Source organism: Tenacibaculum pacificus, assembly GCF_027941775.1.
GTDB lineage: Bacteria > Bacteroidota > Bacteroidia > Flavobacteriales > Flavobacteriaceae > Polaribacter > Polaribacter pacificus_A.
Genome location: NZ_CP115917.1, coordinates 1,834,043 through 1,891,713 on the forward strand (window position 1 = coordinate 1,834,043; position 57,671 = coordinate 1,891,713).

At 28.1% G+C, this 57,671-nt stretch carries 59 protein-coding genes, 1 tRNA gene and 2 pseudogenes (2 of these 62 running past the window's edge); 35 read left to right on the forward strand and 27 right to left on the reverse strand.

Features of this window, described 5'->3' with window-relative positions; all coding sequences use genetic code 11:
- The 10 genes and pseudogenes from PG913_RS08250 to PG913_RS08300 all read right to left on the reverse strand — a co-directional run.
- Window positions 1-592: the beginning of a tape measure protein gene (locus PG913_RS08250; protein WP_271230321.1), read on the reverse strand. 1,151 nt of this gene lie to the left of the window's left edge; 592 of the gene's 1,743 nt are visible here — the first part of the coding sequence; it begins with the start codon at window positions 590-592; the stop codon falls past the left edge of the window.
- A gap of 201 nt (window positions 593-793) precedes the next feature.
- On the reverse strand, window positions 794-1,348 hold the full coding sequence (locus tag PG913_RS08255) for a hypothetical protein (RefSeq protein WP_271230322.1): 555 nt from the start codon (window positions 1,346-1,348) through the stop codon (window positions 794-796).
- A 92-nt stretch (window positions 1,349-1,440) separates the two neighbouring features.
- Window positions 1,441-1,845, reverse strand: coding sequence for a hypothetical protein (locus PG913_RS08260; RefSeq protein WP_271230323.1), 405 nt, complete (start codon window positions 1,843-1,845; stop codon window positions 1,441-1,443).
- A pseudogene (locus PG913_RS08270) lies at window positions 1,845-3,013 on the reverse strand (DUF2586 family protein). Before PG913_RS08270 ends, PG913_RS08260 begins: the two are co-directional and overlap by 1 nt.
- A gap of 13 nt (window positions 3,014-3,026) precedes the next feature.
- On the reverse strand, window positions 3,027-3,437 hold the full coding sequence (locus PG913_RS08275) for a 3TM-type holin (RefSeq protein WP_271230325.1): 411 nt from the start codon (window positions 3,435-3,437) through the stop codon (window positions 3,027-3,029).
- Window positions 3,434-3,856 carry a TIGR02594 family protein gene (locus PG913_RS08280; RefSeq protein WP_271230326.1) on the reverse strand — a complete coding sequence of 141 codons (423 nt, stop codon included), beginning with the start codon at window positions 3,854-3,856 and terminating at the stop codon, window positions 3,434-3,436. Before PG913_RS08280 ends, PG913_RS08275 begins: the two co-directional genes overlap by 4 nt.
- 69 nt (window positions 3,857-3,925) lie before the next feature.
- Window positions 3,926-4,225 carry a hypothetical protein gene (locus tag PG913_RS08285; RefSeq protein ID WP_271230327.1) on the reverse strand — a complete coding sequence of 100 codons (300 nt, stop codon included), beginning with the start codon at window positions 4,223-4,225 and terminating at the stop codon, window positions 3,926-3,928.
- Window positions 4,226-4,235: 10 nt separating this feature from the next.
- Window positions 4,236-5,087, reverse strand: coding sequence for a hypothetical protein (locus PG913_RS08290; protein ID WP_271230328.1), 852 nt, complete (start codon window positions 5,085-5,087; stop codon window positions 4,236-4,238).
- A gap of 26 nt (window positions 5,088-5,113) precedes the next feature.
- Window positions 5,114-5,593 (reverse strand): hypothetical protein, encoded by a 480-nt coding sequence (locus PG913_RS08295; RefSeq protein WP_271230329.1) that lies wholly within the window; start codon window positions 5,591-5,593, stop codon window positions 5,114-5,116.
- A gap of 1 nt (window position 5,594) precedes the next feature.
- Entirely contained in the window at window positions 5,595-6,065 is a 471-nt protein-coding gene (locus tag PG913_RS08300; RefSeq protein WP_271230330.1) for an HK97 family phage prohead protease, read from the reverse strand.
- A 191-nt stretch (window positions 6,066-6,256) separates the two neighbouring features.
- On the opposite strand from PG913_RS08300, the gene PG913_RS08305 reads away from it, so the two are divergent.
- The 9 genes and pseudogenes from PG913_RS08305 (at window position 6,257) to PG913_RS08345 (ending at window position 12,508) form a co-directional block, all read left to right on the forward strand.
- Complete coding sequence (locus PG913_RS08305) at window positions 6,257-6,544, forward strand: oxidase (protein ID WP_271230331.1); 288 nt, start codon at window positions 6,257-6,259, stop codon at window positions 6,542-6,544.
- A 2-nt stretch (window positions 6,545-6,546) separates the two neighbouring features.
- Entirely contained in the window at window positions 6,547-7,014 is a 468-nt protein-coding gene (locus tag PG913_RS08310; protein ID WP_271230332.1) for a hypothetical protein, read from the forward strand.
- Window positions 7,007-8,563: a hypothetical protein gene (locus PG913_RS08315; RefSeq protein ID WP_271230333.1), complete on the forward strand. Its 1,557-nt coding sequence runs from the start codon at window positions 7,007-7,009 to the stop codon at window positions 8,561-8,563. Before PG913_RS08310 ends, PG913_RS08315 begins: the two co-directional genes overlap by 8 nt.
- Window positions 8,560-9,042, forward strand: a complete 483-nt coding sequence (locus tag PG913_RS08320) for a hypothetical protein (RefSeq protein WP_271230334.1) — start codon at window positions 8,560-8,562, stop codon at window positions 9,040-9,042. Before PG913_RS08315 ends, PG913_RS08320 begins: the two co-directional genes overlap by 4 nt.
- Window position 9,043: 1 nt before the next feature.
- A complete protein-coding gene (locus PG913_RS08325; protein ID WP_271230335.1) occupies window positions 9,044-9,478 on the forward strand; it encodes a phage protein Gp36 family protein in 435 nt (144 codons plus the stop codon).
- On the forward strand, window positions 9,478-9,972 hold the full coding sequence (locus tag PG913_RS08330; RefSeq protein ID WP_271230336.1) for a phage morphogenesis protein: 495 nt from the start codon (window positions 9,478-9,480) through the stop codon (window positions 9,970-9,972). Before PG913_RS08325 ends, PG913_RS08330 begins: the two co-directional genes overlap by 1 nt.
- Before the next feature lie 251 nt (window positions 9,973-10,223).
- Window positions 10,224-10,927, forward strand: a pseudogene (locus PG913_RS08335) (phage portal protein family protein).
- Window positions 10,893-11,216 (forward strand): hypothetical protein, encoded by a 324-nt coding sequence (locus PG913_RS08340; protein ID WP_271230338.1) that lies wholly within the window; start codon window positions 10,893-10,895, stop codon window positions 11,214-11,216. Before PG913_RS08335 ends, PG913_RS08340 begins: the two are co-directional and overlap by 35 nt.
- A 110-nt stretch (window positions 11,217-11,326) precedes the next feature.
- Window positions 11,327-12,508 carry a phage head morphogenesis protein gene (locus tag PG913_RS08345; RefSeq protein ID WP_271230339.1) on the forward strand — a complete coding sequence of 394 codons (1,182 nt, stop codon included), beginning with the start codon at window positions 11,327-11,329 and terminating at the stop codon, window positions 12,506-12,508.
- 95 nt (window positions 12,509-12,603) lie between these two features.
- Here the strand turns inward: PG913_RS08345 and PG913_RS08350 are convergent, their stop codons facing one another.
- The 17 genes from PG913_RS08350 to PG913_RS08430 form a co-directional block, all read right to left on the reverse strand.
- A complete protein-coding gene (locus PG913_RS08350; RefSeq protein WP_271230340.1) occupies window positions 12,604-12,789 on the reverse strand; it encodes a hypothetical protein in 186 nt (61 codons plus the stop codon).
- 35 nt (window positions 12,790-12,824) lie between these two features.
- A complete protein-coding gene (locus tag PG913_RS08355; RefSeq protein ID WP_271230341.1) occupies window positions 12,825-13,187 on the reverse strand; it encodes a hypothetical protein in 363 nt (120 codons plus the stop codon).
- A gap of 101 nt (window positions 13,188-13,288) precedes the next feature.
- Window positions 13,289-14,338: a nucleoid-associated protein gene (locus tag PG913_RS08360; protein ID WP_271230342.1), complete on the reverse strand. Its 1,050-nt coding sequence runs from the start codon at window positions 14,336-14,338 to the stop codon at window positions 13,289-13,291.
- A gap of 71 nt (window positions 14,339-14,409) precedes the next feature.
- Window positions 14,410-14,976 carry a hypothetical protein gene (locus PG913_RS08365; RefSeq protein ID WP_271230343.1) on the reverse strand — a complete coding sequence of 189 codons (567 nt, stop codon included), beginning with the start codon at window positions 14,974-14,976 and terminating at the stop codon, window positions 14,410-14,412.
- Window positions 14,903-15,403: a hypothetical protein gene (locus PG913_RS08370; protein ID WP_271230344.1), complete on the reverse strand. Its 501-nt coding sequence runs from the start codon at window positions 15,401-15,403 to the stop codon at window positions 14,903-14,905. The genes PG913_RS08365 and PG913_RS08370 overlap by 74 nt, the downstream gene beginning before the upstream one ends.
- A 35-nt stretch (window positions 15,404-15,438) precedes the next feature.
- Entirely contained in the window at window positions 15,439-15,615 is a 177-nt protein-coding gene (locus tag PG913_RS08375; protein WP_271230345.1) for a hypothetical protein, read from the reverse strand.
- Between the two features lie 2 nt (window positions 15,616-15,617).
- Window positions 15,618-15,803 (reverse strand): hypothetical protein, encoded by a 186-nt coding sequence (locus PG913_RS08380; protein ID WP_271230346.1) that lies wholly within the window; start codon window positions 15,801-15,803, stop codon window positions 15,618-15,620.
- A 247-nt stretch (window positions 15,804-16,050) separates the two neighbouring features.
- Window positions 16,051-16,233 (reverse strand): hypothetical protein, encoded by a 183-nt coding sequence (locus PG913_RS08385; RefSeq protein WP_271230347.1) that lies wholly within the window; start codon window positions 16,231-16,233, stop codon window positions 16,051-16,053.
- Between the two features lie 14 nt (window positions 16,234-16,247).
- A tRNA-Lys gene (locus PG913_RS08390) sits at window positions 16,248-16,319 on the reverse strand.
- Window positions 16,320-16,417: 98 nt separating this feature from the next.
- Window positions 16,418-17,053: a hypothetical protein gene (locus tag PG913_RS08395; protein ID WP_271230348.1), complete on the reverse strand. Its 636-nt coding sequence runs from the start codon at window positions 17,051-17,053 to the stop codon at window positions 16,418-16,420.
- A complete protein-coding gene (locus PG913_RS08400; protein ID WP_271230349.1) occupies window positions 17,044-17,229 on the reverse strand; it encodes a hypothetical protein in 186 nt (61 codons plus the stop codon). Before PG913_RS08400 ends, PG913_RS08395 begins: the two co-directional genes overlap by 10 nt.
- Before the next feature lie 2 nt (window positions 17,230-17,231).
- On the reverse strand, window positions 17,232-17,591 hold the full coding sequence (locus PG913_RS08405; RefSeq protein WP_271230350.1) for a hypothetical protein: 360 nt from the start codon (window positions 17,589-17,591) through the stop codon (window positions 17,232-17,234).
- Between the two features lie 9 nt (window positions 17,592-17,600).
- A complete protein-coding gene (locus PG913_RS08410) occupies window positions 17,601-18,227 on the reverse strand; it encodes an ATP-binding protein (RefSeq protein WP_271230351.1) in 627 nt (208 codons plus the stop codon).
- Entirely contained in the window at window positions 18,228-18,683 is a 456-nt protein-coding gene (locus PG913_RS08415; RefSeq protein WP_271230352.1) for a hypothetical protein, read from the reverse strand.
- The gene (locus PG913_RS08420) at window positions 18,673-19,524 is read right to left on the reverse strand and encodes an ATP-binding protein (protein ID WP_271230353.1); all 852 of its coding nucleotides are present in this window, start codon (window positions 19,522-19,524) and stop codon (window positions 18,673-18,675) included. The genes PG913_RS08415 and PG913_RS08420 overlap by 11 nt, the downstream gene beginning before the upstream one ends.
- Before the next feature lie 8 nt (window positions 19,525-19,532).
- Window positions 19,533-21,575 carry a hypothetical protein gene (locus PG913_RS08425; RefSeq protein ID WP_271230354.1) on the reverse strand — a complete coding sequence of 681 codons (2,043 nt, stop codon included), beginning with the start codon at window positions 21,573-21,575 and terminating at the stop codon, window positions 19,533-19,535.
- 2 nt (window positions 21,576-21,577) lie between these two features.
- Window positions 21,578-21,811, reverse strand: a complete 234-nt coding sequence (locus PG913_RS08430; protein ID WP_271230355.1) for a hypothetical protein — start codon at window positions 21,809-21,811, stop codon at window positions 21,578-21,580.
- Window positions 21,812-21,907: 96 nt separating this feature from the next.
- Between PG913_RS08430 and PG913_RS08435 the strand changes: the two genes are divergently transcribed.
- The 26 genes from PG913_RS08435 to PG913_RS08560 all read left to right on the forward strand — a co-directional run.
- Complete coding sequence (locus PG913_RS08435) at window positions 21,908-22,597, forward strand: S24 family peptidase (protein ID WP_271230356.1); 690 nt, start codon at window positions 21,908-21,910, stop codon at window positions 22,595-22,597.
- Window positions 22,598-23,710: 1,113 nt separating this feature from the next.
- On the forward strand, window positions 23,711-24,331 hold the full coding sequence (locus PG913_RS08440; protein ID WP_271230357.1) for a hypothetical protein: 621 nt from the start codon (window positions 23,711-23,713) through the stop codon (window positions 24,329-24,331).
- Window positions 24,332-24,477: 146 nt separating this feature from the next.
- Window positions 24,478-25,011, forward strand: coding sequence for a hypothetical protein (locus PG913_RS08445; protein WP_271230358.1), 534 nt, complete (start codon window positions 24,478-24,480; stop codon window positions 25,009-25,011).
- The gene (locus tag PG913_RS08450; protein WP_271230359.1) at window positions 25,008-25,319 is read left to right on the forward strand and encodes a hypothetical protein; all 312 of its coding nucleotides are present in this window, start codon (window positions 25,008-25,010) and stop codon (window positions 25,317-25,319) included. Before PG913_RS08445 ends, PG913_RS08450 begins: the two co-directional genes overlap by 4 nt.
- A 169-nt stretch (window positions 25,320-25,488) precedes the next feature.
- Window positions 25,489-26,082 carry a hypothetical protein gene (locus tag PG913_RS08455; protein WP_271230278.1) on the forward strand — a complete coding sequence of 198 codons (594 nt, stop codon included), beginning with the start codon at window positions 25,489-25,491 and terminating at the stop codon, window positions 26,080-26,082.
- 159 nt (window positions 26,083-26,241) lie between these two features.
- Window positions 26,242-27,234, forward strand: coding sequence for a TlpA disulfide reductase family protein (locus PG913_RS08460; RefSeq protein ID WP_271230360.1), 993 nt, complete (start codon window positions 26,242-26,244; stop codon window positions 27,232-27,234).
- A 155-nt stretch (window positions 27,235-27,389) separates the two neighbouring features.
- The gene (locus PG913_RS08465) at window positions 27,390-27,971 is read left to right on the forward strand and encodes a hypothetical protein (protein ID WP_271230361.1); all 582 of its coding nucleotides are present in this window, start codon (window positions 27,390-27,392) and stop codon (window positions 27,969-27,971) included.
- Between the two features lie 977 nt (window positions 27,972-28,948).
- The gene (locus PG913_RS08470; RefSeq protein ID WP_271230305.1) at window positions 28,949-29,341 is read left to right on the forward strand and encodes a transposase; all 393 of its coding nucleotides are present in this window, start codon (window positions 28,949-28,951) and stop codon (window positions 29,339-29,341) included.
- A 14-nt stretch (window positions 29,342-29,355) separates the two neighbouring features.
- Window positions 29,356-30,204 (forward strand): IS3 family transposase, encoded by an 849-nt coding sequence (locus tag PG913_RS08475; RefSeq protein WP_233885030.1) that lies wholly within the window; start codon window positions 29,356-29,358, stop codon window positions 30,202-30,204.
- Between the two features lie 431 nt (window positions 30,205-30,635).
- Window positions 30,636-31,028 (forward strand): transposase, encoded by a 393-nt coding sequence (locus tag PG913_RS08480; protein ID WP_271230362.1) that lies wholly within the window; start codon window positions 30,636-30,638, stop codon window positions 31,026-31,028.
- A 14-nt stretch (window positions 31,029-31,042) separates the two neighbouring features.
- On the forward strand, window positions 31,043-31,891 hold the full coding sequence (locus PG913_RS08485) for an IS3 family transposase (protein WP_233885030.1): 849 nt from the start codon (window positions 31,043-31,045) through the stop codon (window positions 31,889-31,891).
- A 1,274-nt stretch (window positions 31,892-33,165) separates the two neighbouring features.
- Complete coding sequence (locus PG913_RS08490) at window positions 33,166-34,080, forward strand: restriction endonuclease (protein ID WP_271230363.1); 915 nt, start codon at window positions 33,166-33,168, stop codon at window positions 34,078-34,080.
- A gap of 227 nt (window positions 34,081-34,307) precedes the next feature.
- Window positions 34,308-36,329, forward strand: coding sequence for a histidinol-phosphatase (locus PG913_RS08495; protein ID WP_271230364.1), 2,022 nt, complete (start codon window positions 34,308-34,310; stop codon window positions 36,327-36,329).
- Complete coding sequence (locus PG913_RS08500; RefSeq protein ID WP_271230365.1) at window positions 36,310-36,612, forward strand: hypothetical protein; 303 nt, start codon at window positions 36,310-36,312, stop codon at window positions 36,610-36,612. Before PG913_RS08495 ends, PG913_RS08500 begins: the two co-directional genes overlap by 20 nt.
- Before the next feature lie 1,365 nt (window positions 36,613-37,977).
- Complete coding sequence (locus PG913_RS08505) at window positions 37,978-38,583, forward strand: hypothetical protein (RefSeq protein WP_271230366.1); 606 nt, start codon at window positions 37,978-37,980, stop codon at window positions 38,581-38,583.
- A gap of 779 nt (window positions 38,584-39,362) precedes the next feature.
- On the forward strand, window positions 39,363-40,094 hold the full coding sequence (locus tag PG913_RS08510) for a hypothetical protein (protein ID WP_271230367.1): 732 nt from the start codon (window positions 39,363-39,365) through the stop codon (window positions 40,092-40,094).
- Window positions 40,095-41,749: 1,655 nt separating this feature from the next.
- Complete coding sequence (locus PG913_RS08515; RefSeq protein WP_271230368.1) at window positions 41,750-42,535, forward strand: hypothetical protein; 786 nt, start codon at window positions 41,750-41,752, stop codon at window positions 42,533-42,535.
- Between the two features lie 1,159 nt (window positions 42,536-43,694).
- On the forward strand, window positions 43,695-44,975 hold the full coding sequence (locus PG913_RS08520) for an AAA family ATPase (protein WP_271230369.1): 1,281 nt from the start codon (window positions 43,695-43,697) through the stop codon (window positions 44,973-44,975).
- Window positions 44,976-46,275: 1,300 nt separating this feature from the next.
- On the forward strand, window positions 46,276-46,803 hold the full coding sequence (locus PG913_RS08525) for a hypothetical protein (RefSeq protein WP_271230370.1): 528 nt from the start codon (window positions 46,276-46,278) through the stop codon (window positions 46,801-46,803).
- Window positions 46,804-46,947: 144 nt separating this feature from the next.
- The gene (locus PG913_RS08530; protein WP_271230371.1) at window positions 46,948-48,417 is read left to right on the forward strand and encodes a hypothetical protein; all 1,470 of its coding nucleotides are present in this window, start codon (window positions 46,948-46,950) and stop codon (window positions 48,415-48,417) included.
- Between the two features lie 1,692 nt (window positions 48,418-50,109).
- Window positions 50,110-50,514 (forward strand): hypothetical protein, encoded by a 405-nt coding sequence (locus PG913_RS08535; RefSeq protein WP_215044979.1) that lies wholly within the window; start codon window positions 50,110-50,112, stop codon window positions 50,512-50,514.
- A 43-nt stretch (window positions 50,515-50,557) separates the two neighbouring features.
- Window positions 50,558-50,926, forward strand: a complete 369-nt coding sequence (locus PG913_RS08540) for an SMI1/KNR4 family protein (protein WP_239794798.1) — start codon at window positions 50,558-50,560, stop codon at window positions 50,924-50,926.
- A gap of 2,990 nt (window positions 50,927-53,916) precedes the next feature.
- Complete coding sequence (locus tag PG913_RS08545) at window positions 53,917-54,765, forward strand: hypothetical protein (protein ID WP_271230372.1); 849 nt, start codon at window positions 53,917-53,919, stop codon at window positions 54,763-54,765.
- Window positions 54,766-55,441: 676 nt separating this feature from the next.
- Window positions 55,442-55,960, forward strand: a complete 519-nt coding sequence (locus tag PG913_RS08550; RefSeq protein ID WP_271230373.1) for a hypothetical protein — start codon at window positions 55,442-55,444, stop codon at window positions 55,958-55,960.
- A gap of 198 nt (window positions 55,961-56,158) precedes the next feature.
- Entirely contained in the window at window positions 56,159-57,571 is a 1,413-nt protein-coding gene (locus tag PG913_RS08555) for a hypothetical protein (RefSeq protein ID WP_271230374.1), read from the forward strand.
- 34 nt (window positions 57,572-57,605) lie between these two features.
- Window positions 57,606-57,671, forward strand: the start of a protein-coding gene (locus PG913_RS08560; RefSeq protein ID WP_271230375.1) for a DNA cytosine methyltransferase. The gene runs 807 nt beyond the window's last position; the window shows 66 of its 873 coding nt (coding positions 1-66); the start codon lies at window positions 57,606-57,608; its stop codon lies off the right edge, out of view.

Below are 57,671 nucleotides of genomic sequence, written 5' to 3' on the forward strand. Positions count from 1 at the left end.
TTTTTAAAACCCCCATGGATAAACCTGTATTCTCTGATATTATTTGAAGAGGATTAAATCCTTGGTTAATTAGTTGTAATAAATCTTGCCCCATTAAACGACCTGTAGCCATTATTTGAGAATATGCTAATGAAATACTTCCTAACTTTTGCTCATTACCCATGGCAACATCTCCTAGCATTTTCATATTACCCATTATTTTTTCTTGAGTAATACCAAAACCAAGCATAATTTCAGATGCCTTTATAATACCACCATTTGAAAAAGGTGTTACATTAGCATATTCATTAAGTTCCTTAAGCATTGCAGTACCTTTTGCCACACTACCTAATAATACTTCAAACTTTACTTTTGTTTGTTCTAACTCAACACCTTTAAAAAATAAACCAGAAGCAGCTGTTAAAACACCAAAACCTAAAGCTAATCGACTTAAAGCACTTTTTAAAGTACTCCCTAAAAAACTACTTACCGATGTTGCTCTTTTTTCAACTCCATGTAAACCTCTATTAGTAACCCCAGCACTTGCAGCAATATTTCGCAAGCTAGAACTAGCATAATCTCTTAATCTAACTAAGTACTCGTAGGCGTTCATTTTAAGTTTTTTGAGATGATTCTTTTTCTTGTATTCTTATAAAATGGAGATTGAGTAATTTTTCAGCCCAATCTCCATCTTTTAATTTTTGAGGATTACGAACTCCCATATAGTACTCTAAATAGGCATCGTATACTCTAATATTTATATTTTCTGATATTTCGTATGCAGTTTCGTCGGTCGTATCTATGACAGCCGACTCTAAAGCTTTTTTAGCAATGCATATTTTTTATTCTGCAAACTTTCAATAGCTTTGTAAAGTGGAAAACGGATAGAGGCATTATTTTTATCAGTAAAAACCTCATCTTTAAAAACACATATTTTATCAAATAATTTTTCTTGAGTAACAAATGTTTTATTACTTGGGTTTTCAGATTCTGCACGTTTCAAATCATCACGAGTAATAAATCTAACAATACATTTATAACCATCAATAGTTATTTCTGATTGCCCATTTTTTAAAGCTGATATTTCTGCATCTTCATAATCTAAAAAATCTTTTATTTGATTTTTAGCAGGAATAAAATAAGCATCTTCATCTAAAATATCTTTATCTCCTCCTAACCATAAAGCTCTTAACATTGCTTCACTAAAAGCAATATCTCCACCATTTAACATGGCTTTAAAACCTATTTTATAATCTGTCATTTTAGGCTGACGCAAGTACCCTTTTTTATCTCCTACTGGTAATTCGTAAACCGCTTGATGCTCTACTTTCCATTGTTCAATTTGCTTTTCTGTAACTTCGTTTGCCATTTTTAATATGTTTATTGGTGTTGTAAATACTACCTGTGTAAATAATAAGATTGTTGATAAAATTATTATTTATATAATTAATTATTGATAGCTTATTGCTGCCTATCAACACTTAAATACATAACAGGTAATTCTATAATTTGATTTTTATCACCTTGGTTAAATGCTGTTGATAATTCTGTTATTTCAACTCCTTTATAATTATTAACTACCATTTGACCACCATCAATTGGTACATATGCTTCGGTTACATTAAAACGCAACTTTAAAATATCATTATTTGGAGCGTCTGAAATCATTCTTTCTACTTCCGATTGCCAAAGTTTAATTTTACCTTCATAACTTTTATTACCTCCAACAATTTCATGTGGGTTATCTCCTCTACCGTATAAAAAAGCTTTTTCTTTTTTAGTACTAGCCTCAAAGCCTGTGCATCCTTCTAATATTCTACCTCCGTATGCTATGGAATAATCACTCCAACTATATTGTTTTGCCATTAGTTTTCTAAATTAGTTGTGAAACCTATATTTACTTCTATATTGTCTGCATATCCTAATGGTAATAATTGCATATTTACCTGTACATTATCTGTTTGTAAAACATTTTGATTTGCATTGATATATGATTTAAATCCTGAAATTTTTCCTGTAGATACCATTTTACTTTGAACTGTAGTATCTATTTTACCTTGCCAACTTTTTATTACTGCTGGATGAATTTTCCCATAACCATCTATAAGTATTTCATCACTTAGTTCATCTAATAAAACATCATAGGCTATTAAAACAGCTTCATCCATTATAAACCCTGGTGCTAAACTTGAAAAATCATCATCAGAACCAACTAGTGTTTTATCACCAGAAAAGAAATAGCCCGACCTGTTAGAGAAGTTTCTAAAAAAGTAAAACGTTTATCGTCTATTGTATCCCACATATCCTGTAACGCTTGTACTTTTTCACCACTAGTAAAATATGCCTGTAACGGTATTACCGCTCCATCTTTTACTCTACTCTGACGGCGCTGACTTGGTATTGCTACCTGCTTACCTAAATTTAAGCCAATAGATGCTTCAGGTGCACCATCGTCATTAGCTATCAAAATATTTACATTTTTAAATTTAGATTGTGAATAATCAAATAATTCTTGCACATTTCCGTTAAATGAATTACCTGATAAAATAGTTCTAAAAGGAAAATACTTACCCGTAAAATGCACCGCTAACTCTTGAACTTTTACAACTGCTGTTTCTACGTCTGCATCTAATCCATTTTTAATAGTTTCAGTACCTGTTGCTTTTTTTAACAATCCTAAAACACGAATATTCTTAGCATCTTCAATTAACTTTTTAGCATAATTATTAGTTAGGTCAGCCATTGCTGTCATGGTAGTAGCGTCCGAAACTACCATTAACCAGAGTGGAGCACCTTGCCCTGCTTTATTATAAAAACTCACTAAATGTTTATAAGCAAAACTATTAGCTCCATCAGCTGTAATACCTAAATCTTCAGCTCCTTTTAAACTAAATATTTGATATGACTGACCAATCGTTATTTTATTAGCAACAGTACTACCTGTAATAACTAAACCAGGTATTTTATTAATTGCATCTGATAATCTACCTAAGCCATCAGTTGCTATATTGAATGTAATTTTTGGTAATGCCATTTTTTACAATAGTTTAATTTTTCTTTTTGAAATCTATATTTTTAGTTATTGTAGTTGATATTTTTTCAGCAGAACGACCAATAACATACCCTCCAATACCTAATCTTAAAAGTTCCCAAAAATCAGGTTCTAACGCTGTATTTGGTAAATTAAATGCAGGAGCTATAAACTTGCTATAAAGCACTACAAACCCAAAACCTAACATTAATATAGGTCTCCAACTTCTTTGTAAAAAATTACCTTTAGCCTCTGTATTTATAATTTCTGTTTGTATTTTTTGAGAATTTAAAGCCTCATCAATAAACATTTTTTGCAAAGCATTTTTTGCATTTAACCTTTCTTCATCAGACGTAATAATTCCATCTAAAGCTTCTCCTGCTTTTTTAAATAAATCTCCTGTTAACCAACTAAATATTTTATTCATAATCTTCTATAACCTAATAATCTGTTTTTAGGGTAAGCTGAAATTTTAACTTGATTGCTTTGGTTTCCTCCCAAAACGTAAATAAAATTTTCAGTTTCTCTTATAAAAAAAGCAACGTACCCTTTCCAGCTTTGTTTTGATTCTCGCCAAAAAATAACAACATCACCTTTTTCTGGAATGGTAACTTCTTCACCTACTTTTAGCCAACTACGAGCATTTAATCTTCCTGTTCTTTCAAGGTTTGCCTCTTTAGCAACCCAGTTTGCAAAAGCTGAACACCATGCAGTTTCATCCTTTAACTTTGCACCATTAAAACCAATATCATTAAAGTATTTTAATACCTCTGGATTATCTTTTTTTCCAGTAAATTCTTTAATCCCTATTTGACCTAATGCTATTTCAATAATGGTTTCATTCATAACTACAACCCCTAAAGGGTACAGCTCACTTGCAATAAGTGAAGCTGTCTTATTTAAAAATGGTTCTTATTATTTTTTTGTTTGCTGATCTGATTCTGTTATAGCTGGATTAACTGGCGCTGTATTTTGCTCCTTTACTAATTTAACATCAGTTTTACCTGCCGTTATTTCTTCTGCATCGACCACTACAATATTTTCTACCTTACCAGCTCTATTAAAAGTTTCTACTTTTTTATTTGATAAAGTGTTACTATGTATTGTTGCTAATTGGTGTTGTAAAAAAATAAAGCCATCTGATGTAGTAAATACTTTATCTACTAATTTATTAGCATTAAAATATTCTTGAATATTTTCTTGATTTTTACTCATCTGTTTATCATTAAACAATTGTTCCTAAATACTTTGGTGAGTTGGCTCTAATTTTACCAACTAAAGCTCTTTGTGCAAATGAAAGGGTATCAGCTTGTAAACCTGAGTCTCTTAAATTCTCATACATTTCTGTATCTCCAAAACATCTAAATACCTCATCACTTGCCCATACAAAAGAACAACGCTTGTCTCCTGCCTCTTTTTCTGCTCCAAATGGCTTTTTAGCTCCTGCCGCAGTAAATAATGGATTTTGTGAGTAATGCCATATTTTAAAACCTAAAAAAACATCCCCTTTATCAGCCATCATCATATCCTTGTATAATACTTTATCTTCCTTTCTTATACGTGCCTTAAGCTCTGGGCTTAAACATAGATTTAAGTTCTCTGTTTTATCTAGACTACTAAAAAAAGCTTCTAAATCAACAATTGCATCAATTACAGAATCTCCATCACCTAATTTTAATAGTTTATTAAAATCATCACTTACACCTGTTGTCCAAGCATGTGCTGCTCGTTTACCTATATTTTTACCTAAAGAAGTTCTGTGTCTACCAATAATAGAATCTTTCTTTTTATACTGTAGCTCTACATCTTGCAAATCTCTATGGCGAGTTTGAGCTGATGAGTATGTCTTTAAAACAACCTCATTTGGAATATCTGTAATCTTTTGAAATGGTAATGGTTCTTCATTTCCTTCAAAATAATTCTCAAATACCTCTGGCTCAATTCCTGCTTCTGCTAAATGTATTTTATTTGCTTCAACATATTCAGACATATCTACTGACGCTGATACAAATGATGTATCTGGAATAGGGTTTTCTATAATCCCTGGCACCCACAATTCTTTATTTAATCCTGGCATTTTTTTAGTTTTTTTTGATATTATTTTTATTCTGTATATCTAACACCCGCTCCATATTCTTTTGCTAAACGTGCATATTCTGTTGGATTATTATCTCTAATATCTTTCAACTTCGGAACATCATGTTTTTGCAAATAATCAAACGTTAGCGTTATAGCTTTCCCTTTTCCGTCACCTTTTCCTAAAATGACTTCTTTCACAACATTATGTTTAGCATCTATTCCGTTTTCAACCTCTTTATCTTTAATTAATTTAGATAACTTTACTACTTGAGCATCATGATTTGTTTCAAAAGCTTCTTTTAGTGTATCGGTAAAGTCTTTATGAATTAATCCTAAACTAACACCTTTAGCAATTAAAGTATCTGCCTCCTTTGTTTGAACATTACGTAAAGCTGTTTCAGCTGTTTCCTTTGCTAATTTTAAATCTTTTACAGATGCTAAAACTTTGCTTTCCGCTGTATTTTCATCCATATCTAGCGCTAGCGCAATTGACTTTATACTCATCTTATTTTTTTGGTTTTTGTGTAATTTTATTAAGAGTCACCTCTTTTAAATTTTTAGATAATTTTAAAGCTTCATCATTACCTCCAACATCTACAATAGATATTTCTACTAGTTTACATTTAGTTACCGTTGCTAAAGTTTGCCCTGGTAATAATAGTTCCTCTTCCACAGAACTTTCTTTTACATCAGCATGTAATGATGCCATTTTTATAAAGCCACGTGCTACTTTCCCTTCTACCTCTTTACCTAAATCAGAATCAGTATCAAACTCTATTTCAGCAATTAATTCGTTGTTTTCTTTTATTAATTTTACACAACGACCTACAACTCTTGTTGGGTCGTGATTTGCACGAACATGACCAAATAATACTACAGGATTACGTAAATACTGGTCTATATCTATTCCATTAGTAAGTATGCGATATCCATACTCATTTACGTTTTCTGTATTTACTTTAAACCTATGTGTCATTTAATTGCTTTTTTCTACGCACTATAATTTCGTTTTACTACTACTTTGAGTCACAAAATTGCAGCAAGTTCTTAACTAAAAAAAATAACAAATCAAGCCTTGTACCTTTTTCAAACAAGTAGTGTATGAAAAACTGCCAACACTTGATTATTAAATTTTAAACACCACTTACTTATACGAATTTTGTATGTATGAAAGATTTATTATTAGATGAAAATGGCGACCTACTTATTCAAAATGGTGATTTTGTTATAGGCAACAGTAGTAAGCAACATCAACTAAGTATTTTAACCTCAGCCAAAGGAGAATTTAAAGAAGTCCCTGAAATTGGTGTAGGTATTGAAGCTATGATTGCTGATGATGCTTATACTGATTTATTAATTGAGGCAAAAAAAAACTTAGAATATGATGGAATGAAAATTAATAATATTGAATTTACTAGAGAAGGCAAGTTAAATATAGATGGAAATTACAAATAATTATGGCAAGATTAACAGCACAAGAAAGCGATAGAAAAAAGAGTGAAGGAAAACAATTATATGTTGCTGGATTTGCCTTAACCAATATTTCTAGTATTATTAATATTGGTTTAAAAACATTAGGAAACTGGCGTAAAGAAAATAAATGGGATGAAGAAAAAGAGCTTAATTCAATAAAACCTTCATCTATCCGTAGGTTAACTTTAAAACAAGCCTTAGCTATTGAAAAAGGTGACCCGCTACCTTACAAAACAAACGATATTATTAATACTGTTGCTGCTTTTGACAGAATTACTGATAGTAAAAAAATAGCTGTCTATTCAATGGAAAGTATAGATAATTTTAGCAACTTTATGTTAGAACTAGCGGCAACTGCTAAACCTAAAAAAAGAGAAGAAATTATTGAACTAACCAAAAATGTACGCCCATACTTTGATCAGTTTATAACTAAATTGATACAAGATGACTAAAACAGAACTTAAATTAGTCAAGCAAAAATATGATGACCTTTCTAAATATATTTCAAAAGTATCTGCAAATAATTTAATTAAAGAAACTACTCAAGAACAAGAAAGGCGAATTAAACACCTTTTAAAACCTGAAAATTATATTGAGTTTTTTGATTTTTATTTTGGTGTTAATTCTGGGCAAGATTTTGCTGATGCTCCTAGCTCTTGGTTTCATCAAGAAAGCTATGAACAAATATTTCATAACCCCAAAATAATACAACAACGCCGTTGGTTTAGAGGTGCGGCAAAATCTATTCACACCAATGTTGGTAATACCGCTCACTTAAAAGAAAATAATGAATTAAAATTCGGAGTTTTATTAGGTAGAAATGAAGATTTAGCAAAAAAACTATTATCTAATTTACAAGTTCAATTAGATAATAATGAAAAATATATTAAAGATTTTGGCACACAAAAAAGCTATGGTAATTGGGCTGATGGTGTTTTTGAAACTACTGATGGAACCTACTTTAAAGCTATCGGTTTAAACCAATCTATACGTGGTTTAAATCATAACGGACGTAGACCTGACTTCGCTTCTATGGATGATTTAGAAGACCGAAAAGCCGCTAAAAATATTGAGTTAACAAATGAAAATGTACGTAAACTAACTGGTGATTTAGGTAAGGCAGGACAACGTGGTCGATTTCGTAGAATAATGCCTAACAACTTAATTGTTAAAAATGGAATTATTGAAGGCTTTGCTGAAAAATATAAAAAATCTAACAACTTCTTTATATCAACCATTAATTTATGTGATAACGATTTTAATCCTACTTGGCATGAACGTTATGACAGAGATGAATGTATTGAAATAGTAAATGATGATGATTACCATACAAGCCAACGAGAAGATTTTAACAATCCTATTGAAGAAGGTAAAAGAATTAAAGAAGAGTGGATAAAATTCAAAAGCACTCATGGAAATAAAATACACAGCGGTTTAATTGAATGGTGGGATTTATCTTATACTGATGATGGCGATTATAAAGCTGGTGGAATACTATCTCTTGAAAATGGTAAAGCACATGTATTAGAAATTTTTAATCGTCAATGTAATAGAGCTGAAGCAATGGCTACTCATTATAAGTGGCAACAAAAATATAATGCAAAAGGAATGGCTATTATTTCTTTTTACGATGCAACAGCCTCTCAAAAATCTGTTTACGAACCTGAATGGCTTATTGCTAGTGAAGAAAATAATACCGTAGATATACCTTTTCCTGATCATGCTTCAGGTGATAAACATGAAAATATTGATGCTGTATTGGTAAGTGCTTTTTTTAGAGGTTTAATCACTTTTGATGATAAATTAAGGGATACAACAGATATGGATAAAGCATTAGATCATATACTGGCTTTTGAAAAAAAATGTAAAACACCTGATGATATTTTAGACGTACTTATGAACTGTATTCGTAAAGGACGCTCATTATTTGGGTATTCTCAAAAAGAAGAAAATAACATAAGCCCGCACATTGGCAGACGAAAAACACGAAGAAGAATATGACACCTAGCAAAGAAATATTTATTGAAGTTCAAAAAGCATTAAAATCAATTACAAAATTAGAACTCATTGATTTAGATCGCAAACAATTTCAAAAAGGCAAAGAAAATTATCCTGGTTGTTTTACAGCAGTACTTATTAAAATGCCTAGCATACAATATCAGAATATGACAGAACAAATAAAAGAAGGAACTACAACCTTAGAAATTATTTTGTACTGTAAAGATGGTTGGATGGAGCAACATCAAAACACAGGTGATCCTAATAACGGATTATCTGAAATTGAAATTATAGATGATATTGTTAAAGTATTAGAAGCACTTTCAGGAAAAAGTTTTACAAAACTAACTCAAATTTCTGAAGAAGAAAATGAAATAAGTGATGATGAATTAATGAGTTACAGAATTAGTTTTACTTCAAAAATATATAAAACTGTAAATAAAAAACACTCATTAAAAAAACTAAGTATTAAACAACTATAAAATGGCTTTTTTAACTAAAGAGGAACTTAAAACCAAAACAACTACTGAAGTAATTAACTTAATTACCAATAGTGATGATAATACTGTTAATGAAATTATAGATGAAAATATTGCCATAATAAAAAGCTACTTATTTAAACAATATGATGTAGATGCTATTTTTAATGCATTAGGTGCTGAGCAATCTAAGGTAATTAAAAAGCATTTAAAAAGTCTTGTACTACCTGATATTTATGATATACGAGGCAAAGAAATTACTGCTACTGCAGAAAAACGATACAATGAGGCAATGCGTTGGCTTGAGTTAATAAGTAAAGGAACTATTGAAGCTGATTTACCTTCAAAAAGAATTGATAGTAATGAAGATGGAATAATTGATAGTAATCAACCTTTTATGAGATTAGGCAGCAATAAATCTTATAAAAACCATTATTAATGGCTGACCTAAAAGACTTACAAAAACTCCTTTTAAAAACAGCCGTTGAAATGCCTGATATTGCTATTAAAGTTGTTAAAGTTGAAGGGTTAAAATTTATAAAACACAACTTTAAAAACGAGGGATTTAATACTGGATCTGGTATAAAAAAATGGGAAAAAAGAAAAACACTTGATAAAAGTGGAAGAAATATTACTCGATATAGAACAAATAGAATAGGTAAACCAGGCAGACCGAATAAATATGGTAGAAGTATTACAGGAAGAGCCATTCTTGTTGGTCATAAAACAGCTGGAGATAAATTAACTAATTCTTTTATAGCAGTTAAAAAAAGTAAACATACTGTAGCTTTTAGAACTTATAAAAAATATGGGCAACAACATAATGAAGGATTAAACGGTATGCCTAAACGTCAATTTATAGGACCTTCTAAATATTTGGATAAAGAAATATTAAAAAAACTAAAACGGGAACACGATAAACGTCTAAAATAATGAGTCAGAATGCAAAAATAAAATCGATACAAAATATTACCAAATTTTCAGGTAACGCTATTAAAAAAGTAAGCTTGAACAGTAAAGACACTAACAATGTTAAAAAAGTTACTGATTTAATGGTAGATATTGTTAAGAGACAACGCTTGTTATGGCGCAAAGAAATTACCGATTGGCAAACAGCTCGTTATGCTCGTTACTCTGTAGATTATCCTAAAAACTACTTAATGCAAGAACTTTATGAGGATATTATGCTTGATGGACACTTAACAGGTATTACTGAAAATCGTACTTTAAGAACAACTAATAAAGGCTACGTTTTTACAATTAATGGTATTAAAGATGATGCTTTATCTTTACTTATTAGTGGTAAACAATGGTTTGAAGACACCCTACAATATGCACATGAATCTACTTACTATGGAGGCTCATTACTTTGGGTTAGTGATTTTACTAAAGGAAATATTAATAAGGTAGAACTTATACCTAAAGGACAAATAATACCCGAAAAAAGAGCGCTTCTATACGATATTACTTCAGATAGAGGAATTGATTTTACCGATATTAAAGACGTGCTATGGTATAGTCAATTTTATAACCCTGTTGGATTATTAGAAAAAGCTGCAGTTTATACTATTTTAAAAAGACACTCTTGGGGTTCGTGGGATGAATTTGAAGAATTATTTGGCGTTCCAATTAGAATTGCTAAAATTGCTTCAAGTAGTACGACTGTAAAAAATGAAGTAGCTGGTTGGCTAGAAGAAATGGGGTCTGCTCCTTATGGTGTATTTCCATTAGGTACTGATGTTGAAATTATAGAAAATACTAAAAGTGATTCGTTTCAAGTTTTTTTAAAAAAATTGAGGCATTAGATAAAGAGTTATCTAAATTAATATTACACCAAACTATGACTACAGAAAATGGGAGCTCAAAAGCCCAAGGTTCTGTTCAGTGAAAATACTTTAGGTGAAGTTGTGCATTCTGATGAAAAAAAAATGATTTCATTTTTAAACGATGTTGTAGTACCTGCTATGCGAATGCTTGGCTATAATATTCCAGATAATGCACGTATTAATGTAGAAAAAACCACTAACCCAAGTCAGCAAATACTTATAGATAAAGAATTTATAAGTGGTGGTTATATTTTAAATAAGAAGTATATCCAGGAAACATATGGTACTGAAATAGCTGAAATGCCTACCCATAAAGAAACTAAAAAACCTACGAATCAGGGAAAGGAATAAGCCTACTTAAATTAGCGTACCGTTCTCATTGCTGTACTCCAGAAAAAGAAACTATTACGCTTTCTAAGAATATAAATTTAAGTAGGCTAGTAAACAAGTATTTAAGAACCTTGTTTGATGAACGAGTAGTACCTATTGAGTTACAACATAAACTCATTAATTATTACTATAATAATTTAGGTAAAGCTATTAATATTGGGTACAGTAATAACTTAGAACACTTTGATACTGTTTTATCAGAAAATCTACATACTAATATTTTAGAATTTTCTGCCTTTAAAGAAGCTTCCTTTAGAAATTCATTAACTGAATTAATTACGAATAATAAAAATTTACCAACTTGGTCAGAGTTTAAAAAAAAAGCGCTTGAAACCTCTAAATTATATAATGTTAATTGGTTAAATTCAGAATATCATCAAACAGTTGCAACCGCTAATATGGCTGGAAAATGGCAGTCTTTTCAAACAACAAAAGAATTATACCCTAATTTAAAATACATAACTGTTGGTGATAAAAAAGTTAGAGATAAACATAAAAAGTGGAATGGATTTATAGCTCCTATAAGCCACCCTATTTGGAAAAAACTTTTACCTCCAAATGACTGGGGATGCAGATGTGATATTATCCCTACAGATGAAAATCCTACAGATGGTTATACTAATTTCATTCCAAAAGTTAAAGAAGAATTTGCAAACAACCCTGCTATTTCTGGTAAAATATTTACTAAAAATTCATACGAAACAAGTTTAAGTAAAGACTTAAAAAAAGAAGCTAAAACAAATATTTCTGAATATATTAGAAATAGTAATAATATTATAAAAAGCAAACATAAAAAATTAAATATTGAACTAGGATCTGATAATAATGATTTAAAAAGAAACTATGAGGTTGCAGCTGCTTTAGTAAATGATTTAGATATTAATATTTTAATAAAAAAACATGACAATACAATAGGCGTTAAAAACCCTGAATACTTAATTAATAATAAGTATTTAGGCGACAGAAAATCTATTAAAGGTTATGATGGTATTATATGGCAAATAGACTCAAGCAAAAAGCAAATGATGCACACATCTGTAAACCCTAATAAATTACCTTACTATATTATATGGGATTTAGATTTAATTGAAAACTTAGAAATTGAAAAAGTAATACAAAACCTAAAGAAAAAAATAACTAGAGAGAGAGGTAGAAATATAAAAGGAATGCTTTTTTACTATAAAAATAAAGTTTTTGAACTAAGTAGAGAAGAAATTGTTGCTAGAGATTTCACCAAAATAAAAAACTTTTAAAAATTCAAAAGCCTGCTATAAATAGTAGGCTTTTGTTCTTGAGCGAACTTGGTGTTTAAACCGCATTTGCATTTTAAATATTATTTAAACGGTATTTAATAAGCATAAATACCTTCTCCTTTTATAATTGCTTCTACAGTACGTTTTGATAAAAAAACTTCTTCAGCAACATCCTTTAAAATGGCATCTACACGCCATTTAGGATTATTCTTAGATTTCTTATCAAAAAGACTTCTAATTTTATTATTTCTATTTGTAAAACGCTCTTCTTTAGATGACATACTACAAAAGTAAGATACTTTTTCATAAAAACAAATTATTTTTTGCCTTGTTCCAGTAACCAAACTGCATCATCATAAATTTTATCATCATTTGGCATTTTATAAAAACCATAAGTAGGAATATTACTAATAACTAAATCAGTAAAATAAGGAAAGGTTATATCTTTCTTCTTAAACGCTGATAAATCTAAAGTATCTCGATACACAAAAAAATAACTTGTATTATTAGGGTTTGACCATCTTTTTACTTTTTGTAAAACATCTTCTTTAGTTGCTCCTTTTTTTATCTGTAAAACCCAATACCAATTATTTTGGTACTTCAAAGATACAACCTCATCTACCTTAGAGCTACAACCAACAAGTGTTACAAGTATAAATAACAATAATATTTTTTTCATAATACAAATTTTTACTGTAAATATAAAAAAAGCCACTCATGTGAGTAGCTTTTTTTATATTTTTATCTTATTATGTAACAATAATTTATACCTAATATCAATTATTGTTCAGCATTAAAAAACACTTTATAATACTTCATCTTTTTAGTTTCATCATATCCTAGCTCTAAATATTCAGAAGCAGCATCTGGAGCATCAATATCAATTTTTATCTGAATATTAGTATCTAGTTTAATTTCAGATTTAAACTTGCTTTTCTCCTTTTTTAGTACGGCTTCTGATACTTCAAAATTGTTACGAATTAAAACATCGTTTAGCTTTTCAAAATGTTTTTTGTAGTCTTCAAACATTTCTTGGTGTTTTTCATCTTCAAAAACTTCTTCTTTAAAATTATGATAATCTACATTTTCTTGCTCTTTAAAATAATCAACTATGTTGGCTAAAAACTTACTTTGTTCTTGTTTACCAAATTCAGGTTTTATAATTTCTTCAGAAAAATCTTTACACATTTCTAAATAATTTTGGGTGTGTAAATTACCATCATTTGCAAACTGCACGTTTAAGAAGTTTTTAATCCAGTACTGTGCATCGTAATTATTATTATCTACGGATAACACCACCGTTCCTTCAGTATCGGTTGTATTTAAAATTAAACAACCTTTGTCTAGTTTTTTTGTTGATATTCCTTTTTGAACAACCACATCAAAACTTTCTTCTTCTTTATAGGTTTGAAAAAAATCAACTTTACTTTCTATTTTAAAAACACCAACCGCATTGGTTAAAATATTTTTATATTCGATATTTTCAAAATATACAACCAATACATCGCCTGTTTTTATTTGAGCTGAATTTGATTGTTCAAATAAATGATTTACAATATTTATTGAGTTTTCAATAAATACATCTTCATCATCAAAAATAGCATCGGTGTATTTATTAACTTCATTTAAACGAACATCGGCTTGATGACTAAATCGGTAACTTTGTGTAAGCGTTTGAAAAGACTTTAATAAAAAAGGCATTAATAATTCATAGCTTTCTTCATCAAAACGAACTAATTCTTCAGAAAATGAATTTTGACCACTGTTAAATTTATTTGCTACTTTATGAATGATACATTTACTAATTTCGGTACGGGTTCTTTTTATCATTTTATTTTTTTTAAAAATTATTACACTTTACTTAATCAAAATTTAAAAGCGGTTTAAATCACTTTTAAATACTATTTAAACTTGTTTGAAACACTATTTCGTTTACTTGCTAATCTATTAGCATTAGGGGCTGATTTAAAGTGTTTTTGTAGTCTAGCTTCTAACTGATAATTAACACTTTGTTTGGCTATATCTGATGATTGTTTACTTAACTGTATGGCTAATTTTTCACGATTATCAGAATACTTTTTAATTTCACGTAGTATCCGTGCAGGTGTTATTTTAAAAACATCACTTTCTTTTAAATTTTTACAGATTACTACCAAATCCTCTAAACGTAAACTTCTGTATTCGTATTTCGATAGTAATTCTACGGCGATTACTTCGGCTTTACCATCGGGCAAAATATTATCAAAATACATAGACACCGCTTTAAATAAGTTTTTGATACCTATAATTGCTTTGTCTTCATTTATTTTTGATAAAGCCCCTAAACTTGGCGTGCCTGCCGTTAATGCCTGATGCATTGTTAAATTATTATAATGTTTAACAACCAACCTATTATTAAATGCTGACGCTTCCACCAGCTTCTGAAGTGCTGGCACCGTTTGTTTTGATGATTTCTCTGATAATGACATTTAATCTGGAGTTTATATATTTTAAATCGGTATTATCTTGATGAAACTCTTTTAAAATTTCCCAATTTGTTAAAATGAGTTGCCAATTTTGTAAGGCAGAAGCTTCATTTGTTCCGTTTATCTTTTTTAAATAGGTGATAATTTGTTTTAAAGCTTTTCCATCTGCTCCTGTAAACTTTGGAGGTATTCCTGTTGTTTTTTCATAAAAACGATACCATTCATCTAGGAATAAAGTATATAATGATTTTTCTTTTACCTCTAAACTGTAAGAAACTTTGCCTTTATATTCTGTTTCTTTATTTGGAATTTCCTTTTCATAAGCAGGTAAAATTGCTCCTAAATGAAGTATTACAAACTCATCAAATTTCCCTGATAAATAGGCAATTCTTAAAAACCGCCCATTTCGATAGGTTACCTTCAATGTCATTTTTGATTTAACCACATTGATTAGATAGTTTTTTGTCATACTTTTTTTATTAAAGAATACTCTAAACTATTAATATGATTATTTACCGCCTTTTGTAACCGTACATCTTCAATTGGTGGTTGAGCTATCCATTGTCCGTTTCCATCTTTATAAATTCGATGGTCTTCAACAGAAAATTCAGTAGCTAGTAAAGATTTAAATATATAGCTCATAATTATTTGTATGTAAGTTTTATAATATTTTTAAATACATGTAGTATTTTTTCCCATTCTTCTTTTTCCCATTGTTTTAAAGGCTTATTTACTGGACTTTTTGGCGATTTTAAAAAATTACTCAAACGTTCAATATCTGGAACCTCTCCGTGGCGTTCATTTAGTACTGTCCATTGTGCTTGGTACAAATAACTCCATAGTAATTTACGTTCACTTGTAAATTTACTCTTATCAAAAAAAGCCCAATTTGCAATGCTTTTTTTACCTGTGTTTAAATAATAAATTAAATCATCTGCTTCAATAACGGTTAACTCTTTTATAGAGTCAACTTGTCTTTTTAAATGAGTAGATATAAAATCTAACCGATCATCTCTATCTAATTTTTTTTACTAAGAATTGTTTGTAATTTTTTTATTTGTAATTTTTGAATTTCCATTATCTTAATACTTCGGTTCTACCATCAACTTTTATCCACTTTTTACCTAATGCTAATTGTGCCATTTCTTGTGCTTTAGCTTTTTCCAAAACCTTTTGCGCCTTATCTCTTTGCCCAATTGGATTTGATTCTAAATAAGTTTTATTATCTTTTTCTAACGTTTCTTTAGTTTCTTTTTTCATCTTATTATATTTTGTTCCCTTGGCAAGACTCGAACTTGCAACCTTTAAATAAACTTTAACGCTCTAACCAATTGAGCTACAAGAGATATGTTTTTAATTAAAAAAATTAGGTGGAGGCTTTACGTCTGAAACAAAAACACCTAAAAAAATACCAATTCCTAAACCTATTATAAAAGACATCATATTAAAGAGATGAAAATTGAATTACTACATCTTTCCAGCCTCCTGTTTTTAACTGTTTAAAAGCTCTACAGTATAAAGCTGTTCCGTTTACAGTTAAACAATTTTGAAGTCTGTCTAATTCCTCTATTAAATCATCATAACCTAATTCGGTTGCTTTCTTTTTCGCTCTGGTCAATAATTTAGGGTCGTAATCACCTGCATTATTTTTCATCAAAAAACTTTCAAAAAAAGAATACATTCCTTTATTACGTGTTTCAAAGCGTTTTTTCATAATATCCTGAATTGCATCTATATGAACTGCTGCTTCATCAGTAAACTCAAATTTATCTCTACGTTCTGCCGTAATTTTATAAATTCCATGTTTTATAGATATTTGCTTTTGTTCTTTAGCTTCTTTTCCTTGTACTTCATACATTTCATTCCAAATTTTATTAGCCTCTGTAATAGTGTATTCTTTTAGCTGTGTCAACTCATTATGGTAACTCTCAAAGCGTTTTACGGTTGATTCTAAAAAATCTTTTTTGCGTTTTTCACGCGCTATTTCTTTTGCTTTTTGCTCCTTTAAAGCCTCTTTATCTCGGCGTTCTAATTCTGCTTTTAAATCTGCTTGAGATAAGGTTGATAAGTCTACTGCCATTTTTTTATTTCTATTGTTGTTAAATTATATTCATCCATTTGTGATAGCTTAGCTACGTAGTAGGACCTTTTTTGTGTTTTAGCACGGTACAAATGATGTTGTTTCTGATGATTTGCTATCCATTCTTTTAACTCGGTTACTTCATCTTCTAACCATTTTACTGTTACTGATGCCATATTTAGTTATAGTTAAAATTTTGTTTTTGTATTACATTTGGCTCTTTTATTTTAAACTGTTGCATTAGAACTGATGGGTATATGTCAAATACTTTTGAAATAATTTTACTAAATAATAAGTAACGTTCTTTACTTGTAATACCTTTTTTATTCAGATAAGGTTTTACATCAATACGGTACTGAATAATTAGCTTTCTAATTTCTATACGAAACCAATTATTAATTTGTTTATTAACTATTAATTTTTGTGTTGTTAAAAAACAGCCGTTACTATACAGTTCTGCCCAATTAAACAGCACTTGAAAAATCAAATTATCAAACTGCTCTGGCGTATAGCCTATAATTTTGTGTATTGGTTTCATAAGTAATTTTTATTTTATTTTTCCGTGATAAACTGCTGCCCTTTCTGCATTTACTATATATGGTACTCCCCCACCGTTTAACCTCTTTTTTGGAACACCTCTAAAGCCTTCAACTGGCACTTGAATATCTACATCATACCAAACGTCTTTTGCTAATGCTCCTTTTGCCTCATTACCATCTTGATGACTTATAAAAATGATACCCTTTTTAGGATAAAACTCATTTTTAAAATCAAAATACTCTTGCTTAGTTGCTCTTAAATATTGTAACGAATCTATAATGACAAAATCAGGTGAACGTTGTTTCCGTAATCTATCGGTTAACTCTGGTAATTGTTCTTTATCTAAAATGGTAAACTTATTAGCAACCTGTTCCATATTATTACGTTCCATAGCCATTTGTAACGTATGGCTAAATCCCTGCTCTATACTATTGTAAGCTACTTTTCCAAAATTTGTTAAGTATTTACTTAACTGTATAGCTAATTCGGTTTTTCCACTTCCTGAAGGTCCCATAATTATCATACTAAACTGACGACATGGTTGCCCGAAGCTAGTTTGCCATTTTCCTTCAAAATCAAGCAAATCAAACTTTTTACTTAATAACTGTTTTACGTTGTATGCCTTTTTTGCCATTTATCTATTATTCATATTTTTTTTAATTCGAGATATAGACATATCTGAAGTATTATAATCTGATGCTATTCTTTTTAATGTTTCTCCTTTTTTAAGACGTTTTTCAATAACTGGTACATCTTCTTTTTTAATTTTACTACGAGTACCTCTTGCTTTTTTCTTTGCCTCTGGATTTGTACCACATGGAGCCCAAAACAAATTTGTATAATGAAAACCATTTGCTTTTATCTTTCGAGTAGCATACCAACGTGGATTGTCTGCCATACCACGCCATGCCTCACAAATCAATTTTGCTACACTATATGTTTTTCTATTAAAATATACATATAGCATATCCGATTTTCGTATCTTTCTGTTTAACGTGTTTACCTCTAACAATTCACCACAGTATAATACTTGGGTTCCGTCTTCATTAACTTTTAATCCTTCTATTTCTGGATGATATTTATATGCCATTCTCTAACTTGTAAATTCGTATCAATTCGGCAGCAATTCTTAAATCGCCATTTGATTTCTTTTGAATAATTTTAATTATTGATTTTTCCTGTACTCCTTGCCCTTCACACATTAAGCCTACATCAGCAGCACTAGTTTGTTCAAATTCTATAAAAGTTCCAAAACGTGATAAAAGCTCTTCATAACCTTTACGCCTATTTCTAAAACCATCTTCTAATCTTTTTTTGAAATAATAAGTTGATAGTAATACAATACTGCACTTCCATTTAAGCTCATTATAAAAGGTTATCAAAAAGTACATTAGTCGGTCTCCTAACTTATCTACCTCATCAAATATTAACTCAGGAGGAGTATCATAGTTTTGTATTCCGTTAATAATCTCTTCCATCATTTGCGGAATTCTATTATGAGGATTACGAATACCCATTTTTAAAAGTATTTCTTGCAAAAAACGTTTTTCATCCCAATAAGAGGCACATTCAATTCTGATTACATCGGCATTTTCTGAGGCATATTTTTTAGTAATTTCAGATTTTCCTGACCCAGCTATTGCTAATATGGTTACTACAGATTGTTGCTTTTTAACCTTATCTAAGGTTTCTAATAAAAAAGCAGCGTTCGAAGTATTTACAAACTGCCAGTTTTGAGAGTTATATCCTATCTGGTTTCCTATTTTACGGAACATATCATCTGTATAAGGCTCCCAATTACCATTCATTAAATGCGAAATAACTGCTGGTGAAACACCTTTTAAAGAATGTGCTGCCTTATTTTGTGAGCCTTTGTTCTTGATGTAAATAGCTAATAAATCAACTATTTTTTGTTTTTCTTTTTGTTGCATTTTGTAAATTATTTTTTGTTTGTTATTCTATCAAATAGTGAATTACTATCACTCTCTAAATTTTCTTCTTTGGTTGCAAATGCTGCTCTTTTGGCGTTAAACTCTGTATTATTAGCCACCCAATTGTTTTGTTCATCAATTAAAGCTTCTCTGCTAATACCTGTGCGCTCAACTATTTCTAAATAAGCATTCCAATCATGTGCTTTTACTTTTGCCCTTACCTCAATATCTTTTAACATTTTTTTATGTTCTCCTGGTTGTTTTAAAACATTTACCTCTATGTGTTTACGTTTCTTTTCAGCATAAGCAACAAAAACCTTTTCATTATTTTCATTTAAGCGATATAATGAAACATAGCTATCTAAATATTCAGGATCATAACTAACAATTAAATCCTGCTGTACATATTTCAATTGAAAATCAATATCCACATTATCATCAGCATCATATACCTCAAATAAGTAATCAGTTCCAGCTACTGTTAAAGGCATACCGTGTGCGTAATATCTTTTAGGTTTTGTTTCATTTATCCAAAACATTGAAACTCTATCTAAAGTGTCTACTTTTTGAGTAAGCTTGCTTTCAGTATTAAAAAACTCGTTACGTGTTTTTGTTGTTTTCTTAGAGCGTGGTTTATTATTCCATTCAGCAACCATTAATTCCCAGTGTTTCTGTAACTCTTCAAAAGTTGGTAATGCTCCTTTATTTTCGTGAACAAAATCTAAATTAGCTTTAGACCTACTTTGTTTAGATTTGATAGACTGCCCATCAGAAAACCATCGTTTCATAATCACTTGTTGTTGTAATCTGTTAAACATTTGCTCTATAGGTGCACCTGTTTTTCTACCTACTTTATGGTGATAATGATTACCTCCTTTAGCTATTACCTTACTATACAACTCTTGCATTCGTTTAGATTTATGAGCAGATTGTGCATCATAAGTAAATAAATGTGGTTTTGCTCCTGCTTCATCAACAGCCATACGTAATGTTATAAAGTGATCAACATGGTTTTCCGTCATACTAAAACTGTAACCTATAATCTTTTCACTATACACATCTACACAGACATTAATTTTACAAACAGCTGCCATTTTTGATGTTGTATCCCAATAATGTACTGCATCTAACTTAGTACCATCAATTGCCCAATGTGCATTTGGAAATAACCTATCTTTATCTTTACTTAAAGTATGTGCGTATTTTTTATTATAAGCTTCAGTTCCTTCACTTGCCAATGTCCAAATTCTAACATTTTCTGGCTTTGTTAAATAATTATGAATAGCGCCTTCGGATAAATAAGACCATCCTTTTTCTAAACGAGCTTCATTGTAAATTTCCTTTAACTCGTAGTAAGAATAATTTATTGGCAAACACTTATATGCCATTAACCAGTCGGCAATTTCATCAGTAATAACCTTAGAGTGGTTATTACAATAATTATCGTGAATTAAGCCTTCTAATCCTTTTTTTGGATAACGCTTATTTACTTTATTTAAAATACATGCTTCATATTTAGCTCGTAAAGCTCTTGGATTGGTTGGAACATCAAAAGGATATCGCTTTCTAATATCTTTATCTAAGTTTTGTATTGATTTTGCTAATCTGGTCCATAATTCTCCTTTATTTATTTTAGGATTTACGGTTGTTACTTTTTCATGAACTATTTTAATTGCATTAAATACAATTGCATTTGCCGTATATTCATTAACGGCACTATCATTTACTTCTGATAAAAAACGACCATCTTCTAACTCATAATTCGCAAAAAAAGCTGAAGCATTTACATCATGTTTTAAATAAGGAGCAAAAGCAATATTTTTACTTTCTTCATATGGGTCAATACCTAAATCATGTTCAATAACATTACGGAATCGCTGTGGTAAACTCTCATAGATATATAAAGCATAATTTCCTAAACCTCTTGCTGAACGTGCTTTTTTTACTTTACCTTCACTATTTAGATTCTGTAAATATGATGAAGACACTACTCCAAGCTCATTAAGCCAAGAACCACGTACACATAAAGTATTTCCATAATATTCGAACATAATTATATATTTAAGTTTGCGGCTTTTTCTTCAAGTTGCCTTTTAGCATTCTCTTTTATAGTTTCGGCTTCTTTTTCCAATCTCTTATACTCTTTAATTAAAACATCAGGCATTGTACCAACACGGTCGCCACGTAAAGCCGCTTTTATATAACTTGTGGAATAATCATATCTTTTTGCTAAGATGCCAAGTACATCCTGATTATAATTGATTCTTTTTTTTGTAGATTCGCTCATTGTCTTTTTTGTGATTTTGTACGTCACAAATATATTCACATTATTTGAATAAAAACAAGCAATTAGTTCACTTTTTTTGAATAAAAAACTAAAACAATGGATAAATCACTGATTCTAAATAACATAAAGAAACATTTAAACATAAGATTTGATAAAGATTTTGCTAATTTCTTAGAGATAAAGCCTACTGCATTAGCTATGTGGCATAAAAGAAACACGTATGACATCGAATTAATATTCACTAAATGTGATTTTTTAAATCCTGTATGGCTAATAACAGGACAAGGTCAAATGCTTCAAAAAGAAGTTGACACTTTTCAAGAACCTTCATCTGAATATCAGAACTTCATATCTAAAACAGATAGAGTTGAGAGTAATCAAATGATTCCACTTTATGATTTAGATGCTGTTGCAGGTGTAATACCCGTAATTCTTGATATGAATAATCAAAAACCTATAGATCATATTTATATACCTAATGCACCTAAATGTGATGGAGCTATGTATGCAACTGGAGATAGTATGTACCCATTACTAAAAAGTGGAGATATTTTAGCTTTTAAAACTATAACAGATTTTACTAATGATGTTTTTTTCGGAGAAATGTATATTTTATTTATAGAAGTAGCTGGAGATTTGTTTAGAACAGTAAAATTTGTACACAAAGGAGAAGAAAAAAATCACTTTAAACTAGTCAGCCAAAATAAACATCATCAAGATAAAGATATTCACATATCTAAAATACGTGCTATGGCACAAGTAAAAGCATCTATAAGAATACATTAACTCAAAAAATATTAAAAGTACAAGTATAAAAGCGTTTACTTTAAGTATAAATACGTATAAAAAAACATAAAAACCTAACAAACAATAAGTTAAAAACAAATCTATTGTTTTTTTAATATCATAGCCCCATAAACTCACTACGTTTTTAATGTATTTAATACCTTTTTTAAATACAGAACCAACTAAGTAAGTAATAATTTACGCCATTTTTGTGACACCTAACGTGACCCCTAATATGACTGCAAACCTTGTTTTAACCATTTTACTAGCATCAGCATAAAGGTTAGCATTTAATACCTAAAAAAGCATTTAAACACCTATTTAAAAGGCACTAAATATCGTTTAAAGCCTTATTAATAGTAGCTTTAAGCTTCTTTTACGTAAAAATGGTAGATTATGTTTAAAAGAGGGTAGTTAAATAAAAATAGAATGGTAATTAAAATGTAGTAATCGGTAGTTATTTGTACTTTTTAAACTTTTTAGCACAACCAATCAAACAGGCTAAAAACCTATTAAACAAAGGCTTTAAAGTCTTTTTTTAGTTTATTATTATTGTACTTTTTGTTTTATGGGGTGTATAAATTAGTTGTTCGAAATACGCAACAAACCATATACAAAAACGTTGTAATTAATGGCGGAATTTCAGCCAGAAATTCCTAATTAGTGATTTATCTTTTCTAGAAATTAATATTGAATAATATTACGCTGGAAAAATTGAAAATGACTTCTACTCTATTTTTAGAAAATAAATCCTAAAAAAGAGAAAAAATAGAATTAAACTCTGAAAAATGAAGCGTGAATAAATCGGTGAAAATTAATTAAAGTGGAGTTTTAAGCGGAAACGTGAAAAAAGAAAGAAGTTAACGCTGAAAATAAAGCGTGAATTAATTAAGACGGAGTTTTAAGCAGAAACGTAAAAAAGAAAGAGAAATAAAACGGAAAAATTGAAAATTAAAAAATGAGAAATATAGTTAGAAAATCACTAATTACAACAACATATATAATTTATTGCTAGTGCTAACCTACTTACGAAAATCCTTAGGGGATTTTCTATTCCGTTTTTATTTAATATATTTAGAACTTGAAACACGCAACAAACCATATATAAAACCGTTGTACGCCATAGAAGACAAAATGCAGGAACATAATTTTTACATAGAGTATAAAATAGGAGATGCGAATCGGAATGAAAAATTGGAAACTCTTTTTCTGAAACTAAAAGAAGAAAAAGAAAAATACTTTGAAACAGGAACTGAACCTTCAAGCGAAATTAAAGACTGGATTGAATATTTAGACTCTGACGCGGAAAAATGGTTCAATAATATCGAACTTAAACCGAATTCGGAACAGCGTAAAGTTTATGACGAGCTCTGGAAATTAACAAAACCTGAAATAAGATTAAAACATCCAATGTTTAACACAGCAGACAACTGGAGTTTAGATTCAATGATTTATGTGATTTTTCAAGGAGATTACGAATTGATAAAAATTGAAAAATCAGATGACAAAGGAACTTTATATTACAATCCTGGAGGAATGCCTTTTGGAGGAACTGAATCGCTTGTTCAACTGATAGAATCTTTTGGAAATACTGTCACTTATGACTCGTGGCACGAAGGACCGCATAAAAGAGCTGAAATTGGTTGGGATTTTGAACTTGCCAAAAAATTAGTTGAACAAGGAAAAGGAATTGAACAGCCGAATGAAAAAGAATGGTGGGAATTTTGGAAATAAACTACGGCGTACAACATTGTATAACCGCAATTACGGCGGATTCGACTACGTCCGAATCCACTCGGAATTGCTAACGTCAGTACTTAACCGAAAATTAGTAAATTTAAACCCGTAACTGACGGTTATACTAGACCGTTACCACACATTTGAAAAAACCAATTGAAATAGAATTAACATTTGTAAGAAAAGATTTTGAAGAGGTCTATTTCAATGGAAATCAAGCGAACTATTTCAAAAGTCAGACCACGAAAAAACCATTTCAAAATATTTTGATTTCTGGACTTATATTTTCTCTCTTATTATATAATACTATAACAGAAAATTCTGGACATATTTTAACTATTGTTCTTGGAATCTTTTTTGTTTATAATATAACTCTGTTTTTGATTAAAGCTTATGAAATATTTAAAAGAAGAAGTAAAGTAAAAAAATATTTAGATGATGTAGAAAAAATTAAGAGTCATAAATTAATATTAACTGATACTTCGTTCGAAATAATACAAGAACACGAAAAGACAATTGAAAAGTGGACTGACTTTAAATCTAGCGAAAGTAATGACTTGTTTATCTATCTATTATCTGAAAAAGAAAATTATCTAATTCCGAGTAAGTCAATGACTGAACAGGAATATATTGAGCTGACTAATATTGTGACTGAAAAGATAAAAGCAGAAATATGACAAAGAATATAATACTGAACATATTGTTATTTTCTGCCCTAGCCATTCTACTTGTTGTATTACAAGTCTTTATTTTTTGGTTTATGTATGGCGAAGGAGCTGAATCTGGGAGAATAGCGGATTTATGGTATGTTAGCTTAATTTTAGAATATTTACCTTTATTTATCATTTTAAGTATTATATCGTTTAAGACATTCAAACGTTATAAAGACAAAGAATTTGAGAAAGTAAAAGCGAACTTAATTTCAGTTTTGATATTAACAGTTTTATATTTATTTAGGTATGAAATTATCAACTTAATCGGATAAAAAACGTGTGGTAACACCGTATATAATTTATTGCTAGTTCTAGCCTACTTACGAAAATCCTTAGGGGATTTTCTATTCCGCTTTTATTTACTAAATTAGTTGCTCGAAAAACGCAACAAATAATATACAAAAACGTTGGCAACAAGCTAAAAAAACATCCGTATTCAAAATGAAATTGATTTTTATAATATTATTTTTTCTACTAAACAGTTGTGCTGTGAAAGCCCAAAATGACACAATCAATAGAAAATATAAAGACACAAAGGAACTTAATGCTCAAATTGAAAAAGATAAAATTGAATCTATAATTTATGTCGACAGCACTTTTGGATACAAAGTTGAAATTCCTGAATGGTTAACTCTCAGAGAAACTGGGAATGACAAAATTTTAGGTGGAACTTTTCCCGAAATTGAGCGAATTGAAAATGCATTAATGATTCAAGGATTTGAAAAATCAAAATTTAAATCTTTTGAGCATTTTAAAGAAACGTATATTACAGGCAATGTATTCGGAAAAAAAACTTTATTTAGTGAAAACCATATTTGGTATGGAAAAAGTAGTCAAGAATTTAAAGAAATAGAAAAAGGAATAAGTTGGAGAGTTTTTACTTTTTTTCAAAATAAGATTTATCACAATAATTTTGTTTTGATAGAAACTAATAAAGCTTTCCTTTGGATTCAATTTGTTGCGACACCAGAAACGTACGAACTGAATTTACCAAAGTTTACGGAATTTGTTTCTGGAATTGAATTTGTGGAATAAAGCCAGATTGCCAACACCGTATATAATTTATTGCTGGCTTCTCGCTCACTTACGAAAGTCCTCGCGGACTTTCTTGGTCGGTAATTATTTACTAAATTAGTTGCTTAAACCACGCAACAAACCATATACAAACACGTTGGCAACAAGCAAAAAACATCGATGAAAAAAATATTATTTGGAATAATTACATTATTAGCTATTTCTTGCAATGAAAAAAAAGAAACAAAATTTTCTTTAAATGGGGCAACAAACGGAATTGAAAACGGAACGACTCTTTATTTAAATATTGAGAATAAAATAATTGACTCAACAAAGGTTGAGAATAATACTTTTGCATTTAACTCTAAATTACCTAGCTCACCATTACAAATAATAATAAGAAAAAAGGACTTTTCTCAATTTAGGTATTTATGGGCAGAGAATAATCCAATGACTTTTGACGCAACTAAAACGGATTTTAAAAATGCTAAAATAACTGGTTCTGAATCAGAAAATTTAAATTTCAGTCTTAATCAAAAAACTGACACTTTGCCCAGAAGTGAAAGACAAAAATTAGAAATCGAATTTGTCAAAAACAATCCAAATAGTATTATAAGTGCTTCAATGCTTTCTTTCTATTCCACAACTTGGGGAAAAGAAAAAACCAAAGAACTTTATGAACAACTCTCGTCAGAAAATAAAAATTCAAAATTCGGAAAGGAAATCACAAAATATATTGAACTAAATAAAGAACCAAAAATAGGAGAAAAGTTTGCAGACTTTGAATCGGAAGACCAAAATGGAAAATTAATAAAATTGTCTGAATTAAAAGGAAAGGCTCTTCTTCTTGAATTTTGGGCGTCTTGGTGTGGTGGTTGTCGCCAAGAGAACCCTAATCTTGTAAAAACCTACGAAAAATTTAATCCAAAAGGTTTTGAAATATTAGCAGTTTCATTAGACGAGGATAAAGAAAGTTGGTTAAAAGCAATTGAGAAAGATGGTTTAAATTGGGAACACGTAAGTGATTTAAAAGGTCAAAGAAACGAAGCTTTACTGATTTATGGAATTAACGGAGTACCTGACAACTTTTTAATTGCCGAAAACGGAGAGATAATTGGAAGAAATTTAAGAGGAGACGAATTGAATGCAAAGCTAAAAGAAATATTAGAATAATGCCAGATTGCCAACACAATATATAAAAAATGCTTAGTTTAGTCTTAAAACAAAAGTCAGTGCCGTTTTGATACATCTGATTTTCCTGCAGAAAATCCTCGCACACAAAACAGCACTTTTCATATACAAACCGTTAGCTTTAATATGCTAAAAAAATGAAACTAAGACAAAAAAGAGGAGAAAAAATTAAAGAGTTTGAATTAATAAATAATGAATTATTCATCAAAGAAAAAAGTCTTTTAAACTCAAAAGAATGGTCTGTCAATATTGAGAATATTGCTCATCACAAAACAATTGAAACTTACTCTAAAAAAGGAGTTAATATTATTGGAATGGTATTTATTCTCATTCCAATTTTATCATGGATTGGATTATATATTGAAGGAAACCCTAATGGAGAAAAAGACGGAATTATTTGGGCTGGAATTTTCATGCTCATTATAGGAATTATTACTTTAAAAGCTCCAATGAATAATACTTTGACTATTAATACAACTCATGGGAATTTAATTTTTTATTTAGACTATCCATCAAAAAAAGAGGTTGAAGAATTTTCTTCAATTTTAATTGAAAAGTCTAAAAAGGTTTTAGTTGAAAAATATTCTAGAGTAGATTTTGATATTCCTGAAGAAACTTTTATAGAACAAATAAATTGGTTACTGAATAATAACTTAATTGACATCAACTTATATAATGAAAAGAAAAATGAATACAAAATAAATAGATTAATCAAGTAAATACTAAAGCTAACAACGTATATAATTTATTGCTACTACAAGCCTACTTACGAAAATCCTTAGGGGATTTTCTATTCCGCTTTTATTTACTAAATTAGTTGCTCGAAATACGCAACAAATAATATACAAAAACGTTGGGTTTCATTAGCGGAAATCGTTAAAATTTGAAAATTTAGTTTTTAAATAAAATTTAAAATAGCTCGAAAAATATTTAGAAAAAAGCTTCTTTAATTACCTCAGGAAATCGCACAAAAAATCATTTTGAAAATTATAGTTTTTTAAGAATATTTTTTACATTTTGAAAAATTCTAATTGAAAACTGTTGTGTGAAAAGTCATTTTAAAAACTATAGTTTTTTTAATAATATTTTTTGCATTTTGAAAAATTCTGATTGAAAACTGTTGTGTGAAAATAGAAACGTGAAATGAAAGAGTTTTAAAATAAAATTCTACATTATTTTACTTTTTGAAAAATTTTTAAAAATATGAAAAATCGGAATTGAAGCTAAAAACGTGAAAATTAAAACCGTAGAATTAAAAACTTTGAGAAAAATAATTACTGTAAAATATGAGAATTTAAAAAATAGGTAGAAGAAAATACAAAAACTATAAAACGAAAACCCAACAGCGTGCATAGTTCATTGCTTATTGATTTTCTTGCAGAAAATCCTCCCGCATGTTAAAGTTCTCGTTTTTTAAACTATATTAGTGCTATGTTTTCGCAACGAAACCATGCACAAAAACGTTGCAAATAATGGCGGAATTTCCTCAGAAATTCCTAATTAGTGATTTATCTTTTCTAGAAATTAATATTGAATAATATTACGCTGGAAAAATTGAAAATGACTACTACTCTATTTTTAGAAAATAAATCCTAAAAAGAGAAAAACAGAATTAAGCTCTGAAAAATGAAGCGTGAATAAATAGTGTAAAATCCTGAAATAGGTTGACTAAAATTTAAACACTTTTAGTTAAACTATGGACACAAAGACAAAACTACCCTGCCGAAAAAAGAACTACAATAAAGTAGGTTTTGAACTCAAATTATTCATCATTGACCAAATTCATAATGGACGTATTTCTGTTAATTACGCCGCTAAAAAATACGATATTTCTAGAGCTACAATTCAGTACTGGATCAAAAAATATAGTACTTTTGAACAAAAAAAATTAGGCGTGAGTAAACAAGATGAAATCAAAAAACTCAAAGAGAAAATTGAAGAACTAGAATTTGTAAAAGATTTTCAACAAGATATTATCGCTGATATGGAAATCATTACTGGTGTCGATATGTCAAAAAAGTCATTGCCCAAAACATTAGCAGAAGAGATTCAAAAAAAGAAGCAAAACCGTTTAAAAGAAAATGGTTAATTCAATGTTTTGGGATTAGTAAACAGGCCTTTTACAAACGATTAAAATCTTATCAAATAAAGCAAAATAACGAACTTATATTAACACAATTAGTCAAACAATGTCGTGATAGAATTGGTCAGAAATTAGGGGCTAAAAAACTATATCATCAATTAAAAATTGATATCGATAAAAAAGGAATAAAAATAGGGCGAGACAAGTTCTATAATTTCTTAAGAAGCCATAGATTACTAGTACCTAGAACAAAAAACTATCATATTACAACGAATTCTAAACATCATTTTTATAAGTATAAAAACCTTGTATCAAACAAAATCCCGACAAGAGCGGAACAACTTTGGGTAACAGATATTACCTATATAAAAACAGAAAAAGGTCATAATTATTTAGCTTTAGTAACAGATGCATATTCTAAGAAAATAATGGGGTATAAATTAGACACACATATGAGAACATCGCTTTGTATAGATGCACTCAAAATGGCTATCAAAAATCGAAAATATCCGAATGAAAAACTAATTCATCATTCAGATAGAGGACTACAATATTGCAATCCGACTTATACCCTATTTGCTGAAAAAAATGGTTTAATTATGAGTATGACTGAAAAATATGATCCATATGAAAATGCTATCGCTGAAAGAATTAATAGAACTTTAAAATATGAATATGGTTTGAAACTAACAATTAAAAACACTATTTTAGCAAAGAAAATTACAAAAAGTGCTATTAATATTTATAACAACCTTCGTCCACATTTAAGTCTCGATTTAAATACTCCTAAGAAGGTTCATATAAATCAAAATATCGAATATAAATCATATCGAAGAAATAAAAAAAATCTGGAATTATTAACCTTATAAATTCAAAAAAAAGGTCAACCTATTTCAGGACAATACATAGGTAGAAATTAATTAAAGCGGAGTTTTAAGCAGAAACGTGAAAAAAGGAAGAAGTTAACGCTGAAAATAAAGCGTGAATAAATAGGCGGAAATTAATTAAAGTGGAGTTTTAAGTAGAAACGTAAAAAAAGAAAGAGAAATAAAACGGAAAAATTGAAAATTAAGAAATGAGAAATTTAGTTAGAAAATCACTATTTGCAACAACATATATAATTTATTGCTAGTGCTTATCTACTTACGAAAATCCTTAGGCGATTTTCTATTCCGTTTTTATTTAATATATTTAGAACTTGAAACACGCAACAAACCATATATAAAACCGTTGGGTTTCATTAGCGGAATGTAAAATCCTGAAATAGGTTGACTAAAATTTAAACACTTTTAGTTAAACTATGGACACAAAGACAAAACTACCCTGCCGAAAAAAGAACTACAATAAAGTAGGTTTTGAACTCAAATTATTCATCATTGACCAAATTCATAATGGACGTATTTCTGTTAATTACGCCGCTAAAAAATACGATATTTCTAGAGCTACAATTCAGTACTGGATCAAAAAATATAGTACTTTTGAACAAAAAAAATTAAGCGTGAGTAAACAAGATGAAATCAAAAAACTCAAAGAGAAAATTGAAGAACTAGAATTTGTAAAAGATTTTCAACAAGATATTATCGCTGATATGGAAATCATTACTGGTGTCGATATGTCAAAAAAGTCATTGCCCAAAACATTAGCAGAAGAGATTCAAAAAAAGAAGCAAAACCGTTTAAAAGAAAATGGTTAATTCAATGTTTTGGGATTAGTAAACAGGCCTTTTACAAACGATTAAAATCTTATCAAATAAAGCAAAATAACGAACTTATATTAACACAATTAGTCAAACAATGTCGTGATAGAATTGGTCAGAAATTAGGGGCTAAAAAACTATATCATCAATTAAAAATTGATATCGATAAAAAAGGAATAAAAATAGGGCGAGACAAGTTCTATAATTTCTTAAGAAGCCATAGATTACTAGTACCTAGAACAAAAAACTATCATATTACAACGAATTCTAAACATCATTTTTATAAGTATAAAAACCTTGTATCAAACAAAATCCCGACAAGAGCGGAACAACTTTGGGTAACAGATATTACCTATATAAAAACAGAAAAAGGTCATAATTATTTAGCTTTAGTAACAGATGCATATTCTAAGAAAATAATGGGGTATAAATTAGACACACATATGAGAACATCGCTTTGTATAGATGCACTCAAAATGGCTATCAAAAATCGAAAATATCCGAATGAAAAACTAATTCATCATTCAGATAGAGGACTACAATATTGCAATCCGACTTATACCCTATTTGCTGAAAAAAATGGTTTAATTATGAGTATGACTGAAAAATATGATCCATATGAAAATGCTATCGCTGAAAGAATTAATAGAACTTTAAAATATGAATATGGTTTGAAACTAACAATTAAAAACACTATTTTAGCAAAGAAAATTACAAAAAGTGCTATTAATATTTATAACAACCTTCGTCCACATTTAAGTCTCGATTTAAATACTCCTAAGAAGGTTCATATAAATCAAAATATCGAATATAAATCATATCGAAGAAATAAAAAAAATCTGGAATTATTAACCTTATAAATTCAAAAAAAAAGGTCAACCTATTTCAGGACAATACAGAAATCGTTAAAATTTGAAAATTTAGTTTTTAAATAAAATTTAAAAATAGCAGAGAAAATATTTAGAAAAAGCTCCTGTAATTACCTCAGGAAATCACACAAAAAATCATTTTGAAAATTATAGTTTTTTAAGAATGTTTTTTACATTTTGAAAAATTCTAATTGAAAATTGTTGTGTGAAAATAGAAATATAAAATGAGAGAATTTTAAAATCAAATTTTACATTTTCTATATTTTGAAAAATTATAGTTCAAAACTGTTGTGTGAAAATAGAAACGTGAAATGAAAGAGTTTTAAAATCAAATTTTACATTTTCTACATTTTGAAAAATTTTAGAAAATATGAAAAATAGAAATTGAAGCTCAAAGCGTGAAAATTAAAACCGTAGAATTAAAAACTTTGAGAAAAATAATTACTGTAAAATATGAGAATTTAAAAAATAGGTAGAAAAAAAATACAAAAAATATAAAACGAAAACCCAACAGCGTGCATAGTTCATTGCTTGTTGATTTTCTTGCAGAAAATCCTCGCGCACGTTGAAGTTTTAATTTTTTAAACTATATTAGTGCTGTAATTCCGCAACGAAACCATGCACAAATACGTTGGGTTTCATTAGCGGAAATCGTTAAAATTTGAAAATTTAGTTTTTAAATAAAATTTAAAAATAGCAGAGAAAATATTTAGAAAAAGCTCCTGTAATTACCTCAGGAAATCACACAAAAAATCATTTTGAAAATTATAGTTTTTTAAGAATGTTTTTTACATTTTGAAAAATTCTAATTGAAAATTGTTGTGTGAAAATAGAAATATAAAATGAGAGAATTTTAAAATCAAATTTTACATTTTCTATATTTTGAAAAATTATAGTTCAAAACTGTTGTGTGAAAATAGAAACGTGAAATGAAAGAGTTTTAAAATCAAATTTTACATTTTCTACATTTTGAAAAATTTTAGAAAATATGAAAAATAGAAATTGAAGCTCAAAGCGTGAAAATTAAAACCGTAGAATTAAAAACTTTGAGAAAAATAATTACTGTAAAATATGAGAATTTAAAAAATAGGTAGAAAAAAAATACAAAAAATATAAAACGAAAACCCAACAGCGTGCATAGTTCATTGCTTGTTGATTTTCTTGCAGAAAATCCTCGCGCACGTTGAAGTTTTAGTTTTTTAAACTATATTAGTGCTGTAATTCCGCAACGAAACCATGCACAAATACGTTGGCATTAATTAAAAATGAGAGAACAACTAAGAATACCTGTTTTTGAGAAAGAATTTTTATTTAATATCAGAAATGAGTTGATAGTTAAAATAGATGAGCCTAACAATAAATGGATTGATACTGATTGGAGACCTGAAAATGATGGATGGGATCCTGATCTTAAAAGACATCTTTTAGGTTTACAATATGATTCAATTGCTGAAAACGAAGTTTTTAGACTATTAAAATTTCGTACTTGTCCTTATTGTAGAACAAGTATGGAAAAATTGGTGCTTCCGGAAAACTTAGGAATTGCATTTGTTTGTAAAAACTGCTTTTATTGGGGAGGTAGAGGTACAAGACCTGGAGGCCCTACAAACACGAGAGGTAACTTAGGTAGATTAAATTTTATTTCTAATCCTGATGATGTAAAATTAGAATTATTAATAAATCATTTACAACAAAATGTCGATAGATTATATAATTTAACTCCTAGACAAGCTGAAAAATTAATGCCGAGTGTTTTAAGTGATTATCTGAAATGCGAAGTTAAAGGTATCGGAGGAACTAAAGACGGAGGAATAGATGCATTAGCTATATTGGGAGAAAATGAAAAAATGATAATTCAAATAAAATGGAGAGAAAAAAAGAAAGGAGCTGAAGCTGTTTCTGTGGTTAGGGAAGTTGGAGGAACATTATTAGCACGAAAAATACCTAAAGGTTTAATTATTTCAACAAGAAAGAAATTTTCAAAAACAGCTATTGAAGAGGCTAATCTCATATCTCAACACGAAATAATTGAAATGGGTAAAATAGAACTTAAGCTTAATGATTTTAATGACTTGATTGATATGTTTAATATATCTTCAAAAATCAGAAATGAAAACTTAAATTCGGAGGAAATAATTCCTTATTATAATGATGGTTTTGAATTATTTGGTCGTTTATAAAAAACTAATGCCAACAATGTATATAAAAAACAGGGCTTTTGTGTTAACTCCAAAGTTCTGTGTTTATTTACAAAGTCCGCTAAATATAAAATTTGGCATTTAAACCAAAAATAAAAGCAAAATATTTATATTTAGCTAAGTTATAAACCGTAAAAGTAGTGCTTATCCTCTGCCCTACTTTTCATATACTGAACGTTGGCAGTAATTTTAAAAAAAACACGAAATCAATGAAAAAAATCGATTTACATATTCATACAATTTCTACTGTTAGCGATTATCATTTTGATTTTGACCTTTCAAAATTGAAAGAATATATTGAGAAACTTGAAATTGATTGTATCGCAATTACAAACCATAATACTTTTGATTTTAATCAATATAACACAATAAAAGACAATTTAGATATTATCGTATTTCCTGGAATAGAAATAGATTTAGAAAGAGGTCATTTACTTGTCATTTCTGACAACGATGATTTATCTGAAATTAATGATTTTTCAAAAAAATGCAAACGTGTAAATAATTTAATAGAGACAAAAGATGATTATATAACTTTAGATGAATTCAAAGACATTTTTCCTAATTTAGATAAATACTTAGTAATTCCTCATTATCATAAAAAACCTATAATTAAACCAAAGGTTATTGAACAAATTGAAACCTTAATAACTGCTGGAGAAGTTTCAAGTTATAAAAAATTCAAAACTTGTATAAAAGATAGTGAGAGTTTAGTACCTGTAATTTTCAGCGACTCACGTTATTTTTCAGAAATGAAAAACTTTTCAACTCAACAAACTTGGGTTGACCTTGAAGAAATAACTCTTTCAGGAATTAAATCCTGCTTGACTGACAAACAAAAAGTTTTTTTAACAAAGGAAGAAGGAAATGAGTTTTTCAGAGCGACAGCAGAAGGCTTAATGCTCTCAACTGGTTTAAATGTTATTTTAGGACAACGTTCTACAGGAAAAACTGTAACATTAAATAAAATTCATAATACACACGAAAATATTAAATACATCAAACAATTCTCTCTTCTTCAAGATGACGCTCAAAAATTTGAAGAATTATTATCAAGAAGACACAGTTCTGTTTCAGAAGATTATTTAAAAGAATTTAAGAAAGTTGTTGACTCTGTTAAAGATATTGACTTAAAACAAAACGAAGTTGAAATTGAAAATTATCTAAATTCACTTTTAAAATTTGCTTCAGATAATGAAAAAGCAGATGCTTATTCAAACACTAAGTTATTTAGTGAAAATCATTTTGGAGAAAAAGACTTATTAGGTCTAAAAAAATTAATTAATGCTACTGTAGCATTAAAAGAAAATACTGAATATAAAACAATAATTAATCGTCACTTAAATGCTAAATCTCTTGAATCATTAGAACTTGATTTAATGAAAGAGTATATTGAGATTGAAGAATCAAATCTAAAAAAGGATTGGGTTAACACTTTAATTACTAAAGTTAAAGATGAACTAAGATTTAGAACTTCCTCATCTATCCCAACTGATGTTGACTTCTACAGAACACTAATCGATAATGAAAAAATTAAAAAATTCATCACAATAGTTAATAATATCAAAAGTGAAAAAGAAATTGATAAAAAGGAAATTAGAGGTTTTAAAATTGTCGCTTCAACAAAAAGGTTTTCAAATGCTTCGCATTTGAAAAAGGTTTGTAGCAGACAAATTTCTTTAGTTCCTGCTTTTAATAAATATCATGAACCTTATTCTTATTTATTAGCTCTAAAAAAAGCAGAAATAGAAGATACAGAAATTTTTAAATACTTTGTAGATATCGAATACAAAACACTGAACAAACTTGGCTTTCCTGTTTCTGGTGGAGAAAGGTCTGAATTTAATCTTTTACACGAAATAAATGATGCATTAAAGCACAATATGCTTTTGATAGATGAACCAGAATCGTCTTTCGATAACATTTTCCTTAAAAATGAAGTTAATGAATTATTAAGAGATATTTCAAAATCAATTCCAGTAATAATTGTAACACACAATAGTACAGTTGGAGCTTCAATTAAACCTAATTTTATTGCTTGTACAAAAAGAGAAATAGTAAATGGAGAAATTGAATATAAAACTTTTTCAGGCTTTCCTGCTGACAAACAATTAAAATCTGTAGATGGAGAAACAATTGATAATTTTGAAATTATGTTGAATTGCTTAGAAGCAGGTCAAGACGAATACAATAGAAGAAGAAACCAAGCTTATGAAATACTTAAAAATTGAGAATAATAAAGGTCATTATCTATCACAATTAAATGAATGGACTGAAATTGACAAAATATCTAAAGAAGATTTAATGTATCTTTTAAATAATGCTATTACCGATGATTTTGAAATGGACGAATATTTAGAAGAAAGTATTGGTCACAAAGCTCATCAGATAGTTTATAAAAGTATACAAGAAAAATTTTCTGAATTACTTGGAAATAAAAATGTTTTCAAAGATGAGTGTGATTCTCTTTTTAAAACAGCAATAGAAAAATATGAAGTTACGGAAGAAGAATAACTACTGCCAACACCGTATATAATTTATTGCTGGCTTCTCGCCTACTTACGAAAGTCCTCGCGGACTTTCTTGGTCGGTAATTATTTACTAAATTAGTTGCTTAAACCACGCAACAAACCATATACAAAAACGTTGCAAGTAATGGCGGAATTCCCTCAGAAATTTCTAATTAGTGATTTATCTTTTCTAGAAATTAATATTGAATAATATTACGCTGGAAAAATTGAAAATGACTGCTACTCTATTTTTAGAAAATGAATCCTAAAAAAGAAGAAAACAGAATTAACTCTGAAAATGAAGCGTGAATAAATAGGCGGAAATTAATTAAAGCGGAGTTTTAAGCAGAAACGTGAAAAAAGCAGAAGTTAACGCTGAAAATAAAGCGTGAATAAATAGACGGAAATTAATTAAAGTGGAGTTTTAAGCAGAAATGTGAAAAAAGCAGAAGTTAACGCTGAAAATAAAGCGTGAATAAATAGGTGGAAATTAATTAAGGCAGAGTTTTAAGTAGAAACGTAAAAAAAAGAGAAATAAAACGGGAAAATTGAAAATTAATAAATGAGAAATTTAGTTAGAAAATCACTACTTGCAACAACATATATAATTTATTCCTAGTGCTTATCTACTTACGAAAATCCTTAGGGGATTTTCTATTCCGTTTTTATTTAATATATTTAGAACTTGAAACACGCAACAAACCATATATAAAAACGTTGGGTTTCATTAGCGGAAATCGTTAAAATTTGAAAATTTAGTTTTTAAATAAAATTTAAAATAGCTCGAAAAATATTTAGAAAAAAGCTTCTTTAATTACCTCAGGAAATCGCACAAAAAATCATTTTGAAAATTATAGTTTTTTAAGAATATTTTTTACATTTTGAAAAATTCTAATTGAAAACTGTTGTGTGAAAAGTCATTTTAAAAACTATAGTTTTTTTAATAATATTTTTTGCATTTTGAAAAATTCTGATTGAAAACTGTTGTGTGAAAATAGAAACGTGAAATGAAAGAGTTTTAAAATAAAATTCTACATTATTTTACTTTTTGAAAAATTTTTAAAAATATGAAAAATCGGAATTGAAGCTAAAAACGTGAAAATTAAAACCGTAGAATTAAAAACTTTGAGAAAAATAATTACTGTAAAATATGAGAATTTAAAAAATAGGTAGAAGAAAATACAAAAACTATAAAACGAAAACCCAACAGCGTGCATAGTTCATTGCTTATTGATTTTCTTGCAGAAAATCCTCCCGCGTGTTAAAGTTCTCGTTTTTTAAACTATATTAGTGCTATGTTTTCGCAACGAAACCATGCACAAAAACGTTACCAAACATAAAAAAACCCGACCAGAAAATGCACTATAAATTGACAGAGGAAATTATTAAATTAAGTAATTCTGACATTTGGAGTAGCGCAAAACTTGAATGGAATTTCGAATACGCTTATTATAGCGAAGAATTGCAAAGATGCCTTTGTGGACATTATCCAATTAAAAATGTTTGTGTAATAAAAAATAGTGACAACAAAAACGAAACGGAAGTTGGGAATTGTTGCGTAAATAAATTTTTAGGAATCGAAGATGGAAATAAAATTTTCACATCAATTAAAAAACTAAAAATAGACAAATCCAAAAGTATGAGTCCTGAAGTTTTGGAATATTTAAGAAAAAAGAATGTTTTAACGGAATTTGATTATAAATTCTATTCTGACACAATTAGAAAAAGGAAATTATCGGACAAACAATTAGCTATTAGAGAAAGAATAAATCAGAAACTAATTGACTTCACGAGTTATGAATCGAATTCGAATTTTACGAGAATAAATCTTGTTTTAAAATGGGCTGAGGACAAATCTTGGTTTGACAAAACTTTCGTGAATTCTTTAAAATCGAGTTGTGAGAAAAAAGGAAAATTAACTGAAAAACAAACCTTAGCTCTAGAAAGTATAATAAAGAAATTAAAAATTGAATAATTACGTTTGGTAACACCGTATATAATTTATTGCTAGTGCTAACCTACTTACGAAAATCCTTAGGGGATTTTCTATTCGGCTTTTATTTACTATATTTAATGCTCGAAAAACGCAACAAATAATATACAAAAACGTTGCTAAAAACTCGGAAAAATAAAATGCTGAAAACCAATATTGCGGAATTGAAAACGTAGAATTATAATTTTACTCAAATTGAATAATTTAGAAAATATTGAAAATTTAGAGTTTTTTAAAAGCTGAAAATAAATATCGCGGAATTTAAAACGTGAAATAAAGTTTTACTCAAATTCAATAATTTAGAAAATATTGAAAAATTAGAGTTTTTTAAAAAACTGAAAATAAATATCGCGGAATTTAAAACGTGAAGTAAAGTTTTACTCAAATTGAATAGTTTAGAAAATATTGAAAATTTTGAGTCTTATAAAACTGAAAATAAATATCGCGGAATTTAAAACATTGAAATAAAGTTTTACTCAAATTCAATAATTTAGAAAATATTGAAAATTTTGAGTCTTATAAAAAATGAAAACAAATATGGTGGAGTTTAAAAAAATTGAATTAAAGTTTTCGTAAAATTGAATATTATAGTAAAAAATTAAACGAAAAATCGCATTTAGCAACAACATATATAATTCATTGCTCATTTATTTTCCTGCGGAAAATACTCGCAAATGTAGATGTTTGAGTTTTTTAAACTATATTAGTTGCTCAAAACACGCAACAAACCATATATAAAACCGTTGTGCGTAATTTAAGAAATGATTCTACCATTAAATTCACATATTAGAAATCCACCTACAATTTTGTTACCAAAACAAGTTGTTTCTTTTAATGCAATAAGATATAGTTTGGATATTTGTCAATTATCACACGAAAGACTGATAAAAAAACTCTCTGAACAAACCGAAAATAAAGATATTGAACCACTCGATTTTCCAGAAATATTTTCAGATGTGTGGTCTATAGTTAATAATGCTCAAATGTTCGGGAAAATTATTTGTCGTGAATTTGGAATAAGTAAAACTGAACCTAAACTGTCTGAAATTATCAAAGCAATTGATTTTAGAAACTCGAATCAACATTTTGAGGAACGAATTTCTCAAGTTTTATCTGTTGAGGATTTGCCTGTATATGGATTTTTGAGCTGGAGAAAAAATTATCTTGGAACTGACGAAATAATATTATCGACAATTTATTCGGGAACATTTACAAATAAATCAAATGTAAGTATGTCAATCTCTAACGAAACTCAAACTGAATCTAATGAAATTATACAGAAGATTGAGTTTTCTAATGTGGTAAGAGAAAAAGACAAATCAGGAAAATGGGAATTTAATGAACGTAAAATATCAGTCAGTAAGCTGATTTCCGATTTGAAAAGTTGGATTGACCACTTTGACGAACAAATAAATGAACAGATTGATAAAATGGAAAATTTAGAAAAGCATACATCGGATTTAATAATCCAAATAAAAGGAAAATTAATATAAAAACTACGCACAACACTGTATATAATTTATTACTAGTACTAGCCTACTTACGAAAATCCTTGGGGGATTTTCTATTACGCTTTTATTTACTAAATTAGTTGCTCGAAATACGCAACAAATAATATACAAAAACGTTGGGTTTCATTAGCGGAAATCGTTAAAATTTGAAAATTTAGTTTTTAAATAAAATTTAAAATAGCTCGAAAAATATTTAGAAAAAAGCTTCTTTAATTACCTCAGGAAATCGCACAAAAAATCATTTTGAAAATTATAGTTTTTTAAGAATATTTTTTACATTTTGAAAAATTCTAATTGAAAACTGTTGTGTGAAAAGTCATTTTAAAAACTATAGTTTTTTTAATAATATTTTTTGCATTTTGAAAAATTCTGATTGAAAACTGTTGTGTGAAAATAGAAACGTGAAATGAAAGAGTTTTAAAATAAAATTCTACATTATTTTACTTTTTGAAAAATTTTTAAAAATATGAAAAATCGGAATTGAAGCTAAAAACGTGAAAATTAAAACCGTAGAATTAAAAACTTTGAGAAAAATAATTACTGTAAAATATGAGAATTTAAAAAATAGGTAGAAGAAAATACAAAAACTATAAAACGAAAACCCAACAGCGTGCATAGTTCATTGCTTATTGATTTTCTTGCAGAAAATCCTCCCGCGTGTTAAAGTTCTCGTTTTTTAAACTATATTAGTGCTATGTTTTCGCAACGAAACCGTACACAAAAACGTTGCAATTAATGGCGGAATTTCAGCCAGAAATTCCTAATTAGTGATTTATCTTTTCTAGAAATTAATATTGAAAAATATTGCGCTAGAAAAATTGAAAATGACTTCTACTCTATTTTTAGAAAATGAATCCTAAAAAAGAGAAAAAAAGAATTGAACGCTGAAAAATGAATCGTGAATAAATAGGCGGAAATTAATTAAGGCGGAGTTTTAAGCTGAAACGTGAAAAAAAGGCAGAAGTTAACGCTGAAAATAAAGCGTGAAAAAAAAAAGAAAGAGAAATAAAACGGAAAAATTGAAAATTAAAAAACGAGAAATATAGTTAGAAAATCACTAATTGCAACACCATATATAATTTATTGCTTGTGATTAACTACTTACGAAAATCCTTAGGGATTTTCTATTCCGTTTTTATTTACTAAATTAGTTGCTCGAAAAACGCAACAAACCATATATAAAAACGTTGCCAAAAACTCGGAAAAATAAAATGCTGAAAACCAATATTACGGAATAAAAAAAGTGGAATTGACATTTTACTTAAATTGAATAATTTAGAATTTATTCAAATTTCAGAATATTATAAAGGCTGAAAATAAATATCGCGGAATTTAAAACGTGGAATTAAAGTTTTACTCAAATTGAATAGTTTAGAAAATATTGAAAATTTGGAGGATTATAAAAACTGAAAATAAATATTACGGAATTAAAAAATGCTGAATTATGTTTTATTCAAATTAAATAATTTAGAAAATATTGAAAATTTAGAATTTAAACAAAAAGTCGCATTTGGCAACAACATATATAATTCATTGCTCATTTATTTTCCTGCGGAAAATACTCGCAAATGTAGATGTTTGAGTTTTTTAAACTATATTAGTAACTTGAAATACGCAACAAACCATATATAAAACCGTTGCCATTAATTTTGAAAAAAACAGCATATTTAGATAATAATATTTTAATTGACATTGAACAAGGTTTAATTTCAATAGACGATTTGCGGAATAATATTGACGAAAATATAACTGAATTTTATTATTCGTCCGCACATTTACAAGAAGCTAATGAAATGACTGCCAAAACGGACGTGGAACTCAAAAATCGACTTGAGAAGCGCTTTGCTACTATTAGCTTAGTCACAAATAATAATTATATAACTCAAGAATTACCATCTAATAAGGTATTTAGTCAAATTGAAAATCCCAAAACAGTTTATAATACAATTAAGGATGTCACATCTACTCAAAGCGCAATTAAAGCGATGTTAAATACAATCAGCGAAGAACAGAAAAATGATTTTAGAGAAAGAATGGAAATTGACTCTAAACTGATGAACAATTACTCACCAAAAGAAGTTATCGAGCAAGTAAATACCCGAAGCGAAGCTCTAGGCGGATTATCACTTGTTGGTATGATTGAAAATGGAGTTAATCTTCATCCGCAAGGAAAAGAAATGGGAATGGGAAATAGATTTGCAGGTGTTTTTGAATTATTAGACTTAATAGGATATTGGAAAGACAAATATAATTCAAAATCAAATTACGCCAGACTTTGGGATGCAAGTCATAGTTTTTATTCATCATATTTTGACTATTTTGTATCGGATGACAAAAGAACAAGAAATAAAGCCAAAGTTGCATTTGAAATTTATGGTGCTAAAACACAAGTAGTTTCATCAAAAGACACAAAAAAAAAATAATGGCAACACCGTATATAATTTATTGCTAGTTCTAGCCTACTTACGAAAATCCTTAGGGGGATTTTCTATTCCGCTTTTATTTACTAACTTTAGTGCTTGAAATACGCAACAAATAATATACAAAAACGTTGCAAGTAATGGCGGAATTTCCTCAGAAATTCCTAATTAGTGATTTATCTTTTCTAGAAATTAATATTGAATAATATTGCGCTGGAAAAATTGAAAATGACTGCTACTCTATTTTTAGAAAATGAATCCTAAAAAAGAGAAAAAAACAGAATTGAACTCTGAAAAATGAATCGTGAATAAATAGGCGGAAATTAATTAAGGCGGAGTTTTAAGCTGAAACGTGAAAAAAGGCAGAATTTAACGCTGAAAATAAATCGTGAATAAATAAGCGGAAATTAATTAAGGCGGAGTTTTAAGCTAAAACGTGAAAAAAGAAGGAAAAATAAAACAGAAGAATTTTAAATAGAAAATTAAGAAATGAGAAATATAGTTAGAAAATCACTACTTGCAACACCATATATAATTCATTGCTTGTGATTAACTACTCGCGAAAATCCTTTACGGATTTTCTATTCCGTTTTTATTTACTAAATTAGTTGCTCGAAATACGCAACAAACCATATACAACAACGTTGCAAGTAATGGCGGAATTCCCTCAGAAATTTCTAATTAGTTATTTATCTTTTCTAGAAATTAATATTGAATAATATTACGCTGGAAAAATTGAAAATGACTTCTACTCTATTTTTAGAAAATGAATCCTAAAAAAGAGGAAAACAGAATTAACTCTGAAAAATGAAGCGTGAATAAATAGGCAGAAATTAATTAAAGCGGAGTTTTAAGCAGAAACGTGAAAAAAGCAGAAGTTAACGCTGAAAATAAAGCGTAAATAAATAGGTGGAAATTAATTAAGGCGGAGTCTTAAGTAGAAACGTAAAAAAAAGAGAAATAAAACGGGAAAATTGAAAATTAATAAATGAGAAATTTAGTTAGAAAATCACTACTTGCAACAACATATATAATTTATTCCTAGTGCTTATCTACTTACGAAAATCCTTAGGGGATTTTCTATTCCGTTTTTATTTAATATATTTAGAACTTGAAATACGCAACAAATCATATATAAAACCGTTAGGCTTAATTTAAAAAAATGGAAGAAAAATTACAAAATTTGTGTGACTCTTTAGATGATTTATCACAAGCTATTTTAAATGGTTGGAGTGATGATAAAACTCTTAGTACACATTGGGGTTGGAACTTCCCTAACCTAAGTCGACACGATTTAGCGAACATCCCTAAGAATATTTCATCAGATATAAAAAAATTGAACATCACTCAATTAGATGAAGAATTTGCAATACAAATAGATAGTATTCCTGAAAAAATTGAAGAATTTAAAACAAAAACGCTTGTTTACTTTTATAATGGACATGGAAATCAAGCTGTTCCAGTATTTATATCATTAATGGAGTGGGTAAAATCAACTTTAACACCTATAAATAGTTGGGAGGTACTGTACGATTTAAAAGCAATGCCAACAAAATTATCAAAAAGATTAACTTCAATACAAAGTCAGTTATCTGATATAATCCCAGAAAAGGAAAAACTTGAAGATAAAATTAAATTAATTACAGAAGCTAATGAAGCTGCTGAATCTTTACCAACAGATTTAGCAGCCTTAAAAAAAGCTAGAAAAATAATTACAGATTTAACAAATACTGCTAGCGAAAATAAAGGATTAATAGATTCACATTTAAAAAATATAATTAAAACTGTTGAATCTATTAATTTAAAGAAAATTGAAACAGATAAGTTAGTTGATAAATGTGAAGAAGCATATAAGATTACTACAACCAAAGGGCTTGCAGCTGCTTTTGATGAAAGAGCTAAAAAATCTCAAAGTTCAATGTATTTATGGGTTTTTGCTTTATTACTAGCCTTAGGTTCTGCAATATGGATTGGTTCGATTAGGTTTGAAACTTTACTTAATGCGTTAAACTCTACAAATCCTGTTTGGGGTATAATATGGATGAATTGTTTATTAGCTATCCTAAGTTTAACAGCCCCATTGTGGTTTGCTTGGATTTCCACAAAACAAATTAATCAACGTTTTAGGTTAGCAGAAGATTATAGCTTTAAGGCATCAGTTGCAAAAGCCTATGAAGGTTATAGAAAAGAAGCTTCTAGAATAGACCCAGCTTTTGAAGCTCGATTATTTAGTTCTGCACTAACAAGACTTGAAGAAGCTCCCCTCCGATTAATGGAGAGCCACTCACATGGAAGCCCGTGGCGTGAATTAATTACTTCTCCACAATTTGAAAAAGCTATTAATAAAATTCCTGAATTAAAAGATAAATTTATCGAAGTTACAGGAAATATTATTAAAATTACTCCAAGTAAAAATGGAGTGAAAAAAATAACAGAAGAATAAAACTAAGCCTAACAACGTATATAATTTATTACTAGTACTCGCCTACCTACGAAAATCATTAGGGGATTTTCTATTCCGCTTTTATTTACTAAATTAGTTGCTCGAAATACGCAACAAATAATATACAAAAACGTTGCAAGTAATGGCGGAATTCCCTCAGAAATTTCTAATTAGTGATTTATCTTTTCTAGAAATTAATATTGAATAATATTACGCTGGAAAAATTGAAAATGACTGCTACTCTATTTTTAGAAAATGAATCCTAAAAAAGAAGAAAACAGAATTAACGCTGAAAAATGAAGCGTGAATAAATAGGCGGAAATTAATTAAAGCGGAGTTTTAAGCAGAAACGTGAAAAAAGCAGAAGTTAACGCTGAAAATAAAGCGTGAATAAATAGGCGGAAATTAATTAAAGTGGAGTTTTAAGCAGAAATGTGAAAAAAGCAGAAGTTAACGCTGAAAATAAAGTGTGAATAAATAGGTGGAAATTAATTAAGGCGGAGTTTTAAGTAGAAACGTAAAAAAAAGAGAAATAAAACGGGAAAATTGAAAATTAAGAAATGAGAAATTTAGTTAGAAAATCACTACTTGCAACAACATATATAATTTATTGCTAGTGCTTATCTACTTACGAAAATCCTTAGGGGATTTTCTATTCCGTTTTTATTTAATATATTTAGAACTTGAAACACGCAACAAACCATATACAAATCCGTTGCAAGTAATGGCGGAATTTCCTCAGAAATTCCTAATTAGTGATTTATCTTTTCTAGAAATTAATATTGAATAATATTGCACTGGAAAAATTGAAAATGACTTCTACTCTATTTTTAGAAAGTGAATCCTAAAAAAGAGAAAAAAACAGAATTGAACGCTGAAAAATGAAGCGTGAATAAATAGGCGGAAATTAATTAAGGCGGAGTTTTAAGCTGAAACGTGAAAAAAGGCTGAATTTAACGCTGAAAATAAATCGTGAATAAATAGGCGGAAATTAATTAAGGTGGAGTTTTAAGCTGAAACGTGAAAAAAGGCAGAATTTAACGCTGAAAATAAAACGTGAAAAAAGAAGGAAAAATAAAACAGAAGAATTTTAAATAGAAAATTAAGAAATGAGAAATATAGTTAGAAAATCACTACTTGCAACATCATATATAATTCATTGCTTGTGATTAACTACTTACGAAAATCCTTAAGGATTTTCTATTCCGTTTTTATTTACTAAATTAGTTGCTCGAAATACGCAACAAACCATATATAAAAACGTTACCCAACATTAACCACTCAAAACTGAAAGAAAAAATTGAAAGCTGAATTTATTTATCAACCGACTTCTGGTCAATATGAAGAAAAAACTTTTGACCTAAATACAGTGTGGAAAAGTCAAATTTGGAGTTGGATAAAATTCACAACAAATAGCGGAATTGAATGGGTTGGAATGTTTCGAGGAGAACCTAAAAAAGTTGCAATTGCGGAAAAAATAAATCAGGTTGCAATTTTGACAAGTGACGGATTTTATATATTGGATATTGAGAAAAGAGAAACTCTATTTTTTGACCAACAAACTGAATTTAGAGATTTAGCGGAAATTCCAACTCAAGATAAATTTATTATTGCGGATTATGACCAAATTGGAATATTTGACAAAAATTATAAAACGGAATTTATAAATCTAGAATTTGGAGTTGACAATATCGTATTTGGAAAATATAGCGGAATAAAATTAAAGGTAAACTTTGAGAAATTGCCTGATTATGAAATTATAAACGGATTTCTGAATACGGAAAATTGGAAAATTGGAAAATTGAATCGGAATAAAAACGTTGGGTAACACCGTATATAATTTATTGCTAGTTATAGCCTACTTACGAAAATCCTTAGGGGATTTTCTATTCCGCTTTTATTTACTAAATTAGTTGCTTGAAATACGCAACAAATAATATACAAAAACGTTGGCAACAATACGAATCAAACCGTGAAATCAAGAGAAAATAAAATATATTTAAGAGAAACTACGGACATTTCATTGCTCGAAGAAAAATCTGAATATTCTTTCACTAACATTTTACCCTTAGAACACATAAATATCATAGATAGAGAGATATATTTCAATCGTATTTATGAAAATCAAAAAAAAGGTAAAATTGAATTACAAAAAATGTTGGACGAAGTTAGAAAAGTTACTTTTTCTAAAGATGAATTAATACATTGGTTTTATAAAGTAAAAGATGACGCGGTTAACGAAGCTCATCATATAATGATAAGACACGGAGCTTCATTAGGAGCAGATGATAACGATATTGATTTTGAAAGAATTGGATTGCTTACAGGAATTTATGAAGAAGCTGAAAAGTTTCTTTCAATAATGATAGCTATAGAGCCATTAGATACAAAATCCCCACACTATTCTATTTTAGATGAGTTAGAGCAAATTGACAAAGAGTTTATCGAATCTGATAATATTCCAGGTTTCTATAATGTTCAAAGTCATCCTAAATATAAATTAAGAAAGTTTCAAATTAAAAATTTACATTCAGATTGGGATAGTGAATTAGATAAATACAAAGACTCTGAACATATTTCAGAAGAGTTTGGTAACATAGAACGTTTGTTGGATAGATATCATAGTGACTTCACTTGGACTATGTATAAGATAAAACCAAGAGGTGATATAAAATCCTTTTTAGAGTTTCATTGTAATTCCTTTAAAAAAGACAAGTACTTATTCGTTAATCAAATTGAGTTTAGAATACTACCTCAATTAGAAAACTTCACAAGAACTGACCATAAACTTTATGAAAAATTGATTTATGAATGGATAAATGAGAAGAGAGAGAAATTAAGCAATGAAGAGAAGGATTTTTTATTAAACTCAATTATAAGTGTTTGTTTAACCTTTTTAGATAATGTCTTTGAATACAAAAAAGCTCAAAGCGAAAACAAGTACAATATTTTATTAAGAGATTTTTTAAAGCATCGAATTAATAATAGAAAATGGAGTATTAAAGACCAATCAATGGGTGGAACAACTGACCCAAAGATTGAGAGCAATACTTCCGGAATAGCATTTCGAGATTTAATAATTGAAAACGAAGATGGGAATCATTTATCTGCAATAGAATGTTTACGAATAAAATCAATTCCTAAAAATGAATCGTCTGACACAATAATCAATGAACATTTAGTGAAAATTTTCAGAAATGAACCAATTGGAATAAGTCCTCTATTTGTTATTTCCTATTGCGAAACTAAAAGCTTTGAAAATACTTGGAATAAATATTTGAATTATATTACACAAATTGATTTTGGGCAGTATCAACATTTAAGTTTAGAAACAGAAATCGGACTTGAAGAATATTCAAACCTTAAAGTCGCAAAAATGAATCATTATAGAAGTTTGAAAAATATTGAAGTTTATCATTTATTTATAAATATGAACCCATAAAGTACTGTTGCCAACACCGTGTAAAAAAAATTGCTGCTTCTCGCCTACTTACGAAAATTCTCTCGAATTTTCTTGGTTTGGGTTTTATTTACTAAATTTATTACTTGAAACAACGCAAAATTTCTTACACAAACTCGTTGCCAAAAACTCGGAAAAATAAAATGCTGAAAACCAATATTACGGAATAAAAAAAGTGGAATTGACATTTTACTTAAATTGAATAATTTAGAAAATATTGAAAAATTTAGAATTTTATAAAAACTGAAAATAAATATTACGGAATTTAAAAACGCAGAATTAAAATTTTTCTCAAATTCAATAATTTAGAAAATATTGAAAAATTTAGAATTTTATAAAAATGGAAATAAATATCGCGGAATTGAAAACGTAGAATTGAAATTTTGCTAAAATTCAATAATTTAAAAAATATTGAAAATTTAGAGTTTTTTAAAAGCTGAAAATAAATATCACGGAATTGAAAACGCAGAATTAAAATTTTGCTCAAATTCAATAATTTAGAAAACATTGAAAATTTAGAGTTTTTTAAAAAGCTGAAAATAAATATTACGGAATTAAAATTTTTCTCAAATTCAATAATTTAGAAAATATTTAAAATTTAGAGTTTTTTAAAAAGCTGAAAATAAATATTACGGAATTAAAATTTTTCTCAAATTCAATAATTTAGAAAATATTTAAAATTTAGAATTTAAACAAAAAATCGCATTTGGCAACACCGTGTATAGTTCATTGCTTGTTGATTTTCTTTCAGAAAATCCTCGCGCACGTTGAAGTTTGAGTTTTTTAAACTATATTAGTGCTGTAATTCCGCAACGAAACCATGCACAAATACGTTACCTAAAACTCGAAAAAATTACTCGGTAGAATTAAAGTTTTTTAGATAAATTGAATAATTTAGTTTTTAATCAAAATTTAGAATTGCATAAAATACAGGAAAACAAATCTTGTGGAATTAAACAAAATACAAATTTAAGTTTTTAGATAAATTGAATAATTTAGTTTTTAATCAAAATTTAGAATTGCATAAAATACAGGAAAACAAATCTTGTGGAATTAAACAAAATACAAATTTAAGTTTTTAGATAAATTGAATAATTTAGTTTTTAATCAAAATTTAGAATTGCATAAAATACGGGAAAATAAATCTTGTGGAATTAAACAAAATACAGATTTAAGTTTTTAGATAAATTGAATAATTTAGTTTTTAATCAAAATTTAGAATTGCATAAAATATGGAAAAAAAAATCTTGTGAAATTAAACAAAATGCAAATTTAAGTTTTAAGATAAATTGAATAATTTAGTTTTTAATCAAAATTTAGAATTGCCTAAAATACGGAAAAACAAATCTTGTGGAATTAAACAAAATACAGATTTAAGTTTTTAGATAAATTGAATAATTTAGTTTTTAATCAAAATTTAGAATTGCATAAAATATGGAAAAAAAAATCTTGTGGAATTAAATAAAATTCAGAATTAAAATTTTAGAAAAATTGAATAATTTAGAAAATAAAAAAAATCGCATTAGGTAACACCGTGTATAATATATTGCTAGCTTCTAGTCTATTTAAGAAAATTATTTTTTAATTTTATATTCCGTTTTTATTAACTAAATTTAGAACTTAAAATACGCAAAAAATCATACACAAAAACGTTGTGTGCCATTTGAGAAAAATATGAACGAACCAATAATCATTGAGGAATTAGGAAAAATTTGGGGAAGAGATGCAATATTTTTAGACGAAATTGAATTTGACGGAACTCATTCTGTAAAACTGATTGGAGATTTTAATGGTTCTTTATGTGAAAGCGTTGAAAACGACAAATGGATTTCATACGAATTGACATTTAAAGGAATATTAGAATTTAAAATGACCGAATTGGACTTTTTTTCAAATACGGAATATACTTCCAGTTTTGAAAAAGTTATTGGTTCTGACATAATAAATGGATTTTCTAAAAGTTCACAAAATTTTAAATTAAAAGAATCGCACAATCATTATGTTTTTCATACTTATGACGATGTGATTGAAATAATTGCTTGTGAATTTGAATTAAAACTTAAACCGAAAAAAGAATAGAAAAACTGCGGATTACAGTTTTGTGTCATTTAAAAAAAATTATATGGAAAAATTGAATGAATTGGAAAAAGAACTCAACCTGACTTTTCCATTGATTTATAAAAAGTTCTATTTAGAATGTGAAAAGTCAATTCCAAAGGCAATGATTGGAACTGACTTATATCATAATAAAAATGAATTGAAAGAATGGGCTTTAGAATTATTGAAGGAAGATAATGCAGAAAATTTTCTGAGTGAAAAAGATTTTGTTTTTATGATGCATCAAGGCTATATGTTCTGGTATTTTAAAGCAAACGGAACTGAAAATCCTAATGTATATTTTTACCTAGAAATGAGTTTAAAACCAGACCAATTGACTGATTTAAAAACTTTCATAACTGAATATCCAAACGTTGGAATAAAAACTGAATAAAAAACGGCACACAACACCGTATAAACTTTATTACTAGTTATAGCTCACTTGGGAAATTCCTTCGGAATTTCGCCGTTCGTGTTTTATTTATTAAATTCACTGCTTAAACCACGCAACAAAGCTTATACAACAACGTTATGTTTAACGGCGGAATTTCCTCAGAAATTCCTAATCAGTATTTTATGAGTTCTAAAAAATAAATTGACATAATTATACGCCGAAAAAAAAGACTCAAACAGCTAAAAATGAAAATAACTTCTTCCCTATTTTAAGAGAAAATTGAAACTAGAAAAGTCATTTAAGACAATTTAGAAATAAAGTGAAAAATTCAAAAATCATTTAAAACTGAATATAGAAACGTGAAAATATCTCTGGAGAAAAAAGGTTTTAGCAAAACAGCGCGAATATCAAGCAGAAAAGTAAAATGGGAAATTTAAGTACTAGAGCTGGAAAAATTAATTAAGAAAAATTAAAAGACGAAAATTGAGCTTTAAAACGTGAAAAATAGAATAAAATTTAAGTAGAATGATTATTTAGAACTCAAAACCGATAAACATAACATCGTATATAATTTATTGCTAGTTTTTAAATATTTATGAAAAGCTTTTTTTAAATTTTATATTTCGATTTTATTAACTAAATTAGTTGCTCGAAACACGCAACAAATCATATACAAAAACGTTGGGTTTCATTAACAAAAATCGTTAAAATTTGAAAATTTAGTTTTTAAATAAAGTTTAAAAATAGCGGGAAAAATATTTCAAAAAAAACCTTTAATTACCTCAGGAAATTGCACAAAAAATCATTTTGAAAATTATAGTTTTTTAAGAATATTTTTTGCATTTTGAAAAATTCTAATTGAAAATTATTGTGGAAAAATTGAAATGTGAAATAAGAGAATTTTAAAATCATATTTTCTATATTCTGAAAAATTCTAATTGAAAACTGTTGTGGAAAAACTGAAATGTGAAATGAGAAAATTTTAAAATCATATTTTACATTTTGAAAAATTGCAGAAAATATGAAAAATAGGAATTGAATCTTAAAACGTGAAAATTAAAACCATAGAATTAAAAACTTTGAGAAAAAAACTAGTAGAAAAAAAACAAAAAAAATATAAAACGAAAACCCAACACCGTGCATAGTTCATTGCTTGTTGATTTTCTTGCAGAAAATCCTCGCGCACATTGAAGTTTGAGTTTTTTAAACTATATTAGTGCTATGTTTTCGCAACGAAACCGTACACAAAAACGTTGTGTCTAATGGCGGAATTTCCTCAGAAATTCCTAATGAGTATTTTATAAACCAAAAATTAAGCTGACACAAACTCTAGACAAAAAATACTAAAAACCGAAAAAGACTTCTACTCTATTAAAATAAAAAATTGAAACGTGAAAAAATCAGCGCAGAAAAAATTATTTTAATAAAATAGCTGGAATACAAGTAGAAACGTAAAAAACTCAGTAAATCGGCGGAATTAAGCTCTGAAGCGCAAAAAATCGTTAATATTAAAAAGTAATTATGAAAATTCATAAATAAATTGAAAAATTTAAGCTTTTAATAAAATGAATGAATTGAAAGTTGAAACGTAAAAAAATCGGCTGAAATAAAAAAAGCTCATTAAAACGAAAATGGAATTATAAATAAATTGAAAAATTTGAATTTCTAATAAAATTAATGAACTAAAATACAAAAACCACTAAACACAACAACGTATATAATTTATTGCTAGTTTTTAAATATTGAAAAGCTTTTTTTAGAATTTTATATTTCGATTTTATTAACTAAATTAGTTGCGCGAAATACGCAACAAATCATATACAAAAACGTTGTGTCTAATGGCGGAATTTCCTCAGAAATTCCTAATCAGTATTTTATAACCTAAAAATTAAGCTGACACAAACTCTAGACAAAAAATACTAAAAACTGAAAAAGACTTCTACTCTATTAAAATAAAAAATTGAAACGTGAAAAAATAAGCGCAAAAAAAAATATTTTAATAAAATAGCTGAATACAAGTAGAAACGTAAAAAACTCAGCAAATCGGCGGAATTAAGCTCTGAAACGCAAAAAAACCGTTGATATTAAAATAATTATGAAAATTCATAAATAAATTGAAAAATTTAAGCTTTTAATAAAATTAATGAATTGAAAGTTGAAACGTAAGAAAATTCGCTAAATTAAACTCTGAAATTAAAAAAGCTCATTAAAACGAAAATCGAATTATAAATAAATTGAAAAATTTGAATTTCTAATAAAATTAATGAACTAAAATGAAAAAACCACTAAACACAACAACGTATATAATTTATTGCTAGTTTTTAAATATTTATGAAAAGCTTTTTTTAAATTTTATATTTCGATTTTATTAACTAAATTAGTTGCTCGAAATACGCAACAAATCATATACAAAAACGTTGCTAAAAACTCGGAAAAATAAAATGCTGAAAACCAATATTACGGAATTAAAAACGCAGAATTAAAATTTTGCTCAAATTAAATAATTTAGAAAATATTGAAAATTTAGAGTTTTTTAAAAGCTGAAAATAAATATCGCGGAATTGAAAATGCAGAATTAAAATTTTGCTCAAATTCAATAATTTAGAAAACATTGAAAATTTAGAGTTTTTTAAAAAGCTGAAAATAAATATCGCGGAATTGAAAACGCAGAATTAAAATTTTGCTCAAATTCAATAATTTAAAAAACATTGAAAATTTAGAGTTTTTTAAAAAGCTGAAAATAAATATTATGAAATTAAAAAATGCTGAATTATGTTTTATTCAAATTAAATAATTTAGAAAATATTGAAAATTTAGAATTTAAACAAAAAGTCGCATTTAGCAACACCGTGCATAGTTCATTGCTTGTTCATTTTCCTTCGGAAAATTCTCGCGCACGTCGAAGTTTGAGGTTTTTAAACTATATTAGTGCTATAATTCCGCAACGAAACCATGCACAAAACCGTTACCAGCAAGCTGAACAAAAACCTATGATAAAAAATTTAACCTTTATTTTATTGATTTTAATATCGATAACAAGTTGCGCTCAAGAAAGCGTTATTTTCAAAACTAAATTCAAACCAAGTAAAAAATACAAAACCCAAGTCAAAACAACTTCTCACACGGAAATTGAATTTATTGCTGACCAAGAGATAATTGATAGAATAAAAAGTCAAGGAATTGAATTGCCAATGATTACGGAAAGTGAAACAAATATGGCGACTGATATTAACACTCAAAATCTTGACGAAAATGGAGAGTTTTCTGCAACAATGGAATATGGAAAAATGATTACTACTAAAACTATTAGCGGAAAAACAACGACAGAAGAAAAACCATATTCTGGAATGAAAATTTTAGGAAAATATGACATTCAAAATAAATTCAAAATAGATACCATAATTGGAGACAAAGTTTCTCAACAAATGAGGAATGTATTGAAAACCACTTTAGAAAGTGTTCAACAAGCAATTGAATTTCCCGAAAAACCAATGAAAGTTGGAGAATCATTTAATAGTGAAATTCCAATGACAATTCCGATGGAAGGTATGAATCCAATTTCTGTGAAAATAAATATGGAATATTTACTAACTGAAATTAAAAATGGAAAAGCATTTTTTGACATTAAACAAACTGTAGGTTTGGATATAAGTCAAGAGCAATTAAATGTAGTTGCAAGTGGAACTGGAACTGGAATATCGGAATTTGATATTAAAGAAAATTATTTAACAAAATACAAATCCAAATTACCAATGGATATGACAATTAAGGTCAATGAAAAAATGACTATGAAAATGAAAATAACTACAACATCTGAACAAAATGTAGTGATTGAATAATAAAAGCCAGCTGGTAACACCGTATATAATTTATTGCTAGCTTTTGCTTACTTACGAAAGTCCTCGCGGTCTTTCTTGGTCGGTAATTATTTACTAAATTAATTGCTTGAAACACGCAACAAACCATATACAAACACGTTAGCTTTCATTAACAAAAAAAATGCGTGAAATTGGAAAAATAAAGCGTTTTCCTAAAGTAGAATCCTGATAAATATTACGCAAGTAGAAACGGAATTTTAACGCAGCAGATTTTGAAAAATTACGAAAAAATATGCTTGTAATTCTGAAGTGGAAACGGCGGAATTTTAGCCTGTTTATGCAATCGGAAATGAAAGACTGTGGAATTCTGACAAATATTACGCAAGAATCTGTCTGTAATTCTGAAATGGAAACAGCGGAATTTTAGCCTATTTATGCAATTAGGAATGAAAATTTAGACAAGTTAAACGCCGAATAAAAACGCTGAAAAATATGAGATTTTATATCAGTATTTTAATTGTAAAAAAGGAAAAATTAACGAAAAGCTAACAAAATATATAATTTATTGCTAGTGCTCGCCTACTTACGAAAATCCTTAGGGGATTTTCTATTCCGTTTTTATTTACTAAATTTAGTGCTTCAAAAACGCAACAAACCATATACAAATCGTTGTATGTAATTAAAAAATGAAAATAATATGAAAAAAACCTTCTTAACATTATTAACAATACTAAGTTTTTATTTTTCCTATTCTCAAGAAGTTGTGAGAACTGAAATTACAAAAGAAAATTTGTCTGAACTTTTCCCTAACATAAACAGTGGAGATTGGGAAGTAAATAAAAATGCAATTAATAATGTTTTAAATAATTCTAATACCATATATGAATTTGAATTAGTTTACAAAGGAAAAACTATTTTGAGAGAAGTCATTACAAAAGTACTTCCTAGACCTAAAAAATCAAGACTAGCTATTAATATGTATAGATTTAAGACTAGTTTTTGTATTGATTATGATATTTTAGACACAGAAGATAAACTAGAGATAATTGAAAAATATTATAACGTAAAAAAGAAAGAGGCTGACGGAAAAAAATACTTAGAATTCGATAAATATGAAGTCCTTAAAGAAAAAGGCATAGCAAGTGGAAATTATTTACCAAACGACATCATTAAGAACAAACTAATAGTAAGAGTTTATAAAACAGAATTGAAATAAAAACTACATACAACAATGGCTATAAGTAATTGCTTGTTCTAACATACTTATGAAAAATCCTTGGGATTTTCATAAGTATGTTTTACTTAGAGAATTTATTGCTAAATTCCCACAAAAACTAATAGCCGAAACCGTTGTAAACAATTATTCAGAAAAATTCGAACAATAAATTATATTATCTTTGAAAAAAGATTAATTATGAATAATGAAACTTTTGGAATGACTTTTCAATATGCTATTTGCATAGAATACAAGATTGAAAATAATATATCCATTGAAAGAGTTGATAAAGAGCTTCTTTCTACTTTTTTGGAATCAAAAATAATACGAAAAATATTTAGAGGAAAAAGCACTCCCATTAAGTCTTTATATAAAACTAAAGAATTTACTTCTGAATTTATAAGTAGATGTCCACATAGTTTTCTATTAGAAAATGAAGAAACTTTTTCTGTTAAAACATTTAAAGGAACTGGAAAAATGTTTGCACCTAAGGTTGTTGGTCAAGCAGGAGATAATACTTTCAATCATTTCTTTGGACATTTATATAAAAACGAAATAAACAGAACTAACTTTAAAGAGTTTTGTCTCGAAAATATTTCAGATATTTTACCTATTATAGTTGATTATGCTTTAGTAAGTGATTATAATTGTTGGTTCTATAGAAAAGATGATACTTTTAGCTATGAAATAATTAAAAGAGCTGATTTACCAGATTTAACATTTGATAAAAAGAACTTTACATTTACAAAACCAACTTCACAATGTTGGAATGAATCAAATACTGTTAAATATAAAGGGAAAACGGTAATGGAATTACAACTTCACACTAATAGAAGTGGTTATAAAATTAGGTTACACAGAGATAATTTCCCTGAACTATTAAAAGTAGAAAAAATAATAAATAACTCATTATTAGGAGATACAGCAGAATTAGCTATTTGTAATGTTTTTAAACTCGACCCAGGAGTAAATAGTGATAGACTTGTTAATAATTCAGATAAATCAATTTTATCAATATTAGAAAAACATTATTCTAAAAATGAAAAAATTTTATTTCCTTTAAAACCAGTAAAATATTCGGGAACAGAGAAAAGAAAAAGAGGTGGAAATAGTAAAAGTGGAATTGATTTTTATTTAGAAAAAAAACACACATTATCGTTAAAAACAAATAAATCTAAATCTTACAAAGTTTGTCCACCAGAAATTGGTCAACCTTCTCCAAAAACATTTGACTTATATTTTGCTAATAAAGGTTGGTATGAAGGTAAAATGAATGAAGATAAATTTAGGGTTTTAGTTAAAGATAAAAATAAATTAGTTCTTTTATTAAAAGAATATGTAAAATTCCTTAACGAATGTGATTTTTTACTTTGGTCATTATATCTTAATGACAAAGATATTTCCTCTAAACTAATTAATAAAAAAGAGCTCGAAAACATAAACTTTGAGCCGAATTTAATTAATTTTTCAAATGATTTCACAGAAAAAAGTAGTGTAACTATAAAATATGGAAACACTAAAAGCATTTCATTAGGAGAGTTTCAAGTTCATTCTGCAAGAAACTCACTAAAATTTAGATTCAATTTTGGTAATTTATTAGCTATAAAATAAAATCTTTTTTATATTTGGACAAAAATAGACAAATATGGACAATGCAATTCAAATGTTAAGAATTGAAGATGTAGCAAATAAATTAAATGTTTCTCAAAAA

Coding starts and splice junctions, on each gene's coding strand:
- PG913_RS08255 (WP_271230322.1), bottom strand. CDS start 1,348: ATGGCAAACGAAGTTACAGAAAAGCAAATTGAACAATGGAAAGTAGAG.
- PG913_RS08260 (WP_271230323.1), bottom strand. CDS start 1,845: ATGGCAAAACAATATAGTTGGAGTGATTATTCCATAGCATACGGAGGT.
- PG913_RS08275 (WP_271230325.1), bottom strand. CDS start 3,437: ATGAATAAAATATTTAGTTGGTTAACAGGAGATTTATTTAAAAAAGCA.
- PG913_RS08280 (WP_271230326.1), bottom strand. CDS start 3,856: ATGAATGAAACCATTATTGAAATAGCATTAGGTCAAATAGGGATTAAA.
- PG913_RS08285 (WP_271230327.1), bottom strand. CDS start 4,225: ATGAGTAAAAATCAAGAAAATATTCAAGAATATTTTAATGCTAATAAA.
- PG913_RS08290 (WP_271230328.1), bottom strand. CDS start 5,087: ATGCCAGGATTAAATAAAGAATTGTGGGTGCCAGGGATTATAGAAAAC.
- PG913_RS08295 (WP_271230329.1), bottom strand. CDS start 5,593: ATGAGTATAAAGTCAATTGCGCTAGCGCTAGATATGGATGAAAATACA.
- PG913_RS08300 (WP_271230330.1), bottom strand. CDS start 6,065: ATGACACATAGGTTTAAAGTAAATACAGAAAACGTAAATGAGTATGGA.
- PG913_RS08305 (WP_271230331.1), top strand. CDS start 6,257: ATGAAAGATTTATTATTAGATGAAAATGGCGACCTACTTATTCAAAAT.
- PG913_RS08310 (WP_271230332.1), top strand. CDS start 6,547: ATGGCAAGATTAACAGCACAAGAAAGCGATAGAAAAAAGAGTGAAGGA.
- PG913_RS08315 (WP_271230333.1), top strand. CDS start 7,007: ATGACTAAAACAGAACTTAAATTAGTCAAGCAAAAATATGATGACCTT.
- PG913_RS08320 (WP_271230334.1), top strand. CDS start 8,560: ATGACACCTAGCAAAGAAATATTTATTGAAGTTCAAAAAGCATTAAAA.
- PG913_RS08325 (WP_271230335.1), top strand. CDS start 9,044: ATGGCTTTTTTAACTAAAGAGGAACTTAAAACCAAAACAACTACTGAA.
- PG913_RS08330 (WP_271230336.1), top strand. CDS start 9,478: ATGGCTGACCTAAAAGACTTACAAAAACTCCTTTTAAAAACAGCCGTT.
- PG913_RS08340 (WP_271230338.1), top strand. CDS start 10,893: ATGGGAGCTCAAAAGCCCAAGGTTCTGTTCAGTGAAAATACTTTAGGT.
- PG913_RS08350 (WP_271230340.1), bottom strand. CDS start 12,789: ATGTCATCTAAAGAAGAGCGTTTTACAAATAGAAATAATAAAATTAGA.
- PG913_RS08355 (WP_271230341.1), bottom strand. CDS start 13,187: ATGAAAAAAATATTATTGTTATTTATACTTGTAACACTTGTTGGTTGT.
- PG913_RS08360 (WP_271230342.1), bottom strand. CDS start 14,338: ATGATAAAAAGAACCCGTACCGAAATTAGTAAATGTATCATTCATAAA.
- PG913_RS08365 (WP_271230343.1), bottom strand. CDS start 14,976: ATGTCATTATCAGAGAAATCATCAAAACAAACGGTGCCAGCACTTCAG.
- PG913_RS08370 (WP_271230344.1), bottom strand. CDS start 15,403: ATGACATTGAAGGTAACCTATCGAAATGGGCGGTTTTTAAGAATTGCC.
- PG913_RS08375 (WP_271230345.1), bottom strand. CDS start 15,615: ATGAGCTATATATTTAAATCTTTACTAGCTACTGAATTTTCTGTTGAA.
- PG913_RS08385 (WP_271230347.1), bottom strand. CDS start 16,233: ATGAAAAAAGAAACTAAAGAAACGTTAGAAAAAGATAATAAAACTTAT.
- PG913_RS08395 (WP_271230348.1), bottom strand. CDS start 17,053: ATGGCAGTAGACTTATCAACCTTATCTCAAGCAGATTTAAAAGCAGAA.
- PG913_RS08400 (WP_271230349.1), bottom strand. CDS start 17,229: ATGGCATCAGTAACAGTAAAATGGTTAGAAGATGAAGTAACCGAGTTA.
- PG913_RS08405 (WP_271230350.1), bottom strand. CDS start 17,591: ATGAAACCAATACACAAAATTATAGGCTATACGCCAGAGCAGTTTGAT.
- PG913_RS08410 (WP_271230351.1), bottom strand. CDS start 18,227: ATGGCAAAAAAGGCATACAACGTAAAACAGTTATTAAGTAAAAAGTTT.
- PG913_RS08415 (WP_271230352.1), bottom strand. CDS start 18,683: ATGGCATATAAATATCATCCAGAAATAGAAGGATTAAAAGTTAATGAA.
- PG913_RS08420 (WP_271230353.1), bottom strand. CDS start 19,524: ATGCAACAAAAAGAAAAACAAAAAATAGTTGATTTATTAGCTATTTAC.
- PG913_RS08425 (WP_271230354.1), bottom strand. CDS start 21,575: ATGTTCGAATATTATGGAAATACTTTATGTGTACGTGGTTCTTGGCTT.
- PG913_RS08430 (WP_271230355.1), bottom strand. CDS start 21,811: ATGAGCGAATCTACAAAAAAAAGAATCAATTATAATCAGGATGTACTT.
- PG913_RS08435 (WP_271230356.1), top strand. CDS start 21,908: ATGGATAAATCACTGATTCTAAATAACATAAAGAAACATTTAAACATA.
- PG913_RS08450 (WP_271230359.1), top strand. CDS start 25,008: ATGACAAAGAATATAATACTGAACATATTGTTATTTTCTGCCCTAGCC.
- PG913_RS08455 (WP_271230278.1), top strand. CDS start 25,489: ATGAAATTGATTTTTATAATATTATTTTTTCTACTAAACAGTTGTGCT.
- PG913_RS08460 (WP_271230360.1), top strand. CDS start 26,242: ATGAAAAAAATATTATTTGGAATAATTACATTATTAGCTATTTCTTGC.
- PG913_RS08465 (WP_271230361.1), top strand. CDS start 27,390: ATGAAACTAAGACAAAAAAGAGGAGAAAAAATTAAAGAGTTTGAATTA.
- PG913_RS08470 (WP_271230305.1), top strand. CDS start 28,949: ATGGACACAAAGACAAAACTACCCTGCCGAAAAAAGAACTACAATAAA.
- PG913_RS08480 (WP_271230362.1), top strand. CDS start 30,636: ATGGACACAAAGACAAAACTACCCTGCCGAAAAAAGAACTACAATAAA.
- PG913_RS08490 (WP_271230363.1), top strand. CDS start 33,166: ATGAGAGAACAACTAAGAATACCTGTTTTTGAGAAAGAATTTTTATTT.
- PG913_RS08495 (WP_271230364.1), top strand. CDS start 34,308: ATGAAAAAAATCGATTTACATATTCATACAATTTCTACTGTTAGCGAT.
- PG913_RS08500 (WP_271230365.1), top strand. CDS start 36,310: ATGAAATACTTAAAAATTGAGAATAATAAAGGTCATTATCTATCACAA.
- PG913_RS08510 (WP_271230367.1), top strand. CDS start 39,363: ATGATTCTACCATTAAATTCACATATTAGAAATCCACCTACAATTTTG.
- PG913_RS08520 (WP_271230369.1), top strand. CDS start 43,695: ATGGAAGAAAAATTACAAAATTTGTGTGACTCTTTAGATGATTTATCA.
- PG913_RS08535 (WP_215044979.1), top strand. CDS start 50,110: ATGAACGAACCAATAATCATTGAGGAATTAGGAAAAATTTGGGGAAGA.
- PG913_RS08540 (WP_239794798.1), top strand. CDS start 50,558: ATGGAAAAATTGAATGAATTGGAAAAAGAACTCAACCTGACTTTTCCA.
- PG913_RS08545 (WP_271230372.1), top strand. CDS start 53,917: ATGATAAAAAATTTAACCTTTATTTTATTGATTTTAATATCGATAACA.
- PG913_RS08550 (WP_271230373.1), top strand. CDS start 55,442: ATGAAAAAAACCTTCTTAACATTATTAACAATACTAAGTTTTTATTTT.
- PG913_RS08555 (WP_271230374.1), top strand. CDS start 56,159: ATGAATAATGAAACTTTTGGAATGACTTTTCAATATGCTATTTGCATA.